At 63.2% G+C, this 45,624-nt stretch carries 33 protein-coding genes and 1 pseudogene (1 of these 34 only partly in view); 17 read left to right on the top strand and 17 right to left on the bottom strand.

Annotated features, from left to right (window positions below):
- Nucleotides 1–275: 275 nt before the first annotated feature.
- Complete coding sequence (locus AC097O_RS22120) at nucleotides 276–1,103, bottom strand: SHOCT domain-containing protein (protein WP_479595125.1); 828 nt, start codon at nucleotides 1,101–1,103, stop codon at nucleotides 276–278.
- Between the two features lie 93 nt (nucleotides 1,104–1,196).
- Nucleotides 1,197–2,240, bottom strand: a complete 1,044-nt coding sequence (locus AC097O_RS22115; protein ID WP_479595124.1) for a histone deacetylase family protein — start codon at nucleotides 2,238–2,240, stop codon at nucleotides 1,197–1,199.
- A gap of 87 nt (nucleotides 2,241–2,327) precedes the next feature.
- On the opposite strand from AC097O_RS22115, the pseudogene AC097O_RS22110 reads away from it, so the two are divergent.
- Both AC097O_RS22110 and AC097O_RS22105 read left to right on the top strand, forming a co-directional pair.
- A pseudogene (locus AC097O_RS22110) lies at nucleotides 2,328–2,518 on the top strand (Lrp/AsnC family transcriptional regulator); the annotation flags it as partial.
- 66 nt (nucleotides 2,519–2,584) lie between these two features.
- Nucleotides 2,585–2,845 (top strand): Lrp/AsnC ligand binding domain-containing protein, encoded by a 261-nt coding sequence (locus AC097O_RS22105; protein WP_479595127.1) that lies wholly within the window; start codon nucleotides 2,585–2,587, stop codon nucleotides 2,843–2,845.
- 76 nt (nucleotides 2,846–2,921) lie between these two features.
- On the opposite strand, the gene uvrA is transcribed toward AC097O_RS22105, so the two are convergent.
- Nucleotides 2,922–8,816 carry an excinuclease ABC subunit UvrA gene (gene uvrA / locus AC097O_RS22100; protein ID WP_479595123.1) on the bottom strand — a complete coding sequence of 1,965 codons (5,895 nt, stop codon included), beginning with the start codon at nucleotides 8,814–8,816 and terminating at the stop codon, nucleotides 2,922–2,924.
- A 207-nt stretch (nucleotides 8,817–9,023) separates the two neighbouring features.
- Here uvrA and AC097O_RS22095 point away from each other — a divergent pair, with 207 nt between their 5' ends.
- From AC097O_RS22095 to pgaD, 4 genes are all read left to right on the top strand, one after another.
- Nucleotides 9,024–9,968 carry a PEP-CTERM sorting domain-containing protein gene (locus tag AC097O_RS22095; protein WP_479595122.1) on the top strand — a complete coding sequence of 315 codons (945 nt, stop codon included), beginning with the start codon at nucleotides 9,024–9,026 and terminating at the stop codon, nucleotides 9,966–9,968.
- A gap of 162 nt (nucleotides 9,969–10,130) precedes the next feature.
- A complete protein-coding gene (gene pgaA / locus AC097O_RS22090; protein WP_479595121.1) occupies nucleotides 10,131–12,401 on the top strand; it encodes a poly-beta-1,6 N-acetyl-D-glucosamine export porin PgaA in 2,271 nt (756 codons plus the stop codon).
- Nucleotides 12,402–12,443: 42 nt separating this feature from the next.
- Entirely contained in the window at nucleotides 12,444–13,706 is a 1,263-nt protein-coding gene (pgaC, locus tag AC097O_RS22085; RefSeq protein WP_479595120.1) for a poly-beta-1,6-N-acetyl-D-glucosamine synthase, read from the top strand.
- Nucleotides 13,703–14,206 (top strand): poly-beta-1,6-N-acetyl-D-glucosamine biosynthesis protein PgaD, encoded by a 504-nt coding sequence (gene pgaD / locus AC097O_RS22080; RefSeq protein ID WP_479595119.1) that lies wholly within the window; start codon nucleotides 13,703–13,705, stop codon nucleotides 14,204–14,206. Before pgaC ends, pgaD begins: the two co-directional genes overlap by 4 nt.
- On the opposite strand, the gene AC097O_RS22075 is transcribed toward pgaD, so the two are convergent.
- Nucleotides 14,191–15,885: an MFS transporter gene (locus AC097O_RS22075; protein ID WP_479595118.1), complete on the bottom strand. Its 1,695-nt coding sequence runs from the start codon at nucleotides 15,883–15,885 to the stop codon at nucleotides 14,191–14,193. The genes pgaD and AC097O_RS22075 overlap by 16 nt on opposite strands.
- Nucleotides 15,886–16,119: 234 nt before the next feature.
- Between AC097O_RS22075 and AC097O_RS22070 the strand changes: the two genes are divergently transcribed.
- The gene (locus tag AC097O_RS22070; protein WP_315209103.1) at nucleotides 16,120–16,428 is read left to right on the top strand and encodes a DUF485 domain-containing protein; all 309 of its coding nucleotides are present in this window, start codon (nucleotides 16,120–16,122) and stop codon (nucleotides 16,426–16,428) included.
- Nucleotides 16,425–18,152, top strand: coding sequence for a cation acetate symporter (locus AC097O_RS22065; RefSeq protein WP_479595117.1), 1,728 nt, complete (start codon nucleotides 16,425–16,427; stop codon nucleotides 18,150–18,152). The genes AC097O_RS22070 and AC097O_RS22065 overlap by 4 nt, the downstream gene beginning before the upstream one ends.
- Nucleotides 18,153–18,239: 87 nt before the next feature.
- Here the strand turns inward: AC097O_RS22065 and AC097O_RS22060 are convergent, their stop codons facing one another.
- The 3 genes from AC097O_RS22060 to AC097O_RS22050 form a co-directional block, all read right to left on the bottom strand.
- Nucleotides 18,240–18,401 carry a DUF1289 domain-containing protein gene (locus tag AC097O_RS22060; RefSeq protein WP_479595116.1) on the bottom strand — a complete coding sequence of 54 codons (162 nt, stop codon included), beginning with the start codon at nucleotides 18,399–18,401 and terminating at the stop codon, nucleotides 18,240–18,242.
- Between the two features lie 65 nt (nucleotides 18,402–18,466).
- Nucleotides 18,467–18,958, bottom strand: coding sequence for a YbaK/EbsC family protein (locus AC097O_RS22055; protein WP_479595115.1), 492 nt, complete (start codon nucleotides 18,956–18,958; stop codon nucleotides 18,467–18,469).
- The gene (locus AC097O_RS22050) at nucleotides 18,958–19,878 is read right to left on the bottom strand and encodes a 2-hydroxyacid dehydrogenase (protein ID WP_479595114.1); all 921 of its coding nucleotides are present in this window, start codon (nucleotides 19,876–19,878) and stop codon (nucleotides 18,958–18,960) included. Before AC097O_RS22050 ends, AC097O_RS22055 begins: the two co-directional genes overlap by 1 nt.
- A gap of 98 nt (nucleotides 19,879–19,976) precedes the next feature.
- Here AC097O_RS22050 and AC097O_RS22045 point away from each other — a divergent pair, with 98 nt between their 5' ends.
- Nucleotides 19,977–20,747: a VOC family protein gene (locus tag AC097O_RS22045; RefSeq protein WP_479595113.1), complete on the top strand. Its 771-nt coding sequence runs from the start codon at nucleotides 19,977–19,979 to the stop codon at nucleotides 20,745–20,747.
- 60 nt (nucleotides 20,748–20,807) lie between these two features.
- Here AC097O_RS22045 and AC097O_RS22040 read toward each other — a convergent pair whose 3' ends face one another.
- From AC097O_RS22040 to AC097O_RS22000, 9 genes are all read right to left on the bottom strand, one after another.
- Nucleotides 20,808–21,509, bottom strand: a complete 702-nt coding sequence (locus AC097O_RS22040; RefSeq protein WP_479595112.1) for a DUF4126 domain-containing protein — start codon at nucleotides 21,507–21,509, stop codon at nucleotides 20,808–20,810.
- A 4-nt stretch (nucleotides 21,510–21,513) separates the two neighbouring features.
- The gene (locus AC097O_RS22035) at nucleotides 21,514–22,566 is read right to left on the bottom strand and encodes a hypothetical protein (RefSeq protein WP_479595111.1); all 1,053 of its coding nucleotides are present in this window, start codon (nucleotides 22,564–22,566) and stop codon (nucleotides 21,514–21,516) included.
- 39 nt (nucleotides 22,567–22,605) lie between these two features.
- Nucleotides 22,606–23,763, bottom strand: coding sequence for a dienelactone hydrolase family protein (locus tag AC097O_RS22030; RefSeq protein ID WP_479595110.1), 1,158 nt, complete (start codon nucleotides 23,761–23,763; stop codon nucleotides 22,606–22,608).
- Entirely contained in the window at nucleotides 23,760–24,176 is a 417-nt protein-coding gene (vapC, locus tag AC097O_RS22025) for a type II toxin-antitoxin system VapC family toxin (RefSeq protein ID WP_479595109.1), read from the bottom strand. The genes AC097O_RS22030 and vapC overlap by 4 nt, the downstream gene beginning before the upstream one ends.
- Entirely contained in the window at nucleotides 24,155–24,394 is a 240-nt protein-coding gene (locus tag AC097O_RS22020; RefSeq protein WP_479595108.1) for a type II toxin-antitoxin system VapB family antitoxin, read from the bottom strand. The genes vapC and AC097O_RS22020 overlap by 22 nt, the downstream gene beginning before the upstream one ends.
- Before the next feature lie 99 nt (nucleotides 24,395–24,493).
- Entirely contained in the window at nucleotides 24,494–25,672 is a 1,179-nt protein-coding gene (locus AC097O_RS22015) for an FAD-dependent oxidoreductase (RefSeq protein WP_479595107.1), read from the bottom strand.
- Nucleotides 25,672–25,836, bottom strand: coding sequence for a rubredoxin (locus tag AC097O_RS22010; RefSeq protein WP_315209063.1), 165 nt, complete (start codon nucleotides 25,834–25,836; stop codon nucleotides 25,672–25,674). The genes AC097O_RS22015 and AC097O_RS22010 overlap by 1 nt, the downstream gene beginning before the upstream one ends.
- Nucleotides 25,837–25,914: 78 nt before the next feature.
- Nucleotides 25,915–26,406 carry a rubrerythrin family protein gene (locus AC097O_RS22005; protein ID WP_479589257.1) on the bottom strand — a complete coding sequence of 164 codons (492 nt, stop codon included), beginning with the start codon at nucleotides 26,404–26,406 and terminating at the stop codon, nucleotides 25,915–25,917.
- 142 nt (nucleotides 26,407–26,548) lie between these two features.
- Nucleotides 26,549–27,211: an HAD family hydrolase gene (locus AC097O_RS22000; RefSeq protein ID WP_479595106.1), complete on the bottom strand. Its 663-nt coding sequence runs from the start codon at nucleotides 27,209–27,211 to the stop codon at nucleotides 26,549–26,551.
- Nucleotides 27,212–27,328: 117 nt separating this feature from the next.
- On the opposite strand from AC097O_RS22000, the gene AC097O_RS21995 reads away from it, so the two are divergent.
- The 8 genes from AC097O_RS21995 to AC097O_RS21960 all read left to right on the top strand — a co-directional run bounded on the left by AC097O_RS21995 (nucleotide 27,329) and on the right by AC097O_RS21960 (nucleotide 44,750).
- Nucleotides 27,329–28,039, top strand: a complete 711-nt coding sequence (locus tag AC097O_RS21995) for a response regulator (protein WP_479595105.1) — start codon at nucleotides 27,329–27,331, stop codon at nucleotides 28,037–28,039.
- A gap of 10 nt (nucleotides 28,040–28,049) precedes the next feature.
- Nucleotides 28,050–29,513, top strand: a complete 1,464-nt coding sequence (locus AC097O_RS21990; protein WP_479595104.1) for a sensor histidine kinase — start codon at nucleotides 28,050–28,052, stop codon at nucleotides 29,511–29,513.
- Nucleotides 29,514–29,621: 108 nt separating this feature from the next.
- Nucleotides 29,622–32,165, top strand: coding sequence for a bifunctional diguanylate cyclase/phosphodiesterase (locus tag AC097O_RS21985; RefSeq protein ID WP_479595103.1), 2,544 nt, complete (start codon nucleotides 29,622–29,624; stop codon nucleotides 32,163–32,165).
- Nucleotides 32,166–32,862: 697 nt separating this feature from the next.
- Complete coding sequence (locus AC097O_RS21980) at nucleotides 32,863–39,009, top strand: type I polyketide synthase (RefSeq protein WP_479595102.1); 6,147 nt, start codon at nucleotides 32,863–32,865, stop codon at nucleotides 39,007–39,009.
- 119 nt (nucleotides 39,010–39,128) lie between these two features.
- The gene (locus AC097O_RS21975; protein ID WP_479595101.1) at nucleotides 39,129–40,463 is read left to right on the top strand and encodes an aminotransferase class I/II-fold pyridoxal phosphate-dependent enzyme; all 1,335 of its coding nucleotides are present in this window, start codon (nucleotides 39,129–39,131) and stop codon (nucleotides 40,461–40,463) included.
- 8 nt (nucleotides 40,464–40,471) lie between these two features.
- Entirely contained in the window at nucleotides 40,472–42,757 is a 2,286-nt protein-coding gene (locus tag AC097O_RS21970; RefSeq protein ID WP_479595100.1) for an efflux RND transporter permease subunit, read from the top strand.
- Between the two features lie 23 nt (nucleotides 42,758–42,780).
- The gene (locus AC097O_RS21965) at nucleotides 42,781–43,551 is read left to right on the top strand and encodes an outer membrane lipoprotein-sorting protein (protein ID WP_479595099.1); all 771 of its coding nucleotides are present in this window, start codon (nucleotides 42,781–42,783) and stop codon (nucleotides 43,549–43,551) included.
- 35 nt (nucleotides 43,552–43,586) lie between these two features.
- On the top strand, nucleotides 43,587–44,750 hold the full coding sequence (locus AC097O_RS21960; protein ID WP_479595098.1) for a hypothetical protein: 1,164 nt from the start codon (nucleotides 43,587–43,589) through the stop codon (nucleotides 44,748–44,750).
- Nucleotides 44,751–44,783: 33 nt separating this feature from the next.
- Here the strand turns inward: AC097O_RS21960 and AC097O_RS21955 are convergent, their stop codons facing one another.
- Nucleotides 44,784–45,624: the 3' portion of an ABC transporter ATP-binding protein gene (locus AC097O_RS21955; RefSeq protein ID WP_479595097.1), read on the bottom strand. The gene runs 230 nt beyond the window's last position; only the last 841 of its 1,071 coding nucleotides appear in the window; its start codon lies beyond the right edge, outside the window — the gene reads right to left on this strand; it ends in the stop codon at nucleotides 44,784–44,786.

Raw genomic sequence — 45,624 nt, 5'->3', positions numbered from 1 at the left:
GCTGGAACTGGATGCGGTTCATGGACATGGGGCACTTCGCAAATAACTGTTAATAAACACAGTATTTACGCATCCAGTCTAAATTGCAAGTAGGTCTGAGGCAGGTAGCTAATCAGGTAAAAATAGGCCTCCGCGCTTATTCAACAAGCGTAATTTGCTATTTTTATAATAGCAAGACGATTTACATTTGAAAGCAGCACGGACGGGGTAGCGCCCACAAAAAAGCCCCCGCAACCCTGGTACAGGTTTGCGGGGGCTGGAGCCTGGCGATACGGTTACAGGCGGCTCAGCAGTTCGGCCTTTTTGGTGGCGAACTCTTGCGCGGTCAGGATACCCTTGGCCTGCAGGCTGGCCAATTTTTCGATACTGGCAAACACGTCACCGGCATTGGCGGAGCCGGTGTTGTAGCTGCTGTCGTTATGGCTGTTGAAAGCCGGAGCGGGCATCGGGGCCGGTGCTGACGCAGGGGCCATGCCATTGATGCTGACCACCGGCAACTGCGACAGGTTCACATAGCCATACTGGCTGCTGAACTGGGGCGCGTAGCCACTGCTTTGCTGCGACACGCCACCGATGCTGTGGTCCAGCGTGTCGTACACGGTGACCTGGCCAGCCAGGTCGATCGCCAGGCGACGGGCCTGCGCAAAGTAGGCGTAGCGCATGTCGTTTTGCCCGCCGGTGCTGTTGGGGAAACGCAGGTCCGGGCCCCACCAATCGGGGGGCGCAGGAGCAAACAGGCTGTTGCCATTGCCCGAACCATTGGAATTGTTCGAGCCGTTGTATTGGGTGCTGCCGTTCTGGCTTTGGCTCTGGAAGCTGCCGCTGCGCAGCAGGTCGGGCTGGTTGCTGATCAGGCGGGCCAGCTCACTGCACAGGTTGTCGACACGGCCCTTGAGGTAGCCGTTGAACATGTCGCCAATCATGGTCATGCCGCCCGACATCCACTGGCCGCCACCACCAAATTCCGGGTGGTTGAACTGGGCCATGCTGCCGTTGCCGTTGATGACCGACTCCAGCATGGATTCCACCGCCTGGGTGCTGAAACCCTGGCGCTGGGCAATGTCGTTAACGGCCTGCTGGCCTGCGGGAGAGAGTTGGCGCATATAAGTAACCTGAAAAAGAGCAAGAGTGGAAACCACTAAGCGACCCACTCTACCAGCCCAGGCGTGAATTAAGGTGACAAAAAGCCTACAGCCTCATGCCCTCTGGGCATAACCCTCCAGCACATTCACCGTATTCGTGCCCAGCGCGTCCACCGCGTAGCCGCCCTCGAACACAAACACTGTGGGCAGGCCCGCCGCCGCCAGGTCTTCACCCACCCGGAAATAGTCTTCGCTGCGCAGCTGAAAACCCGAGATCGGGTCGCCCTCAAAGGTGTCCAGCCCCAACGACACCACCAGCGCCTGCGCCCCGCTCTGCGCAATCCGCTGCAAGGCGACGGCCAGCGCCTCGCGCCAGCGCGCAAAGCCGGTACCGCGCGGCAGCGGCAGGTTCAGGTTCGCCCCCAGCCCCGCACCCTGCCCGGCCTCATCCGCGTAGCCCAGGTAGAACGGGTATTCGGTGTGCGGATCGCCGTGCACGCTGGCAAAAAACACGTCGGAGCGCTCATAAAAAATGGCCTGCGTGCCGTTGCCGTGGTGGTAGTCGATGTCCAGCACCGCCACCCGGTCGGCCCCTGCGTCACGCAGCGCCTGGGCGGCAATGGCCGCGTTGTTCAAGAAGCAGTAACCACCAAAAAAGTCGGCCCCCGCATGGTGGCCCGGTGGGCGGCTCAGCGAAAACGCACTGCGCGCACCGCCGCTGACAGCTTGCGCGGCGGTTACCGCACAGCAGGCCCCGGCGTAGGCCGCGGCCCAGGTGCCCGAGGTCAGCGGCGTGCCCGCGTCATAGGAAAACAAGCCCATGCGGGCCGAGAAGTTGGCGGGCAGCACATCGCTGCGAAAGCTGCGCACCGGCCATACCGAGGGCAGCGCATCGCGCGTGGCATTGGCCGGGTCCAGCGCCAACCATTCGGCCCAGGCCCCGGCCAGAAAGTCCAGGTAGCGCGGGCTGTGGATGCGCTCCATAGGCCCTAATCCGCAGTCTTGCGGAGACAGCACCTCGCCCAGTTTGCGGCGCTGCAACTCCTGCAGCACATCGTCGGCCCGGGCGGGCACCTCGAAACAAGGGACCAGTTGGCCCCGGAACATTTCCAGTTTGCCCTGGTGCAGGGCGTGTTGGTGGTTGTAGACGGTGATCATGCGGAGTTTCTTTCCATGCGAAGGAGCCCAAAGTATGCCGCCGACGCGCTGGAATAGCTTTGCTTTATCACCCTGCCCAGGGCTACCATGCGCAATGAAAACCGCATTTCAAGGCTACTTATGGGTACGATCACCTCAACACACACACTAGACAGCACAGACCGCACTATTTTGCGGCTCTTGCAAAAAGACGGCACGCTGTCCACGCCGCAGTTGGCGGAGCGGTCGCCCTCAGCGTCACGCCCTGCTGGCGCAGGCTCAAGCGCCTGGAAGACGCGGGCTTCATCACCGGTTACCAAGCTAACCTGGACCGCCGCAAGCTCGGGCTGGACATCCTGGCCTTTGTGCAACTCACCTTCGGCGTAGTCACCGGCGCATCGGTGCAGCACTTTGAAGACACCATCCAGCAGCGGCCCGAGGTACTGAGCTGCCACAAGGTCACCGGCCAGGCCGACTACCTGCTGCAGGTGGTAGCACCCAGCCTGGATGCCTACAGCGACTTCGTGGAAACCGTGCTGCGCAGCATGCCGGGCGTAAGCCTGATCCACTCCAGCCTGGCGCTGCGGCAGGTCAAGGCATCGCACCAGTTGCCGGTGCTGGATTAGGCCCCAAAAATACAGATAAAAAGTGCCTCCCGTGCTTATTCCACCAGCACGAGGAGCTCCTTATTCCATAGCAGACCTAACGCGCCAACACTGGCTGCAACGCCAGCCCCGTCGCTGTGCCCAAAGCCACCACCGTCTCCGGTGCAGCCGCTGCCACAATCCGGCCACCGCCGTTGCCGCCGTCCGGCCCCAGGTCGATCACCCAGTCGGCTTCGGCGATCACGTCCAGGTCGTGCTCGATGACCACCACGCTGTGGCCGCCGTCGACCAGGCGGTGCAGCACGCGGATGAGCTTTTCCACGTCGGCCATGTGCAGGCCCACGGTGGGTTCGTCCAGCACGTACAGGGTGTGCGGGGCTTTTTGGCCACGCTTGGTGATGTCGTCGCGCACCTTGGCCAGCTCGGTCACCAGCTTGATGCGCTGGGCCTCGCCGCCGCTGAGCGTGGGAGACGGCTGGCCGATGGTCAGGTAGCCCAGGCCCACGTCTTTCAGCAGCTGCAGCGGGTAGGCGATGACGGGCATCACGGCGAAGAAATCGACGGCTTCGTCCACTTCCATCTGCAGCACGTCGCCGATGCTTTTGCCGCGCCAGGTCACCGTCAACGTCTCGGGGTTGAAGCGGGCACCGTGGCAGGTTTCGCACTTCACCTTCACGTCGGGCATGAAGCTCATGGCGATGGTGCGCAGGCCCTGGCCTTCGCAGCTGGGGCAGCGGCCTTCACCGGTGTTGAACGAGAAACGTGCCGGGCCGTAGCCGCGCGCGCGCGCTTCCAGCGTTTCGGCAAACAGCTTGCGGATAGTGTCCCAGAAGCCGATGTAGGTGGCGGGGCAACTGCGCGGGGTTTTGCCGATGGGGGTTTGGTCCACTTCCAGCACGCGGTCGATGGCGGCAAAGCCCGCCACGTCGGTACAGCCCAGCCACGGCGCGTGTTGGCCTGCGGCCCAGCTCTCGCGTCCGGCCTTGGTGCTGCGCTGGACGACCGCCGTTTGCACATTCGCCAGCAGCACGTCGCGCGCCAATGTGGACTTGCCGGAGCCGCTGACCCCGGTGACGGCCACCAGGCGTTTCAAGGGCACGTAGGCGGTGACGTTTTGCAGGTTGTGCATGGTGGCACCGGTGACGACCAGCCATTGCAAGGGTTCGGCCACGGCGACCGCTTCCGGCTCGGTAGCCGCCTTCTTCTTGGCTGCTGCCTTGCTCTTGGCCGTGGGGGCCACGTAGGGCAGATCGGCCACCGGCAGCGCCACCGCCGCCGCGTCAAACGCGTCCACGGTGCGCCGCGCTTGCAGCGGGTGCCGCATGGCGTGCAGCAGGTAGCGGCCCGTGACGGACTCTGCCGCGTCCGAAATATCCGCTACGCTGCCTTGCGCCACCAGCCGCCCGCCACGCTTGCCCGCGCTGGGGCCGATGTCGATGATGTGGTCGGCACGGCGGATAGTGTCTTCGTCGTGCTCCACCACCACCAGGGTGTTGCCCTTGCTGCTGAGGGTGTGCAGGGCGTTGAGCAGGATGTGGTTGTCGCGGGCGTGCAGGCCGATGGTGGGCTCGTCGAGGATGTAGCACACGCCTTGCAGGTTGCTGCCTAGCTGCGCGGCCAGGCGGATACGCTGGGCCTCGCCACCGCTCAGGGTGGGCGCGCCCCGGTCCAGGGTCAGGTAGCCCAGGCCCACCTCTTCCAGAAACTCCAGGCGGCTCTGGATTTCGGGCACCAGGTCGCGGGCAATATCGCCCTCGCGCTGGCTCATTTGCCCGGCCACCTGCAGGGCCTGCACCCAGACGCGGATGTCGCTCACGCTGAGGCGGGCCAGGTCGGTAATGCCCACACCGGCAAAACGCACGGCGCGTGCGGTAGCGTTCAGGCGGGTGCCCTGGCAGGTGGGGCAGGCCACGTCATGCAGGTCTTCCACCTCGGGCTCGGCAAAGGTTTGCTCGCGGCCCCCGGTGTCGTCGGCGCGCACCGAGTCGTCGAACACGGCCCGCTGGTCGCGGGTGAGCTTCACGCCCGTGCCCACGCAGTCAGGGCACCAGCCGTGCTTGCTGTTGTAGCTGAACAAACGCGGGTCCAGCTCGGCGTAGCTGGTGCTGCACACCGGGCAGGCGCGTTTGGTGGAGAACACCATCACCTGGCCGATGTGCGCGGTGGGTTCGCCCGCATCCATTGCGGCCTTGAGCCCGTCGATGTGGGTCAGCACGTGCACCACGCCTTTGCCGTGTTCCAGCGCGGTCATCAGACCTTCGCGCAGGCGGGCTTCGCCGCCGGGGCTCACGTCCAGGCTCAGCACCGGCAGCTCGACGGTGTGCTCCTTGAAGCGGTCGATGCGCGGGAAATTGGTGGTGGGCAAAAAGTCGCCGTCCACCCGCAGGTGGGTGTAGTTGCGGGGCCGCGCCCAGTCGGCCAGCTCGGTGTACACGCCCTTGCGGTTCAGCACCAGCGGGGCCATCAGGCCAATGTGCTGGCCGCGAAAGGTTTTGAGTAATTGCGCGGCAATGCTGTCGGGGGTTTGTGGCTGTACCGCCGTGCCGTCATGGATGCAGTGCTGCGTGCCCAGCTTCACGTACAGCAGGCGCAGGAAGTGCCACACCTCGGTGGTGGTGCCCACGGTGGACTTGCGCCCGCCCCGGCTCAGGCGCTGCTCGATAGCCACTGTCGGCGGGATGCCGTAGACCGCGTCTACCTCGGGCCGGCCTGCGGGCTGCACGATGCTGCGGGCGTAGGCGTTGAGCGACTCCAGGTAGCGGCGCTGGCCCTCGTTGAACAAAATGTCGAAGGCCAGCGTGGACTTGCCGGAGCCGCTCACGCCGGTCACCACATTGAACTGGCCGCGCGGAATGTCCACGCTCAGCGACTTGAGGTTGTGCTCCTTGGCGTTGACGATCTGGATGGCGTTAGGGGGCACGACTTTGGGCGAAACCATCCATGCCGCCGACTTCTCGCGGGCCACTTGCGCCCCCAGCCCGAGGGTGGATTCGTACTCGCGCAGGGCCGCACCGGTGTGCGATGTGGGGTGGTGGCGCACGTCCTCGGGCTTGCCCTCGGCAACGACCAGGCCACCGCCGTAGCCGCCCTCGGGGCCCATGTCGATCAGCCAGTCGCTGGCGCGGATCACATCCAGGTTGTGCTCGATCACCACCAGGGAATGGCCTGCGTCCAGCAACTTGCGCAGCGCCCGCATCAGTTTGGCGATGTCGTCAAAGTGCAGGCCGGTGGTGGGCTCGTCGAACAGAAACAGCGTGCCTTTTTTGGCCAGCGGCTGGCGGTTGCTGCTTTTGGCGGCCTCGGCCAAAAAGCCCGCCAGCTTGAGGCGCTGGGCCTCACCGCCCGACAGAGTAGGCACGGGCTGGCCCAGCCTCACATACTCCAAACCTACATCCACAATCGGCTGTAGCGCCCGTATCACATCACGGTCACCTTCAAAAATAATAGCAGCCTCGCTGACCGTCAGGTCCAGCACATCGGCCACGTTCAAGGCCACCAACCGGGCATCCTGCACGGCGCGGCGCTCGATGGTGATCTCCAGCACTTCGGGCCGATAGCGTTTGCCGTCGCAGTCCGGGCAGCGCAGGTACACGTCGCTCAGGAACTGCATCTCCACATGCTCAAAGCCCGAGCCGCCGCAGGTAGGGCAACGGCCATCGCCGCTGTTGAAGCTGAACTTGCTGGCGGTGTAACCGCGCTGGCGCGACGCGGGCGCATTGGCAAAGATCTCGCGGATGGCATCCCAGGCACCCACGTAGCTGGCGGGGTTGGAACGGGCGGTTTTGCCTATGGGCGACTGGTCCACGAACACCACGTCGCTCAAAAAGTCGGCCCCCAGCAGGCGGTCATGCAGGCCGGGGGTGTCGGTGGCTTTGCCAAAGTGGCGCAGCAAAGCCGGGGCCAGCACGTCCTGGATCAGCGTGGACTTGCCGGAGCCGCTGACACCCGTAATGCACACCAGGCGCTGCAGGGGAAACTCAACCGAGACGTTCTGCAGGTTGTGCGCGCGCGCGCCTTCCAACACCAGGCGCGGCGTGCTGTCGGTCACCAGTTTTTTGAAACCCATGCCGATGGTCTTGCGGCCACCCAAGTAGGCGCCCGTCAATGTGTCGGCACTGCGCAAATCATGGGTGCTGCCGTCGAACACGATCTGCCCGCCGCGTTCGCCGGGGCCGGGACCCATATCGATCATGCGGTCTGCCGCCAGCATGACTGCCGGGTCGTGCTCCACCACCACCAGGGTGTTGCCCGCGTCGCGCAGACGCTGCATGGCTTCGATGATGCGGTGCATGTCGCGCGGATGCAGGCCGATGCTGGGCTCGTCCAGCACAAACAGGGTGTTGACCAGCGAGGTGCCCAGTGCCGTGGTGAGGTTGATGCGCTGGACCTCGCCACCGCTGAGGGTGCGGCTTTGCCGGTCCAGCGTGAGGTAGCCAATGCCCACGTCGCACAGGTATTTGAGCCGGGTGGTGATCTCGTCCAGCAGCAGCTTCAGCGCCTGCTCGTCCCCACCGCGTTCGGCGCGGGTGCCCAGAATGCGGTCGGCTTGCAAGTCAAAGAAGCGGCGCAGCCGGTCGATGGGCAAGAGCATCAGGTCGTGCAGGCACAGGCCGGGCAATTCCTCTAGCTGGGCACGGCTCCACGACACGCCCTGGGGCAGGTGGCGCTTGGCCGGGTCCAGCACCGCATTCGCATCGTCTACGCTGCCCAGTCGCCACAGCAGGCTCTCGGTCTTGAGCCGTGCGCCCTCGCAGGCCGGGCAGGTGGTGTAGCTGCGGTACTTGGACAGCAGCACCCGGATGTGCATCTTGTAGGACTTGGTTTCCAGGTACTCGAAAAAGCGCTTCACACCGAACCAGTGCTGGTTCCACTTGCCGTTCCAGTTGGGCGAGCCGTTGACGACCCAGTGCTGGTGTTCGGGCGTGAGCTTGTAGTACGGCGTGTCGCGCGGAATGCCCGCAGCCTCGGCGTGGCGCATCAGGTCGTCCTGGCACTCCTGCCAGGCAGGGGTCTGCATGGGTTTGATGGCCCCGGCGCGCAAAGTCAGCTTGTCGTTGGGAATGACCAGACCGTAGTCCACCCCAATCACACGGCCAAAGCCCTTGCAGGTTTCACAGGCACCCACCGGTGAGTTGAAGGAAAACATCGACGGAATCGGGTCGGTGTAGCGCACATCGCTCTCGGCGCAGTGCAGGCCGGTGGAGAACTTCCACAGCAGGGGCTCTTGCGTTTCATCCGCCGATAGCACGTAAACGTTGACACGCCCACCGCCGCGTTTCAGCGCAACTTCTATTGCTTCCAGTGCGCGGGCTTTTTCGGCACCCGCGATGCGGAAGCGGTCGGCCACCACATCCAGCACCTTACGGGTGGTGGGGGTCACAGTAGTTTTCTTGCTGGTTTTAGCGGGCGTAGCAGGTGCGTCCACCTCCACCTCGCGCTCGGCCTGCACCCGGGTGAAGCCACTGGCAGACAGCCATTGCGCCACTTCTTCGGCGCTGGTGTTGCCGGGGAGTTCGACGGGGAATGTGAGCACCAGGCGAGGGTTTTGCGCCGCTGCCGCGCGTTCGCACAGCTCGGCGTAGATGCTTTCGGGCGTGTCGTGCCGCACGGGCAAAGCGGTTGCGCGGTCAAACAGCGACCCCGCGCGGGCGTACAGCAGCTTCAAATGGTCGTTCAGCTCGGTCATGGTGCCAACCGTGGAGCGGCTGGAGCGCACCGGATTCGTCTGGTCGATGGCAATCGCCGGGGGCACGCCCTCCACCTTGTCCACGGCGGGCTTGTCCATGCGGTCCAGGAACTGGCGCGCGTAGGCCGAGAAGGTCTCGACATAGCGGCGTTGCCCTTCGGCAAACAGGGTGTCAAACACCAGGCTGGACTTGCCGGACCCGCTGGGGCCGGTCACCACCGTGAGCTCGCCGGTGCGGATATCCAGGTCCAAATTCTTGAGGTTGTGCTGGCGCGCTCCGCGGATGCGGATGGTTCCCTGGGTCATAAGTGCAGTGCTCTGGGGGGGTAAGGCGAGCCATTGTAGGGAGGGCATGCCAGCGCCCGAAACCTGGGGTTATTGGGCACTTCATCACGAACAAGGCATGGACTGCCTACAAAACAGAACTTGCCGTGAAGTACGGCACATTGCACTTTTTTAAAGCAAAGATAATTCATTGCATACAAAAGTTATCTACATAAAAGGATCAATACCATGAACACACTTACTTTGAAAAAGCTCAGCCTGACCGCAGTCTGCGTGGGTGCGGGCCTGGTTTTCTCCAGCGCCGCCCATGCCATTCCCACGCTGGACCCTCTGAACATGGGCTCCGCACCCACCGGCTCCGGTGCAGGCCTCGCAGGCACCTGGTACAAAGTGGACAACAGCGCCCATTTCAGCAACTACAGCTACACCGAGACCGATCCGACCTCCAGCCGCTACGGCCAAACCGATGCCATCCAGAACTTCAGCTGGGGCTCTGGGCTCTGGGCGGCCACCGACATTGCGGACATTGCTGCGGGCAGAAATCCATACGTCACGGCCACAGCCAGCACCCTGGGCGCCATCAGCTATTCGAACAACATCTACAACAACACCGTTAGCAGTGGCGGCTATGGCAACCCCTGGGCCCCGGACTACAACCGCACACTGACCCCTATCGTCGGCGGGACCAACAGCTGCAATTTGGCAACCAAAGACAGCGCCACCTGCGCAGGCGAGCAAAACTATGCCGCCATCTTTACCGGCTATATCTACGTGGCCACGGCGGGGCTGTACGACTTTGGGGTGTTTGCCGACGATGGGTTTCTGTTCAATCTATTGGGCGCCAACGGCACCAGCCTGGCGATGGCCCACAACTCGGTCGTGGGTAGCCCGGGCCGCGACATGTACTCATTGGCCGACGAAAACGGCAGCACCGGCATCAGTCTGGGCGCGGGCTATTACGGCATCGACCTGAGCTACTTCAACCGCGAAGAAGCCGGCGTGATCGACCTGGGCTGGCGTGGTCCAGGTGCCACCGCCTGGTCGGTGATCGACAACAACGTGCTCTACAACAAGGTGCCTGAACCCAGCAGCATTGCCTTGATGGGCTTGGGCCTGTTGGGCCTGTGGGGCTCACGCAAAAGCCGTCGCGTAGCACCCCGCGCCGCCGTTTAAACCATTGCAGTGCGCCCGATCGCTGTAAGCGACGGGCGCATTTTTTTTGATAGGTGCAATATTTTTTGTAACCCACGAATCAAAAAAACACAGTACCAACCAGAAAACCGGCACACTTTTATCGCTATCGTGGGCCGCAGCAGTGACCTGAAATGGAATCTTATGGGAACACAAACTCCAAAATCAACGCTATTTCTGGCCTTGGCCATTGCATCACTTGCAGCTGGCGTACAGGCGGCCTCTGAACCACCTAGCGCCTACCAGCAGGCCATAGACAACGCCCGTGCCGGCCGCTTTGATGCCGCTTTGCCGATGCTGGAGCGGCTGGTGCAACAGAACCCTCATAGCCCCGTCTACCGTTACGACTGGATCGCGGTGCTGAGCTGGTCCAACCGGCATGCCGAGGCACTGACCGCCAGCCAGATGCTGGGGCTCACCACCCAGGTCCCCGATTACGTGGTCTCCGCCATCGGCAAGTCTGCACTCCATGGTGGCCAGCCACAGCGGGCGGAAGCCGCCTACCGTAGTCTGCTGGCACGCCACCCCCGCGATGCCGATGCGGCCCAGGGCCTGGTCATGGCCTTGCAAGCCCAGCAATTCCCGGCGCCGCTTGTGACTTCGGCAACGCCTGCAGCACCGCCGCAGTCCAGTCGCGATTGGTCCTCCGAGCAGGCCCAGAACGGCGCACGCATCCGGGCCGCCATGGCCGTACTGGACGCCGACTTCACCCCGGCCCGCTATGGACCTATGGATGCGGCACTCACCGAAAACAGCATGCTGACCCGCGAGGCCCTCGCGGCCCAACAAACAGCCATTGCACGCCGCCTGCGCCTGGACCACATCGTCGGCCTGCAGGCCCGTGGTGCGTCTTCCCAGGCACTGAACGAATTCCAGGCCCTGGAGGCTGAGGGCGGCACCCTGCCCGCTTATGCATTGGCCGCCGCCGCCGATGCCCATATGACGCTGCGCCAACCCGAACAGGCCCGCTCCTTGTACCAGCGTGCTCTGGCGGCCGACCCTGGCAACGGCGGCACCCAAACTGGCCTGATGTATGCCGAGCTGGAAGCCGAAAATTTCCCCGGCATGGAGCAGATCGTGCAGCAGCGCCTGGAAGCGACCCAACGCAGCCCTGCCGCGCGCCGCACCGAGGTGTCGGCCTTGCGTTTTGCCGATCGCATCCAGCCTGCAGCAACCGCCTTGGCGCAACTCGCGTCTGAATTCCCCACCGATGTGGGTCTCTGGCTGGACCAGGCCGACCTGCTTGCACAGCGGGGCCTCCCCCGCGCCGCTGCCGAACGCTACCGCGCCGTGTTGGCCGCTGAACCCGCAAGCACCAAGGCCAAGGTAGGTTTGGCCGATGCCACATGGGCCCAGGGTGACATTCCCGAGGCCGCGAGGATGGTGGCAGCGTTGCAAGCTGAAGCCCCCGAGCACCCCGCCGTGCAACGCCTGGCGCGCGCATGGCAGCGCAAGCAACGGCCCTTTTTTACCAGTGGTGCCACATGGGGTTTTGGCAGAGGCCATGTCAACGGCAATGACGACATGACCTGGTCCAGCACCTTGTATAGCGGCCAAAACGACCAGGGCCTGCGTCTGTTTGCCACCCACCATCTGGCCCGTGCCCAATGGTGGTGGGACAGCGCCCACCTGTACCAGGGTGAGGCCAGCCATGAGCGCGGCGGCATAGGGCTGGAATGGACCCAGCGCGACCTGCAGGCCACCATAGAAGTGGGCACCGATCTGCGTAATGGCCGCAATGCTGTGGGAGCCGTGGGTGCAAACTGGCAGATCAACGACCAGTTGTCCCTGCGTGGCCGCTTTGAGACCCAAACCAACGACTTCCCGCTGAAGGGCCGGGTGCCGGATGTGGAGTCCAATCTCGGCGCTCCCACGTACCTGCATGCTGACAAAAAAACGGTCGGTGTGGCCTACCGCTGGAACGAGTCGCGCCGCGTGGCCGCCGATGTCTCCAGCTACCGTTTCAACGACGGCAACAACCGCACCGCTCTGGCCGCCAGCTGGTCGGAGCGCCTGTACAGCGGCTATGGCCGCACGCTGGACCTGCAAACTGCCGCCTACACCAGCACCAATAGCCTGCGCGACGCGGTGTACTTCAATCCCCAGCGCGACTTTGCCTTGTCGGGCACCCTGGCGGCCGACTGGCTGACCTGGCGGCATTACGAGCGCAGCTTCAACCAGCGGGTAGCGGTGTCCGTGGGCCTGTACCGCCAGCAAAGCGGCGACGGCAGCAGCAGCGCCAGCTATGGCCACACTTACGGCTGGAACCCGTTTTATGGCGTGCACTACGAGCATGAATGGCAGTGGGGGCCAGATCGGTCACTGCGCTACGGCATCGGTGCACGGCGTTTTCCTTACGACGGAAAATATGAAAACAGCCGCTACATCGACGCGACCCTGAATTGGAGATTTTGACCATGACCCCGTGCCCATTTGCGCACCCGCAGGAGATCTAAGTTGGAACACCTCTTTTCCGGCTCTGCCATCCAGATGCTGTTTGACTTCACGTTCTACTACCCGCTGTTCATGTCCTACCTGTGGATGTGTGGCGGACTGTATTACTACTTCCACTACGAGCGCAACGACCCGCCGTACGACCAGCCGCCCGCGCTGACCGAGTACCCTCCGGTCAGCATCCTGGTGCCCTGCCACAACGAAGCCAGCAACATCGAAGACACGGTAGAGGCCTTGCTGGCCATCGATTACCCCACCTACGAGATCTTGCTGATCGACGACGGCAGCACCGATGCAACACCCCAAATGCTGGATGCCATGGCGCGCAAAGACAGCCGCATTCGCGTTATCCACCTGGCCAAGAACCAGGGCAAGGCCGTGGGCCTGAACACCGCCGCCATGATGGCCAAGTACGACTTCTTTTTGTGCATCGACGGCGACTCGTTGGTAGACCCGCACTGCCTGCACTGGATGATGCGGCACCTGGTCAACAGTCCGCGCGTGGGCGCGGTGTCGGGCAACCCGCGCATCCGTACCCGCTCGACCTTGATCGGCCGTATCCAGGTAGGCGAGTTTTCTTCCATCATCGGCCTGATCAAGCGAGCGCAGCGCACCTACGGCAAGATGTTCACGGTGTCGGGCGTGATGGTGTGCTTTCGCCGTGCCGCATTACACGACGCGGGTTACTGGAACCCTGATGCCTTGACCGAAGACATCGACATCAGCTGGCGGCTGCAAATGCGCCATTGGGATGTGCGCTTTGAACCCAACGCCCTGTGCTGGATCCTGATGCCCGAAACCCTGCGCGGACTATGGCGGCAGCGCCTGCGCTGGGCCATGGGTGGCACCCAGGTGCTGTTCAGCCAGAACGGTTTGTTTGGCCGCTGGCGGCACCGTCGCATGCTGCCGGTGTACCTGGAATATTTCACCAGCGTGCTCTGGGCCTACACCATGGCGGCGGTATTTGCGCTGTATACCCTTGGGCAGTTCATGGAACTCCCCCCCGAGCTAAAGATTGACACGCTGCTACCTGGTTGGAACGGCGTGGTCATTGGCACTACCTGCCTGCTGCAATTTGCCATCAGCATGTGGCTGGATTCGCGCTATGAAAAAGGCCTGGGCCGCTACTACTACTGGATGATCTGGTATCCGCTGGCGTTTTGGGTGCTCAACGTATTCACCACCCTGGTCGCCATTCCCAAAGTGCTGCTCCGGGGCCGCCAGCGTGCCACCTGGAAAAGCCCGGACCGAGGACTGCAACCATGAAAAGCCCCCTCATCATCGACCGCCCCGACCTGCAGGCCTGGCAGCAAAAGGCCATGTTTGGAGCCATCACCGCCGCCTTCTGGTTGGCCTGGGTGATTTTGTGGTTGCCGCTGATAACCCTGCTGGGTTGGCTATTTTTTGGGCAACGCTTCCAACTCCAGATGATTGACCTGGACGGCTACAAAGCCTTCATGAACCTGCTGTCCGTTTACTGCGTGGTAGTGGGTGTCATGGGTGGCGCATTGATTCTGTGGGCCACCTACAACCACTTGCGGTTTCGGGGCATCGACCGCCGCCGGGAGACGGATGTCCCGTCGGATACCGCCATGGGCGAGCTCATCAACCACCCCAGCACCGCCATCAATACTTGGCGTAACCATGCCATCGTGACCGTATACCACGACGAGCACGGAGGCATCCAAAACGTGGTGCCCACCCTGCTGCAGAGCCCGCTGACACCGCCAGCGGGCTCCAGGCGACCAACTCAATCGTTGGCGTAAATATCAATATCCTTGGTTTCCTTGATGAACAGCATACCGATCACAAAGGTGGCTGCAGCCACCACCACCGGATACCACAGACCGTAGAAGATATCGCCCGTCGCAGCCACCATGGCAAACGCCGTGGTCGGCAGCAAGCCGCCGAACCAGCCATTACCGATGTGGTACGGCAGGGACATTGAGGTATAGCGGATGCGGGTGGGGAACATCTCCACCAGCATGGCGGCAATCGGGCCATACACCATGGTCACCAAAATCACCAGATACACCAGGATCAGCAGCACCATCGGCTTGTTCATCGCCGCGTTGTCTGCCTTGGCGGTCAGGCCAGCTGCCTTGGCCGTATCCACCACAGTCTTGCGGAAGTCATCGATGGTTTTTTTGCCCTCGGCAGAAAACGCATCGCGCTTCTCGTTCAAGATACCGGTGACGGACGCAATCTCCTTGTCACCCAGCTTGATGGTGGCCATGCTGCCAGGCGCGCCATCCACATTGGTGTAAGGGATGTAGTTTTGCGTCAGCGTGCGCTTGGCGATGTCGCAGGAGCTGCTGAAATCGATGTCACGCGCGATCGGGCTGCCCTGGAAAGAGCATTGCGCCGGGTCGGCGGTAATCACCACTGGCACCGATTTCTGCGCCGCCACCAGCGCAGGGTTGGCATATTGCAGCAAAGCCGGAAACACCGAGAAATATGTCAACGCCGCAATCAGGCAGCCACCCATGATGATGGGCTTGCGACCCACTTTGTCGGACAGTGCACCAAAGAAGATGAAGAACGGCGTACCGATCACCAGCGCTGCCGCAATGAACAAGTTGGCCGTGGTGCTGTCCACCTTGGCAATTGTGGTCAAGAAGAACAGCGCATAGAACTGACCCGTGTACCACACCACCGCCTGGCCCGCCGTCAAACCCACCAGCGCCAGAATCACCACCTTCAGGTTCTTCCATTGACCAAACGACTCGGTGAGCGGTGCTTTGGAGGTCTTGCCTTCGGCCTTCATTTTCTGGAAAGCAGGCGACTCGTTCATCGTCAAACGGATCCACACCGACACGCCCAGCAACAGGATGGACACCAGGAACGGAATGCGCCAGCCCCAGACCTCAAACTCAGCCCCCATCAGTTCGCGGCAGCCCAAGATGACAATCAGCGACAGGAATAAGCCCAGCGTTGCCGTGGTCTGGATCCAGGCCGTATACGCCCCGCGCTTGCCGTGCGGCGCGTGCTCGGCCACGTAGGTGGCGGCACCGCCGTACTCACCGCCCAAAGCCAGTCCTTGCAGCATGCGCAAGACCACCAAAATGATGGGGGCCGCAATGCCGATGGACGCATAGTTGGGCAACAGGCCCACAACGAAAGTGGACAAACCCATGATCAAGATGGTGACCAGAAAAGTATATTTGCGCCCGATCATGTCGCCCAATCGGCCAAACACAATCGCGCCAAAAGGCCGCACCAAAAAGCCCGCCGCAAATGCCAGCAGTGCAAAGATATAGGCCGATGTGGGATCAAGCCCGCCAAAGAACTGCTTGGCGATGATGGCCGCCAAAGAACCGTACAGATAAAAGTCGTACCACTCGAAAACCGTGCCGAGCGAGGACGCGAAGATGACCTTCTTTTCCTCCTTCGTCATGGGCCTTGGGGGCACGCCTGCCCCTACCGTCGCTGTTGCTGTTGCCATACGTTTGTCTCCTGGTGTTGTAAGGGCCGCCTCAGGGGCGACCTGAATGCAATTTAAGAACACACCCTGACCATTTGCTGACAAAAACACACATCCACTTACATGTTAAGTACATACCCTAGGCAGAAGTATTCGTAAGTTCAAGGTCAGCCCTCCTCTCCACACTGGCGGTGCGGTAACAAGGCTCCTCCCGTTTTGCAGGCGGGGCTCAACCAACAACCCGAGGAGACACATATGACGGACCCGATCGTGGCCAAGATAGAGGCCAATCCCAAATACCACGAACTCAAACGCAAGCGCACCCGCTTTGGCTGGCTGCTGACGGCCATGATGATGCTGGCGTACTACGGCTACATCGCGCTCATCGCGTTTGACAAGCCATTTTTAGCCACCCCCTTGGGCGCAGGTGTGACCACGCTGGGCATTCCCATAGGCATGGGTGTAATTGTGTTTACCGTACTGATCACCGCCATTTACGTGCGCCGCGCCAATGGCGAATACGACCGCCTGACCGCTGAAATCCTGAAGGATGCCTCCAAATGAAAGCCATCCTGAAATCCTTGGGCGCTGTGGCGCTGATGCTGGCAACTGGTGCGGCCATGGCCGCCGGTGGCGACCTGGGCCAGGTGGACAAACAGCCCACCAACTGGGTTGCCATCAGCATGTTTGCGATCTTCGTTGTCGCCACCCTGTTCATTACCAAATGGGCAGCCGCCAAGACCAAATCGGCCTCTGACTTCTACACCGCAGGCGGTGGCATCACCGGCTTCCAGAACGGCCTGGCGATTGCTGGCGACTACATGTCGGCAGCGTCCTTCCTGGGCATTACCGCCACCGTCATGGCCTTCGGCTACGACGGCCTGATCTACTCCATCGGCTTCCTGGTCGGTTGGCCCGTCATCACCTTCCTGATGGCCGAGCGCCTGCGCAACCTAGGCAAGTTCACCTTTGCCGACGTGGCCGCGTACCGCTTCCAGCAAACCCCGATCCGCATGTTTGCGGCCTCCGGCACACTGGTGGTGGTGGCTTTCTACCTGATCGCCCAGATGGTGGGTGCCGGTGCGCTGATCAAGCTGCTGTTCGGCCTGGACTACTGGCTGGCCGTGGTGATCGTGGGCGGCTTGATGATGGTGTACGTGCTGTTCGGCGGCATGACGGCCACCACCTGGGTGCAGATCATCAAAGCCTGCATGCTGCTGGCGGGCGTGAGCTTCATGGCCTTCATGGTGCTGGCGCAGTTCAGCTTCAGCCCCGAGGCGCTGTTTGCCAAGGCGGTGGAAGTGAAAACCCAGTTCGCTGCCAACGACGGCAAGCTCCCCGAAGAGGCCGCCAAAATCGGCCTGTCCATCATGGGGCCAGGGGGCTTTGTGAAAGACCCGATCTCGGCCATCTCCTTCGGCATGGCGCTGATGTTTGGTACCGCTGGTCTGCCGCACATCCTGATGCGCTTCTTCACCGTACCCAACGCCAAGGAAGCCCGCAAATCCGTGCTCTGGGCCACCACCTGGATCGGCTACTTCTACGTGCTGATCTTCATCATCGGTTTTGGTGCCATCACCCTGGTGCTGACCAACCCCGAGTTCGCTGACACCGCCAAGGGCATCATCAAAGGCGGCGGCGGATCGAGCAACATGGCGGCGGTGCTGGTAGCCAAGGCCGTGGGCGGCAATGTCTTCTACGGCTTCATCTCCGCAGTCGCGTTTGCCACCATCCTGGCCGTGGTGGCAGGGCTGACCCTGTCGGGCGCCTCCGCCGTGTCGCATGACCTGTACGCCACCGTGTTCAAAAAGGGCAAGGCCGACAGCGCTTCCGAGCTGAAGGTATCGCGCATCACCACCGTGGCGCTGGGCATTGTGGCCGTGGCACTGGGCATTGCGTTCGAGAAGCAAAACGTCGCCTTCATGGTGTCGCTGGCCTTCGCGATTGCGGCCTCGGCCAACTTCCCGGTGCTGTTCATGTCGGTGCTGTGGAAAGACTGCACCACCCGTGGCGCAGTGGTGGGTGGCTTCCTGGGTCTGATCTCGTCGGTGGGCCTGACCGTGGTGTCGCCTGCGGTGTGGGAAGTGACGCTGGGCTTTGCCAAGGGCTCGGCCTGGTTCCCCTACACCTCGCCAGCGCTGTTCTCCATGACCATCGGCTTTGTCGGCATCTGGCTGTTCTCGGTCCTGGACCGCAGCCCGCAGGCCGCCAAAGAACGCGATGCCTTCAAGGCGCAACAAGTGCGCTCGGAAACCGGATTCGGCGCATCGGGCGCATCGGGACACTGAAACCGGCCCCTCTGCATGGCCCTCTGAGTAGGCCATGCCCAACCGTTCGTACGGGTCTACCAGACCGGTACGAACGGTTTTTTTGTTTTAGCCCGCTTGGGCGCGCCGGGCAACCAGCACCCACACCGCCAACCGGCCCGGGCCATCCAGGCTGCGCCAGGCGCCTATCTCGTCCAGCGTGCGCAGGCAGCCGGTGCACAACACACCCACCGCGTCCATCTGGCAGACCCCCACGCAAGGAGATGCCACTTCAGCATCTTTTAGACCCCCAGCGCTTATGGCAAGGGCGTGAGCAGCTATTAAATCCATAGTATTCATACCACCACATCCACCACCGGCGCACCCGTCAGCCGCGCCAGGTCGTCGGGTGACAGCGCAAACACCGCGTGCGGATGCCCGGCAGCCGCCCAGATCTGCGCAAACCGAAACAGCTCGCGGTCGATCAGCGTCACAGGCGGATTAGCGTGCGCCACCGGGGCCACGCCACCGATGCTGAAACCGGTGCGGGCCTTCACAAACGCCGCATCGGCCCGCCCCACCGGCCCCACCAGCGCGGTGAGCTTTTGCTCATCCACCCGCTGGTCACCCGAGGTCACCACCAGCACGGCGCAATCGTCCGACACCCGGCGAAAAATGATGCTCTTGGCGATCTGCCCCACCGCAATGCCCAGCGCATCGGCCGCCTGCTGCGCGGTGCGTGCCGCATCGTCCAGCATGCGCGGCATCTCGGCGTGGCCTTGGGCTTGCAGCAAGGCGGCCACGCGCTGTACGCCTTCGGGCAGCGATGCCAGTTCAGCGCAGCACATCAATACCCCCTGTCACGCTGCACCACGCCATCCACCGGCTGGCCTTGCAGCAGCGCCTGCAGCTTGGTGATGATCTGCGCCAGGCTCTCGGCCTCCAGCGTACGCGCCGAGATGTGCGGCGTGATGTGGACCTTCGGGTGGCCCCAGAACGGGTGCTCGGGCGGCAGCGGCTCGGTGCGGAACACGTCCAGCGTGGCCCCGGCCAGATGGCCGCTGTCCAGCAGGGCCAGCAGGTCGGCATCCACCAGGTGCGCGCCGCGCGCGACGTTGATGACATAGCCGCCCGGCTGCAGGCGCGACAGGCTCTGCTGGTTCAGGATGTTTTGCGTGTCCACCGTCAGCGGCAGCAGGCAGACCAGCACCTTGCTGGACTCCAGAAAGGCATCCAGCTGCGCAGCACCGGCAAAGCAGCGCACGCCGTCCACCCGCTTGGGCTGGCGGCTCCAGGCGTTGACCGGGAATTCAAAGCTGCGCAGTGCCTGCGCCACCCGTGTACCCAAGACACCCAGGCCCATGATGCCCACCGGGAAATCGCTGTGCAGCGCCGGGAGCTGCTTGCGCCAGCGCCCGGCGCGGGCATCGGCCTCGTACGCATCCACCCCCCGAAAGTGCCGCAGCACCGCGTGGCACACGTACTCGGCCATCTGCACCGCCATGCCCGCGTCTTCCAGGCGCACCACCTGCGTCTGTGGCGGGATGTGCAGGCGCATCAGCGCATCCACGCCCGCGCCCAGGTTGAACACGGCCCGCAGGCCCGGCTGTTCGTCAAAAAACGCCTGCGGCGGGGCCCAGGCGATGGCGTAATCCGCCGGGGCACTGCCAGGGCTCCACAAGGCCACCTCGGCCTCGGGCCAGACGGCGTGCAAGCCGTCGATCCAGAATTGCGCCGCGCCATCGGGGTTGTACAAAGCGATCCGCATCCAGGTTTCCTTGTGTTTCAAATTTGCCGCATATTGTGTCTGCTGCCGTACCGGCAAACTCCTAGAATTTCCATTTGCTATTTCAACCGGAGACACCCATGACAGCCGTCCCTTCCAACTTTGTCTGGTACGAACTCACCACCAGCGATGCCCCCGCAGCCGAAGCCTTTTACCAGGCCGTCGTCGGCTGGACGCTCAAAGACGCAGGCATGCCCGGCATGCGCTACGCGCTGGCATCGGTGGGCAACGCACAGGTGGCGGGCATCATGGCACTGCCACCCGAAGCAGCCAACGCCGGAGCCCCGCCTTGCTGGACCGGCTACATCTCGGTGCCCGATGTGGATGCCCACGCCCAGCGCGTCACCCAGGCCGGTGGCATGCTCTACGTGCCCCCTACCGACATCCCCGGTGTGGGCCGCTTTGCCATCGTGGGCGATCCGCAAGGCGCGGGCTTTGCCCTGTTCAAGGGCCTGCCGGAAGCCCCCCCGGCCCAACCGCCCATGGGCACACCCGGCACCTTTGGCTGGAACGAGCTGCACGCGATGGACGATACCGCCGCCTTCGCCCTGTACGCCGACCTGTTCGGCTGGACCGCCGACCAGGCCATGGACATGGGCCCCCTGGGCACCTACCAGCTGTTTGCCTCGGGCGGTGTGGCCATTGGCGGCATGATGCGCCGCGCCGACGGCGGCAAGCGCGCCACCTGGCTGTACTACATCTGTGCAGAACAGATCGATGCCGGTGCCGAGCGCGTGCGCGCCCACGGCGGCAAAACGCTGGAGGCCGCCTCCGAAGTCCCCGGCGGCCTGTGGATCGTGCCCTGCACCGACCCGCAAGGTGCCGCCTTTGCGCTGCTGGGTCCGCGCTGAAATACTATTATTTTTATAGCTTCTTGCGCTTATGGAATAAGCGCTGGGGGCCGATTTCTTTTAAATCTCGGCCGGCTGCCCAAACCAGCCCTGCACGCGGCGCACCACGGTCTTTAGAAACGACCACAGCACCACCAGCAGCCAGACGCTGAGCACCAGTGCCACCGCCAACGTCAACCCAAAGGCCACCGGGTGGTTGGTCGCCAGCCACAGCGCGCCCAGGCTCAGGCCGTCTTCCAGCAGGCTAAGGCCGATGTTGGAAAACGGCTCGGGCGAGGTGTTGGCCGCCGCCCGCGTGGCGGCCTTGGTGGCAAACGAAGTGGCGGCCAGCGAGCCGCCCAACAACGCCGCCACCAGGCCCATGGTGGCGTTATCAGCGCCAAACACGCCAGCGGCCAACGCGGCCCCGGCGGGTATACGGATGACCGAGTGCAGCGCATCCCACAGGCTATCGAGCCCCGGGATCTTGTCGGCAAAAAACTCCACAAACAGCATTGCCCCGCTGGCTGCCAGCAGGGCCGGGTGCTGCAGCACCTGCAGGCCCGCAGGCAAAGGCAGCCAACCCAGCGACCCGGCCAGCCCGGTGACAAACACCACCGCATACAAACGGATGCCACTGGCCCAGCCCAAAGCGGCGGCCAGGGCCAGCAGCGCAGGCATGTCCAGGTGCGCACTGCCCTGGGCCAGCACGTCGCCCACGGCACCGGTGCCCTTGGGGATGTACTGCGCTAGCGACTGCAGCCAGGTGAGGAAGCTGTCCATGGCATCAGGGGGCTGTGGGTTGGACCCACACCACGGTTTCGTCCACTGCATAAAGCTGGCAGGGGGTGGTGCTGATACGGCGGCAGCGTACCAGCGCACGCTCGGCGGGGTCCGCAGGGTCGGCGGCATCGGTGGGGGTGGTGCCTACGGTGTAGACCACTTTTTCGCCCGACAGCGCAAAGGCCCGGGGCATGGGCTGGGCCAGCCATTCGCGGTAGATTTTGCGCATGTTGTCGTTGCCCTTGGGCAAGGCAGCCACGTCGTTCAGCGCGGCAAAGCCAGAGCTGACATAGGGAACGATGCGCACCAGCGCACCCGAGGCGGTCGTGGTGGCGGCCCCCACCGGCTCGGTCACGGCCATGGTGTCTGCGGGCAGCTCGGGCAGGCTGGGCAAGGTGGCGCGATCATCGCGCTTTTCAAAAAAGCCGCGCAAGGCATCGGGCAGGCGCTGCGCCCAGGCGACCATGGCCGCGTCGTCGTCTACCGCCTGCGCGGGCACGAAAACCCGCACCCGGCCATATTCGTGGGACGCGTATTTGGCGTACACCACCTCGTACACCGGCCCGGGCAGGCGCACCGACCCGGCCTTCGCCCATTGCTGCGCCTGGGCGTAAAAATCGGTTTGCAGGCCCAGCAGGTGGCCGCTGCGTTTGAACACCTGCAGGCATTCGGGTGCTTGCCAGTTGCTGCCAAAGTCGTTGCTGTACAGGGGTCTGGACAGGTTGCAGTCGTCGGTTTTCCATTTGCTCTCGGGGAAGCGGCGCGCAGGCAGTTCCAGCACCACCCCGCCGCGCATGCGCCCGTCTTGCACGTCCATGGCGTAGGCCACATGCACCTGTACTGCTGGCGGGCGGCCCAAGGCATTCCACTGGGTCTGGGCGATATAGCTCCAGTTGCCCTGGGGCAGCGTTAGCGTGCGGTCGACCACGGTGAGTTGCTGGTCGGCCACCGCCTTGGGCGGGGCATTGCCGGGGATGTTCAGTGCCAGGGCCTGGCTGGCCAGTCCGAACAGGGCCACCAGGTACAGAGCGGGGCGGCAGAGAAAGGTAAAACGCATGGTGTCTCCGTTATTTTGGGGGGCAGTATCCCACGCGGTTCAGGGCGTGACGGGCGCATCCCACACCACGGCATCGTCCACCGCATACAGCTTGCAACTGCTGTCTTTGGCCGTTGCGTTGCAGCGGTCCAGCGCGGCCTGCATGGCGTTGGAGCGCGCGGAGGTGTAGGCCCAGGCCGTGCTGGTGGTCGAGATGGCAAAGGCCTTGGGCGATTCCGCGGCCACATATGCCAGGAAGCCCTGCTGCCCGGTTTCCTTGCTGCGGGGAATAGCTTTTTCGTCGCTGATCTTGGCAAAAGCTGTGGCGGGCGGGGGTGGCGTGGCATGGCTGGTGAGGGGCAAATGGGCCAGCACCGCGTGGGGCAGCCCCAGCTCGGCCAGGAACGCGTCTACCTCGGGCACCCAGATGGGCAGGCCCGCGCGCCCGCCAAACATGCCGTGTGCATCGCTGCCAAAGTTGCCAAACGCCACCAGCCGGGCTTTGCCACCGGCCTCCTGGTACTTTTGGTACATCTCCTGGTACAGCGCCGGACTCCAATACGAGTCGTTGTCGCCATAAAACCAGAGCGAGGGCACGCTGGTTTGCGCGCCATAGCTTTTGAACGCCCGCACCAGATTGGATTCCCAGCCCGGGCAACTGTCTTGCCGCAAGCCCCCGGCAAAGTTCACCAGGCCCTTGACCCCAGGCATGGGGAGCGTGCCAAAGGCCAGCGTGGTCAGCCCGCCGTGCGACTGGCCCACCACCAGCACCCGGCTGGTGTCGGCATCGGGCAGGGTTTTCAGGTGCTCCAGCACGGCAGTCACGTCTTCGGCCTGCACCCGGCCATTGCTCTCCACATTGCAGCCACCGCCGATATAGGAGCCGCTGGACTTGGAAAAACCCTGCCGCATGGGCACCGCCACCAGGTAGCCGCGCTGCAAGAATTCGCGCACGGCGGCCTCGTACCGGGCACGTGACTGGAACTTGGTGTTGCCGGCCGATTTGCCGTGGTTAATGATGACCACCGGGAACGGCCCTGCGCCGGGCGGTCGGAAGAAGGTGGTTTCCAGCTCGATGGTGAACAGGCCCGCCTTCTTGACCATCTGCACCTCTTCGCGCAGGGCGGTGTTCAGCGGCACATCGGTTTGGGCGCGGGCAGCGCCGCCCCAGAGGCACAGGGCCGCCAAAGCCAAAGATAAAAACCGGGGGTTGGTCATTGCATTCCTTTTAAACCCATGAAGGCCACCATACCGTCATAGTCGCGGTCGTTCTGTATCAAATCGCAGTCGTTGCGGATGCACCAGGCCCCCACCAGCAGGTCGATGGGGCTGCGCACGGTGAGGCCTTTTTGGCGCAGGCCGCGGTAGATGTCGGCGGCCAGATGGGCGATGGCTTCGCCCCCGGCGGTCACCACCGGCAAGGCAGCCAGCGCCTGTTTCGCCAGCCGCAGCTCGTGCGGGTGGCGAAAGCCGCGCAGTACTTCCATCAGCACCACGTCCAGCAGCACCAGCTCGTGCGAACTGTCGCCCAGCACGGTGTCCAGCGCCTCCGTAAACGGGGTGGCCGTGCCTTTGAAGTAGTCGATCCAGATGCTGGAGTCGGCGGTGATCACAGCGGCTTGCTCCCCCATGCGGGGCGGGGCTCTTGCACGCTGTGGCCGTCGCTGCTGGTCCAGTCGCCGTCCAGGCTCCACTGCAGCTTGCCGCGCAGGGCACGCAGGTTTTGGTACGCGGCGCGGCGGGCCAGCAGGCGCAGGCCCTCTTCGACCGCGTCGCGCTTGGTTTTAAAGCCCCCGGCCTGCATGGCGGCATCCATCAGGTGGTCGTCGATGACGATGTTGGTGCGCATAGAACGCCCTCGTGTGTATTGATTAATAAAATTATACACATTGGATACGAAAAGGCGATGGGGCGGATCGCTCCGCCCCATCGCATGCCAGCCCGCGTTTTAAGCGGCTGGCACCATCTGCTTCACCAGCGCCATGCGCTTGCTGGTGTGCGCTCCGGTGAGCACAAAGCCGTGCGCCCGCTCGGGTGCGTCGGCCGGGGCAAACCACCATTCGCCCAGGGTTTGCTCCACCCATGCTCCTAGATAACCGGGGGCGGGCGGGTGCGCCACGATGGGCAGGGCCGGGGTTTTGATGGCCACTGGCATGGCGGCAAACTCCAGCGACGCCTCGGTGCCGCACAGATTCGCCGCCAGCACTTTGGCCGCGGCCATGATGGGCATCACGTAGGGCAAGGTACGGCCCGTGGGCGCGCCGGGGCTGGCCGCGCTGGCGTACTGCGCGCCGTCGCCCAGCGCCCACACATGGGGAGCACTGGTGCGCAACTGGCGGTTCACGGTGATGCCGCGCTCGCAGGCGATGCCTGCGGCCTGGGCCAGCGTGGTGTCAGCCCGCAGGCCGATGGCGCTGAGCACAATGTCGGCGGCGATGGTCTGGCCGTTGGCCAAGGTGAGCGACAGCGCACCGGCCAGCGGCTCCACGGCCTGCACCGTGGTGCCCAGGTGCCATTGCACCGACAGGCCCGCCAACGCGGCCTGCAGCTGGGCGCTGGCGGTGGGCGGCAGCAAGGCGGCCAGGGGGCGGTCTGCAGGATCGACCACCGCCACGGCGTAGCCCGCACCGGCCAGGTCGTTGGCAAATTCACAGCCGATCAGGCCTGCGCCCATGATGGCCACGCGAGCGCCGTCGCCCAGAGCGGTGAGGTGCTGGTGGAACACGCCGAAGTCGGCCAGCGAATTGACCGACAGCACCTGGTCCGCCGCCGCGCCCGCCAGCGGCACGCGGATGGGCTGCGCGCCGGTGGCCAGCACCAGGTCACGGTAGCCCAACGGGCCGGTGCTGGTATGCACCACCTGAGCGGCGGTGTCGATGGCGGTGACCTGGGTGTGCGACAGCAGGGTGACGCCCAAATTCTGCGCAATGGTAGCCGCCGGGGTGGTCACCAGCTGCGCCGGGCCGCGCTTCTGGCCAAACGCGTTGGACAGCGTGGGCTTGGCGTAGAAGTCGCCCGCGTCCGCGGTGACCAGGGTGATGGGCGTGGTGGTGTCGAGCTTGCGGAACTCGCGCACCGTTTGCCAACCGGCTAACCCCGCGCCGATGATGAGGAGCGGCTGGTCCATTAAATTTCGACGGGCTCGAAGTCGGCCTTGGCCACGCCGCAATCAGGGCATTCCCAACTGGCGGGTACGTCGGACCACAAGGTGCCTGCGGCAATGCCGTCTTCGGGGCGGCCTGCGGCCTCGTCGTACACAAAGCCGCAAACGATACAGATATAGGTTTTCATCGGGGTTCCTTCAATTTATGTAAAAAGTGCCTCTAGCGCTTATTCAATGAGCGTGAGCAGCTATTAAAAACGTAGTGATTATGCCGTGGCCGTCAGGCTGTCCAGGTGGGCCTGGTAGTGGTTGGCGTGGCGCTCTTCCACCTTGGCCAGGGCGGCAAAGCGTTTTTGGGCCTTGGCCAGGGTGGCAGCGAACTGGGCGGCGTGGACCTTGGACTCTTCGATCTGCTCGTCCATCTCGGCCACGGCGGCGGCATTGCCCTCGGCTTCGGCGGTGGCGCGAAAGCCGGGGTACATCTCGGTGTACTCGTAGGTTTCGCCGTCGATGGCGATTTGCAGCGCCTTGGCCGGGGTCATGCTGGCCTTGGGGTAGAGCAGGTCCAGGTGGCCAAAGGCGTGCATCACTTCCTGGTCGGCGGTGGCCTCGAACACCTTGGCGGTGGCTTCGTCGCCCGCTTCCCGCGCCAACTTGGCGAAGTAGCGGTACTTGATGTGGGCCATGGACTCGCCTGCGAAGGCGGATTCGAGGTTGGCGAGGGTTTTGATTTCTGGGCGTTGGCTGGCGACGGACATCGTGGGCTCCTGTGGGGGTTGGTCGTTGTGAACAGGGGCAATCTTACGGCCAATCGATTCACATAGACAATTGACAAATAACAATTGATTGTTAGTTTCTATCAATGACCCGCCGTTACATGGTGGCGCTGCACACCCTGGCCTACACCACCAAGCCCGCCAGTTGCTCCATATCGGTGAACGTGCAAAACGCCCCTGCGTCCATCAGCGCCTGCGCATCCACGTGGTCGGACGTGGCAGGGGCGTAGCCAAACACCGTGGCCCCGGCGGCCACGCCTGCGCGCACGCCGGTGGTGGTGTCTTCCACCACGGCGCAGCGGGTGGGGTCTACTTTCAGTGCAGCAGCGGCGGCCAGGTACACGTCGGGCCAGGGCTTGGTGCGGGGCATTTCATGGCCGCTGAAGACCATGCCGTTGAAGTATTCGGCCAGGCCCACCTTGTCGAGTTGCAGCTCGATCTTGATGCGGTCGGCCCCCGACGCGCAGGCGATGCGGCCCGCATAGGTGGCGTGCACCGCCTGCAGCGCAGCGTGGATGCCGGGAATGGGCTCCAGCCGGGTGTGCAGTGCGTGGTTGCGCCGGGCGCGGAACTCCAGCATCCAGGCCTCGGTCAGCGGTTTACCGGTATGGGCTTCGATGGCGGGAGCTTCGTCCATCACGGTTTTGCCGACAAACAAGCGCATGCATTCGGCCAGCGTCAGCGTCCAGCCGGTCTCGGCCAACAGGTCGCGCAGCACGCCGATGGTCAGCGGCTCGGAATCGACCAGCACGCCATCACAGTCAAACAACACGGCATCGAACTTCATGAATTTTCCTTGGATTAATTTAGGCATCAAATTAGCCTGTAGATCATATTCGGTGAGCACGAGCAGCTATCAATACGATAGTTCCACAGCATTCTGTTGCCTTGGTATGCTCTAGCCATGGCCCATTTACTCATAGTTGAAGACGACGAATTACTGCGCGACGGCCTGGCGGCCCAGCTGGGGCTGGCAGGGCACCAGACCACCACCGCCGCCAACGGTGCGCTGGCGCAAGAGCAACTGGAAGCCAACCGTTTTGACGGCGTGGTGCTGGACCTGGGCCTGCCTTTGCTGGACGGCATGGCGCTGTTGCGCTGGATCCGCAAACGCCTGCTGGCCCTGCCGGTGCTGATTTTGACCGCCCGCGACGGCGTGGAAGACCGCATCGAGGGCCTGAACGCCGGGGCCGACGACTACCTCACCAAGCCCTTCAACATGGCCGAGCTGGAAGCCCGCCTGGGGGCCATGCTGCGCCGTTCGCGCCTGCCTGCGTTCGGTGGCTCGCTGGAGCTGCAAATGGGCGAAACCGGCCGCCTGCGGCTGGATGCCACGCAGCCGCTGGCCTGGCTGGACGACGAGCCGCTGGAGCTGACCCAGCGCGAATGGGCACTGCTGTCGCTGCTGGTGACCAACGCCGGCCAGGTGGTGGGCCGCGAAGACGTGCTCAGCGCCTGGAAGGCCGACCCCAGCGATCCCAGCGACACCACCAACACGGGGTCCAACGCGCTGGAGGTCTACGTGCACCGGCTGCGCCGCAAGCTGGCCGATTCGGGCCTGAGCATCCGCAACGTGCGCGGCCTGGGCTACATGCTGGAAACCGCCGCGCCATGATGGCCGTGCCGTGTCTTTAAGCCTGCCGCCGGGGCTGCAAAAAGACAAAGCCCCCGGCCTGTCCCTGAAACGCCAATTGCTGCTGTGGCTGCTGCTGCCGCAACTGCTGCTGTGGCTGGTGGGCGGGCTGCTCGCCTACCGCATCGCGCTGAACTACGCCGAAAAAGGCATCGACCAGTCGCTGACCCAATCGGTGCGCTCGCTGGCGCGCCAGGTCAAGCCCATGGGCTCGGGCCTGCTGGTGGACTTTCCGCGGGCCGCACAAGACATCATCGAGCAAGACCCGACCGACCGCGTCAGCTACATGGTGTCGTCGCCGCCCGGCCAGTTTGTGCTGGGCAACAGCAAGCTGCCCGACCCGCTGTTGGGCGTTCCCATCCAGGCCGGGGAGCCGCTGATTTATGAGACCCTGCTGGACAAAAAGCCGGTGCGCATCGCCCTGCTGGAAGTCAACTACGGCGAGGCCGAATCGCCCCAGCGCCTGCGCGTGCAGGTGGCCAAAAGCCTGGCCGTGCAGCAGCGCATTGCCCGCGAGCTGGTGGCCGACATGCTGCTGCCGCTGGTGCTGCTGGGCGCGCTGATCGGCACCGTGGTGTTCATCGGCGTGGGCCGCGGCCTGCAGCCCCTCAAGCGCCTGGAAGCCCTGCTGGGCGACCGGGCCCACCGCAGCGTCACCACCCTGCTGCCGATCGAGATGACCCAGGCCCCGCTGGAGGTGCATTCGCTGGCCGAGGCGGTGAACCAGATGCTGGCCGCGGTGCGACGCAGCCTGGGCCAGGAAAAGCGCTTCATCAACGATGCCGCCCACCAGCTGCGCACCCCGCTGGCGGGCCTGATCAGCCAGACCGAGCTGGCCCTGGCCGAGCGCGACCCGCAGGCCCTGCAAGAGCGGCTGACCAAGGTGCACGCCGGGGCCAAGCGCTCCGCCCACCTGGTACACCAGTTGCTGGCGCTGGCGCGTACCGAGGCCGACATCACGCCCCAGCCGCTGGACATGGCCGCGCTGGCCCGCGAAGTGGCCCGCGAATGGACCCCGCGCGCCATCAGCGCCGGTATCGACCTGGGCTACGAGGGCGAAGACAGCCTGGTCACCCAGGGCGAAAAGCTGCTGCTGCGCGAAGCCCTCAGCAACCTGATCGACAACGCCCTGCATTACGCGGGCCGCGGGGCCACCGTGACCCTGCGGGTGCAGCGCCTGCAAGGCCATGCGGTGGTGGAGGTGGAAGACAACGGCCCGGGCCTGCAAGAGGCCGACCTGCCCCGGGTGTTCGAGCGCTTCTGGCGCGCCAGCGAGCTGCCCGGCGGCTGCGGCCTGGGCCTGGCCATCGTGCAGGAGATCGCCCTGCGCCACAGCGGCACCGCCGACGCCGAGAACATCCTGCCGCAGGGCCTGTGCGTGCGCCTGCGGCTGCCACTGCCCGCGTTTCCGCTGACCTCGGGCGACTTCCGGCATCCGCCGCCGCTTCCCCGTTGAATTGGAACGTATACACGTTTTTCAGCACGCCTGTGGGATACTGGCCCACAGGCCCCTCGGCCTCCCCTCCCCTTTGTCGACGAAAGCCAGGTTCTTTCAAATCCGCACATGCGTGTTTTTCGACCATCCCTGAGGCTTGCCATCTCGGTGCCGTTTGCGCTGATCCTGGCCACCACCGTTGCCTTGCAGGCCGTCACGCAGCAAGACAACAACACCCGCCTGATTGACAAGTCCAGCGTGCGCATTCTGGACGCGCTGACCGTGGCCGCCCACAACCGCCTGGTGCATTTTCTGGAAGAACCGTTTCGCATCCAGCACGGCATTGCCGATGCCATTGCGCGCCATGGCCTGTACCAGCCCGGTGACCTGGGCTCCCTGTACCGCTACCTGGGCGGGGTGTACCGCCATCTGTACCTGGACCAGACGCAGATGAGCGTGCTGAGTTTTGGCAGCGCCGCAGGCGAATACGCCGGGATGCGCCGCGAAGACGGCGGTGCGGTCTTCAACCTGATGCTCAAGGATGCCACCACCGGGGGCCAGTTGCGGATCTACAAGGGCGAAGAGCCGCAGGACCTGCTGGCCGCCTACGACCAGTACGACCCGCGCGGCCGGCCCTGGTATGCGCCGATTGCCCGGTCGCGCCAGCCAGGCTGGTCGGCCATCTACACCAACTATGACGAGCGGGCCGAAATCACCATCTCGGCGTCCTCCCCGGTGCTGGCCGGGCCCCGGTTTCTGGGGGTAATGGAAGCCGATGTCAAGCTCAACGGCCTGAACCAGTTTCTGCGGGACGAACCGCTGCGGGGCACGGCCCTCATCGCCATTACCGACATCGAAGGGCAGCTGGTGGCGTTTTCCGAGCCGGGTTCGGTGGTCTCCGATGGCCGCAGCGGCACCCCACGCGGACAACGCCTGCGCCTGTGGCAGGGCGACAACCCGGTGCTGCGCGCCGCCGCCCAGCCGGTGGCGGAGGCCCCCACCGAGAGTGCCTCGGGTTTCCAGCTGACGGTGGATGGCAAGCTGTACATCTGCCGGGTCACCCCGTATTCGGATGCCCGGGGACTGGACTGGCGCATCGTGATGCTGGTGCCCGAAGCCGACCTGCTGGGCGACATCCGCGCCGCCAGCCAGCGCAGCCTGGCCTGGATGGCGGGCATCGCCTTGCTGGGCTTTGTGCTGGGCCTGTGGGCGATTGGCTGGGTCACCCGGCCGATCCAGCGCACGGCGCAGGCGGCCGACCAGCTCGCGCAGGGCCAATGGGACACCTCTATCGACACCGGCGGCGCGGTGCAGGAAACCCACACCCTGGTGCACGCCTTCAACGCCATGGCGCAGCGCCTGCAGCGGGCCTTCAACCACATGCACGACCAGTTGCGCCTGGACAGCCTGACCCAGTTGCTGACCCGGCGCGGCCTGCTGGAGGCGGTGCACTGGGACGGCATGCGGCCTGCCGTGCTGTGCCTGCTGGGGCTGGACGGGTTTCGGGCCATCAACGACAACGTCGGCCACGCCACCGGCGAACGCCTGCTGCAGGCCATCGCCGAGCGCATGCGGGCGCAATTGCCCCCCCAGGTGCTGATGGCCCGGATGGGCGGTGACGAGTTTGCCCTGCTGTACCTGGATGCCCAGCTGGCCGCCGCCGACATCGGCGCACAGGCCGTGGGGCTGTTCGCCACACCGTTTGCCTCGGGCGGCGACGAGATCCGGGTCAGCGCGTCGGTGGGGGTGGTCGAGGGCCCCTTGCAGGCCGATGCCCTGCCCGAGTGGCTGCGCAATGCCAGCGTGGCGCTGGGCGAGGTGAAGCGCCGCAGCCGGGGGAGCCATGGGGTGTTCGACCCCGGCATGCTGGCGCAGTCGCAGGAGCAAGCGAGGCTGGCCAATGAATTGCGCCAGGCTCTGGAACGGGAGCAGTTCCGGGTGCACTACCAGACCGTGATCGCACTGGCGACCGGCAAGGTCAGTGGGGTGGAGGCGCTGGTACGCTGGCAAAGCCCGCTGCGCGGCATGGTGCCGCCTGGCATCTTCATTCCGGTGGCCGAAAGTTCTGATCTGGTGCTGGCGCTGGGCGACTGGGTGCTGCGCACCGCCACCCGCGACGTGGCCCAGCACCTGGCACAGCTACCGCCCGATTTCGAGTTGCATGTGAACGTGTCGGCCCGGCAGCTGATCCAGTCCGATTTCGGCAGCACGCTGAAACAGGCCCTGCTGGCCAGTGGGCTGCCGCCCCACAACCTGACGCTGGAGCTGACCGAATCGGTGCTCATCGAACAAACCGGCCAGACCGTGGAGCGCCTGCGCGAAATCCGCGACCTGGGGGTGAAGATCGCCATCGACGACTTCGGGACCGGCTATTCCTCGCTGGGCTACCTGGGGCGCCTGCCCTTCGACTGCCTCAAGATCGACCAGAGCTTTGTGCGCACCCTGTGCAGCGCACCGAAGGACGCGGCGATTGTGGCCGCCGTGCTGCAGATGGCCAAAGGCTTTGGTGTGGACGTGGTGGCCGAAGGGGTGGAAACCGAGGCCCAGGCGCAGCGCCTGCAGGAGATGGGCTGCCACCACGCCCAGGGCTACTGGTTGGGCCACCCGCTGCCCTGGACCCAGATCGACTGGGAGCCGCGTCTGGTCCATCAACCACATACCGATATTCCATAAGAAATTGGCATCCAGTGCTTAACCATAGGGCACAAGCCGCTATCTAATTTGTAGCAATTTGGCGCTTTGTTGCCATCAAGCATCCAAAACCAACATGGCATTACCAAGTGCCCGGTCTGGTGGTTAGTGGAACCTGTCCACGTAATTTCATGGGGCTTGGAGCGGGTGGGGCATGCGCGGCCCACGCGCTTGCCTCTGCGCAAGCTAGCGGCAATCGCCAAAACGATTGGGCTCTTCTGTAGCCATCACAGGCTCACCCATGGCAGACCCTTGCGCCCTCAGCAGGGCCGATTGGAGGCGTGCAATCCCCACTTGAATTCCCTCCCATGTCGCATTTGTGACTCAGAAATTTGCCAAACATGTCCAAGTTTGAATATCAGATTTCCGTGGGTTGTTTAGCCAAAACACACCAACGGTTACACAAGCAATGAATTCAAGACACAAGAAGCATGGTCTTTTTTCACCAATATTGTCTACAATCTTACAAACAATAAATTTAGTAGACATTGTTTTATGTTTGTAAGCTGATATACCAAACGCAAGATCTGCTGTTTTCACCGCCCAAAACGGCCACTTTGGTGCCCTGCCGGGCAGTCGGCAACTGCCGCATGTAAGGGACATGTGCGGCGGGTCTTCCGGTGGGTTGGCACACATCCAACCACTCAGCTTTTACCGGTCGATAACGAGGAAAAAATTTATGAAGAACACACCCATCCAATCTGAACCGATTGCTATCGTGGGAATGGCCTGCCGTTTTCCAGGTGAAGCAGAAAACATCGAGGCTTACTGGGAAGTTTTACGTGGCGGGGGCATCACAGTGGGAGAGGTGCCATCCACCCGTTGGGATTGGCGCCGCCACTTCAGCACGAACGCCGATGCGCCTGGGCGAGCGTATGTCAAGCACGGCAACTTCATCCGCCAGGATTTACGCGCCTTTGATGCAGGGTTTTTTGGAATTTCCAACCGCGAGGCCGAAGTCATGGATCCCCAGCAGCGCCTGCTGCTGGAGGTGGCATGGGAGACCATCGAGCACGCGGGTGCCGACCTGGCAGCACTGGGCGCGGCGCGTACCGGCGTGTACATCGGCGCGTTCACTTTGGACAATCTGATTGGCCGCATGGGCGGTGCATCGCGCTTTGCGACAGGCTCGCACACGGCAGTGGGCTCCACAGCCACGATTCTTTCCAACCGGATTTCACATGCTTTCAACCTGACAGGGCCCAGCCTGTCGGTGGATACGGCTTGCTCGTCGTCAATGGTCGCGGTACACCTTGCCGCGCAGGCCATCTGGAGTGGTGAGTGTGATGTCGCCTTGGCGGGCGGGGTCAACATCATGTTCCGCCCGGAATACGTAATCGCCATGAGCAAGGGGCATTTCCTGGCGACAGACGGCCGGTCCAAAACCTTTGATGCCTCGGCCAACGGCTACGGGCGGGGCGAAGGTGCGGGCATCGTCATGCTCAAGCCTCTCGCGCGTGCACAGGCCGACGGCGACCGCATTCTGGCCGTGCTGCGTTCCACCGGCTGCAACCAGGACGGCCGCACCGAAGGCATCACGGTGCCCAACAAGGACGCACAAAGCAAGCTGATGCAGCAGGTGCTGGACCGCGCGGGCCTGGTACCCGATGACGTGCATTACGTGGAAGCCCACGGCACCGGAACCCCGCTGGGCGATCCCATCGAAAGCGCTGCCATCAGCTCGGTATTTGGTGTCCACCGCGCCAGCCCCATGCCCGTGGGTTCGGTCAAGGCCAATATTGGCCATTTGGAGGCAGCGTCCGGCATCGCATCGCTCATCAAGCTGGTGCTGTGCATGCGCGAACGCAAACTGCCCGCAGTGGCGGGGCTGACCCACCTGAACCCTGCCATCGACTTCGAAGGGCTCAACATCCGGCCACCGCGCGAACTGGAGACTTTGCCGCCAGGCACTTTGCGCATGGCGGTCAATTCGTTTGGATACGGCGGCACCAACGCCCATGCGATTATGGAGTCGCCGCCCGAACCATCCGCGGCCACCCCCAGCGCTGCCAACGCAGATGGCTGGGGCATGCTGCCGGTCTCGGCACGTTCCGATGAGGCCCTGGCCGATTTGGTCAGCCAATGGAGCGGCTCGCTGGACCCGGCGAGCCCCGATTTGCCACGGTCGCTGTTGGCCACGGCAGCGCTGCGCCGCACCCACCACGATTGCCGCGTTGCCTTTGCCGCCAACTCGGGCCCCGCACTGCGCACCGCGATGGCATCCTGGCTGGAGGCGCGCCCCCGTGCCGAACGCCCGCTCAAAAATACCGATGCCGTGTTCGTCTTTACCGGCATGGGGCCGCAATGGTGGGGCATGGCGCGTGAGCTGCTCAGCAATGACGCAGCAAGCCAGCAGTTAGCGCAAAAATTCGATAGCATTTTCAAGTCTTTGTCGGGTTGGTCGCTGGTCGAGGCCATGCTGCAGCCCGAAGAGGCTTCGCTGGTGGCCAAAACCCATATCGCCCAACCGGCTAATTTCTTGTGCCAATGGTTGGTGACCCAATGGCTTGCTGTGCGTGGTGTTCGCCCTGCAGCGGTGGTGGGACACAGCGTGGGAGAAGTGGGGTCTGCCTGGGCCAGCGGCGTACTCAGCCTGGAAGATGCCATCCGCGTCAGCTACCAACGCGCCAAGCTGCAAGCGACTACGGCTGGCCAAGGTGGCATGCTGGCCGTCGGTTTGTCGGAGGCGGATGCGCTGGCCCTGATCGAAAACACCCACGGCAAAGTCGAAATCGCCGCCATCAATGGGCCCACAGCGGTGACCCTGGCGGGCGACGAAACAACTTTGAATGATCTTGCGGGGCGATTGGAAGTCCGCAGCATATTCAACCGCCGCCTGAAGGTGGAAGTGGCCTACCACAGCCGCTACATGGACCCGATTCTGAGCGACCTGCGCACCGAACTTTCAAGCCTGACCTTGCATCCTGCCACGACGCCCGTATGGTCCACCGTGAGCGCGCACCAGGGTTCGGACGGCCTTTTTGGTGCCGAGTACTGGTGCCGCAATGTGCGCGAGCCTGTGCGCTTTCGGGCGGCCATCGAGGACATGCTGGACCATGGCTACCGGCTGTTTGTCGAGATTGGCCCGCATTCTGTAATCGGTGGGAACATCCGCGAAATCATGGCGCGCCGCAGCGATGAAGGCCGTACCGTCTCTACCCTGGTTCGTGGTGCATCCGACTGTGTTCAGTTGCACGCCACCTTAGGGCGCTTGTATGCAGCAGGGATCGCCCCAGACTGGCTGCGCCTCAATGGTCCAGCCAACGCACAGCTGAATCTGCCACGCCATCCGTGGATGCGTGACACCCTTTGGGCAGAGGCCGACAGTTGCGCACGCGAGCGCGCCTGTCCACCCGTGGGTGCCTTGTGCGGCGAAACGCTGGACCACCCTACGCCCACCTGGGAGCGTGCAATGAACACTTTGTATTTGCCGTGGATTGCCGACCACGAGGTAGACGGCATGGTGCTGCTGCCTGGCGCTGCGTATATCGACACCGCATTTGCCGTAGCCGAGCAGATGCTGGAAGGCGACGGAGCCCTGTGTGTCGAAAACGTGGAGGTCAGCCGCCCGCTGGTCCTGGAAGGGGATGCCACCCTGCTCTACCGCACCAGCTACAACCCGCAACGCCAATTGGTCGAAATGGCTAGCCGCGAAGAGTCCGGTGGTCCATGGACACGCCACGCTCAAGCCCATATCAGCCGCGTCGCATTTGACGACAGCCTGCGCGCACCGGCTTTCGAGGGCGGAGAAGTCCTCGATGTTGCATCCGCCTATGCGCGCTTTGCCCAGATGGGCCTGGTGTACGGTCCTGCCTGCCAACGCATCACCACTTTGTCTGTCAGCGGCGACACCGTGCGTGCAGAACTGTCGGCTCTGGTCAATGCGCCAGCCGATGTGACCCACCACTTGCATCCCACCGTACTCGACGGCGCGTTCCAATCACTTTTGGCCATCGTATTGACCGGCGGCGACACCCCCTGGGTTCCCACCGGAATCGACGAAATCACCTTGCGTGCACCTGTGACAGGGCCGGTGGTGTGCATAGGCCGCGTAAAGAGCCGTACCGAGCGAGAAATCGTGGGAGAACTGTGGCTGAGCGACGCGGCAGGCCAATTGCTGGTGCATGTCGACGGTGTGCACTGTGTGCCCGCCAAGCGCGCCCATGACCCCATGCAAGGTCTGCTCTACACCGAGAATTTTGAGTCGGTTCTGCCGGTCGGCGAACCCATGCGCCTGGGCGCGTGGATGGTCCTGAGCGAAGATGGTTGTGCACAAGGAAGTTTTGGCGAAGCTCTCACCCGGTCACTGGTGCAGGCCAACGTGGCTCGCGTGCTGGCCTTTGCTGTGGACACGGCCCCTGGGCCTGTGGCCATCAGCCGCCTGGATGGTGCGCACGAACTAAAAACACTGTTCACGCAATACCCCATCAACACCCTGTCGGGCGTGCTCTACCTGGCGGCAGGCATTGACTCCGCGCCTGCACAAGCCCGCGCCCGCGTCGCCCGCGTACACGGATTAATGAAAACACTGGGCAGCGAAGACACCGGGCCACGCGTCTACCTGGCCACCTGCAACGCGCAGTCCGTCCAAGCCAGCGACAGCGTAGCCGGGCATGCACAAGCCGCAATCCATGGGTACGGACGTGTCGCGCACAACGAATTCGCGGGGCTGACAGTAACTTTGCTGGACCACGATGCCCATCCTGCTTCCGCTACCGCGATGGTGGGTGAGTTGCTGGCAGATGATGCCGAGGACGACGTGGCACTGCGTGCCGGCACCCGTTGGGCACGCCGCGTACGCCCACTGTCTGCGCTGGACATGCGGCAGACCGCATTGGCCGACTTAGTGGCAGAGCCGCAGGCGGTGGTGCTGGAGAAGCAAGCAGGCGCAGAAACTTACTGGCGTGCATTCGCGCTCTCCACAGCCAGCGGAGAGACGGAAGTAACGCAAACAGCACTGGCACTGCACAGCTTGGTACAGGAGACACCGGAGGCTTCTGATGGCACTGCCTTGTGCGGCTTTACCGCCCAGGTCACCCAGACCAATAGCCGCTGGAATGTGGGCCAGTGGCTTGTAGGTGCCGCCGTCATCCGTCCTGCCAGCCATACCAGCGTCGCGAATACATCGCTATTTGCGATGCCCATCGATGGCCCCCAGACTGGGGCCGAGCGGATGCTCACGCAATGGGCGGGCATCCACGACGTGCTACGGCGAGTGGTGCCATTGGCAGAGACACGTTCGCTTTTGCTATTTGGTGCCAACTCCGAACATGGCCGTGTCGTACGCTCTGTTGCGCCATTGCTGGGCATCCAACACGTCATTGACGCAGACCACTATGCCCCGCAATCACGTGGCATTGCCGCCCGACTGGACTGTGCCCAAGAACCGATTTCCTTGGTGGTGTTTGCGGACGTGGCGCACCTGAGTCCACAAAGATTGCGGTTGGCGCCTGGAGCCCAGGTGGTTTGCATGGGTGCTGCACTCGGCATGGAAGTCACGCCATGGTTGGACGCTGCGTCCACCATCGGCGTGCACCGGGTAGATGCCTTGGCCGCAATCCAGAATGCGCCACAGCGCCTGACGACCAGCGTGCAAATCTTGGGAGATGCCCTTCTCAATGGAACACTGAAGCTACCCGTCAGCCAGGAGCTCAGTGCCAGGGAATGGGTTGCGCAAGCAACCCCGCTGGGGCAGGCTGTCTCGATGCACAACTTGCCGCCCGCAGTTGCAGCCACTGCAGGCCATTTCGACCCAACCGGCGCTTGGCTCATCACCGGCGGATTTGGTGGCTTTGGGTTGGCTTGCGCAGAATGGCTGGCCTCCCAAGGTGCCAACACGCTAATTTTGGTCGGACGCTCTGGTGCCAATGCGCAAGCCGCGGAACGCCTGTCCATCCTGGAACGGACCGGCGTGACCATACGCCGTGTGCAGGCCGATATCGGCGACGCTGCCGCAGTGCAAGCCTTCTGCGCCGCGCTGGCGACCGACAACCTCCCCCTGGCTGGTGTCCTGCATGCCGCCGGTACGCTGGCCGATATGACGATCCAGGAAATGGATGTCGCCGATTTGCAGCGTGTGATGGCGCCAAAAATGGACGGCGCATGGCACCTATCGGATGCGCTCGACAGCACCGGCCTGTTGCCGCGGCACTTCATCATGTTCTCATCCATTGCCGCCACCGTGGGCAATGCGCGCCAGGCCAACTACGCTGCGGCCAATGTTGCGATCGATGCCTTGGCAGCCGCACGCCGGGCCCGTGGTTTGCCAGCGGATTGCGTAGCCTGGGGCGCACTCAGCTTTGGCATGGGTGTTTCCAACGAAACTTTGACGCGCCATTTTGAAGGTATGGGCATGCAGCCGCTCTCTTCCGACGTCGCTTTGTCGGGTCTGAAACGCGTCCTCGCAGAGCGCCCCGGATCGGTCGTCATGGCCGCCGTCGATTGGGAGCAGTGGGGCCGTTTCGAGCCGACAGGAGGTCGATCAATGCGTTTTGCACACCTCACAGGCAAGGATGCTGCCGGTGGCGAATCCCCGCTGAAAGCAGAGTTGACGGCAATGGGCATCGCAGAGCGCGAAGAAATGGCCATGCTGATGCTGACCGAAGCCTTGTCCGGCCCGTTGAAGATGGCGGCCGAACGGATTGATCCTGAACGTTCCCTATCAGACCTGGGGGTGGATTCGTTGATGGCCGTGGAGGTGCAAATTGCCATCAGCTCGGTGTTCTCCGTCGAGTTTTCGACGCTGGAATTGATGCGTGGCAATACCGTCAGCCTGCTGGCCGCCCGGGTATTGGAGCGCATGCAAATCCCGGCAGCGATCTCCTGACCCTGCGGGGCTCCACCACGGCGCAGCCACCTTCCCCTGAAAAAGAGGCTGCGACGTGGCTGCTTCGATGCGGTCTTCTTGCCCATGGGCAGTCTTTTTATCCATAACGCTTCCTAACCATGAACTCACCAGAACGCAATGCCGCGCGCGCCCGCGCCAAAGAAATGATGCAGCGGCATGTTGGCACCCATGCCAGCGCACCCGTGGCATCGACCACCTCAGAGCACCGCCCGCCCGCAGGCCCCGCCAGCTTTGAAAACTTCCCCGGCTACCAGGAGCATTGCCGCCAACGCGACGCATTCGAAAAATTTGGCATGCGCAACCCCTACTTCTCATTGCACGATGGCGTACAGGCCGCCACGGTGGCGGTCAATGGCCGCGAGTACCTGAGCTTCTCGGGCTACAACTACCTGGACCTGGCCAGCCATCCCGCATTGACCAATGCCTCCATCGAGGCCATCCGCCGCTACGGCAGCACCGTGTCTGCCAGCCGCGTGGTCTCCGGCGAGATCGCGTTGCACCAGCAGCTGGAACGCGACATGGCGGACTTTCTGGGCATGGACGATGCCGTCAGCTTCGTCAGCGGCTACGGCACCAACGTCAGCACTTTGGGCCATCTGTTTGGGCCCGGCGATCTGATCGTGCATGACGCACTGATCCACAACTCGCTGATGACCGGCGCACGCCTTTCGGGTGCGCGCCGCATCCCCTATCCGCACAACGACTACGCTGCGTTGGACCGCATTCTGGCCGAAGCCAGCAAGCAGCACCGCCACACCGTCATCGTGACGGAAGGCGTATTCAGCATGGACGGTGATATTGTCGATTTGCCCACACTGGTCGACATCAAGAAGCGCCACAACGTATTTTTGATGGTGGACGAGGCCCATTCATTCGGCGTGCTGGGCCAACGAGGTGTCGGCGTGGCAGAACACTTCAACCTGCCCACCTCGGTGATCGACATCTGGATGGGAACGCTCTCCAAGTCGATGGCCTCGTGCGGCGGCATCATTGCCGGATCGCATGCGCTGATTGCCAATCTGCGCCTGAATGCACCCGGCGGCATCCTCTACAGCGTCGGCCTGTCGCCCGCCAACACCGCAGCGGCGATTGCGGCCCTGCAAGTCATGCAGGCCGAACCGGAGCGGATTGAGAAGCTCCGCCACAACAGCAAATTCTTTCTGGAAAAGGCCCGTGCGCTGGGCCTGGACACCGGCCCGGCGCAAGGGACTCCGGTGACACCGGTGATTCTGGGCAACAGCCTGAAGTGCCTGCGCGTGGCCGAGCATCTGTTCGACAACGGCGTGCAAGTGCATCCGATCTTGTATCCGGCCGTGCCAGAAGAGGCCTCACGCCTGCGCTTCTTTATCACCTCCGGCCACAGTGAAGAACAGTTGGAACGCGCTGCAAACGCGACGGCTGCGGCTGTCGCAGCCGTGGCGTCCCAGGTGTGAGGCCGCCGATGCTGACAAGTTTTACGGCCTTCTTGGTCAAACGGCGCAACGGGTTGGCCGCAACCACGATGCTGCTGCTGACACTGTGCAGTCTGGGTCTGCCAAAGCTGCATTTCGAAAACGACTACCGGATGTTTTTTTCACCGGACAACCCGGAGTTGAAAGCCTTTGACGATCTGCAGAACAAGTTTGCCAAGACCGACAATGTATTGCTGGTGCTGAAGCCACGACAAGGCGATCTGTTTACCACCGAACGCCTGGCGACTCTGGAACAATTGACGCGCGATGCGTGGCGTTTGCCGAGCGCTCGCCGGGTCGATTCACCAGCTAACTTCCAGCACTCTGCGGCAGTGGGTGACCAACTGGATGTCGGTGCCGTGCTGGACCATTCCGAGACGCTGGATGCCTCCGGAATCGCGGCGCGGCGCACAACCTTGCTGAATGAACCCATGCTGGTGGGGCGCCTCCTGTCAGCGGATGGCACCACGGCAGGCGTGGCGGTCAGCCTGTCTCTTGACGAAACCCGCAAGGACGAGCAGGTACTCGAAGTAGCCGCTGCAGCCAGAAAACTTGCAGCGGATGTGATGCTTGCACATCCAGACCTGGAGGTGCGCCTGACCGGCTCCGCCATGCTCGACACCGCATTCCACGATGCCGCACAAGCCGATGGGCAGCTTCTGATACCCGCCATGTTCACCGTGTCGCTGCTGCTGTGCTGGTGGCTGCTGCGTTCCATGGCCTTGTCGCTGATCGTGGGTACGGTGATTACCTTCTCCATCCTGGCGGCACTGGGTATCGCTGGACTTCTGGGTATTCCTCTGTCGCCCACGGCGGTTGCGGCACCCAACATCATCATGACCATGGCCGTGGCCGATGCGATCCACTTTCTTGTCGCATGGCAGAACCAGGTCGCCAAGGGCGACACCCGCGAAGCCGCAATGCGCAAGGTACTGCAAAGCCATCTGACCCTGGTGGCGTTCACCACAGCGGCAACGGTCGTCAGTTTCCTGACCATGAATTCCAGCGACGCACCACCCTTTCGCGACCTGGGCAACATCACCGCCATGGGGGTGGTAGCGGCACTGTGGATTTCGCTGACCTTGCTGCCCGCTCTTGCGATCGCGGTGCCGATCCGCTTCATCGGCCGTCCGCGCGAGTTGGTACCACGCAGTCTGGAGGCCGTGCTGAAGTGGATCATCCGCACTCCCCGCAAGATTGCCGTCGTGGGCCTGGGAAGTGCGTTGCTGGTATCGCAGCTGCTATGGCTGAACAAGCTCGACGATGAATACGTCAAGTACTTTGATACTTCGCTGACCTTCCGCCAAGACACGGACTGGGTAGAAAAGAATCTAACTGGCATCTATGAACTGGAGTACATGTTGCCGTCCGGCACACCCGATGGCATTTTTGACCCCCACTACCTGAAAGAGGTGGATGCGTTTGCCGGGTGGTTGCGGGCACAGCCGGAAGTCAACCATGTCAGCTCACTGGCCGATGTCTTGCGCAAGCTGAACAGAAACTTCAATGGCGACGACCCCGCGTACTTCCGCATCCCGGAAACACGCGCCCTGGCCACCCAGTACTTTCTGGCCTACGAACTGGCCCTGCCGCAGGGGATGGATGTGAGTGACCGAGTCGATGTCTCGCGTACCGCGCTGCGCCTGAGTGCGAGCCTGGACAACATCTCCAGCGAGCAAGTGCGGGCGTTGGAGGCACGTGCCCGCAGCTGGCTGGAGACCCACGTAGACAAACGCATGCATGTCGCGGCGACCGGCCCTACCCTGATGTTTGCCAACATTGGAAAGCGCAACATCTTCTCCATGATCTCGGGTGAGATCGTTGCCATGGTGTTAGTGGGGCTGCTGCTGGGACTGGGCCTGCGCTCACTGCGCCTGGGTGCGCTGTCCTTGGTGCCGACCATCCTGCCCGCTGCCGTGGCTTTTGGCGTGTGGGGCATTTTTGTCGGACAGGTCGGCCTGGCCTCCTCTGTGGTAGCCGCCATGACCTTGGGGATTTTGTCCGACGACACGGTGCACTTTCTCGGCCGCTACCGCGAATCCATGCGCCTGCAAGGAGACCGCACCGCCGCCGTCGGACACGCTTTTCGCGAAGCCGGCCAGGCCCTGTGGATCACCACGCTGGTGCTGATGTCCGGGTTCGGCATCTTGGCGCTTTCGAACTTTCGCATCAACGCCCACCTGGGCATCTTGACCGTGATCATCCTCAGCCTGGGCCTGCTGGCCGATTTTGTACTGTTGCCCGCTTTGTTATTGTTTGGAGTAAAGAAAAAATGAAGTTCTCAAAAACCACCGCCTCTATGGTGTTTATTGCCCTGACGGCCATCGCCCCGCTAGTGGCGCATGCCGACGCAGCCGCAGACAAAGGCTTGTCGATTGCCGTCGAAACGGACCACCGCGATGCGGGCTTTTCGGATTCTGTAGCGGAAGCCACCATGGAGTTACGCGATGCCGCCGGTACCACCACCACGCGCCGTTTTCGCATGCTCACCTTGGAGCAAACGACCGATGGTGACAGGACACTGGTGGTCTTTAACCAGCCGGTAGATCTTTCTGGGACCGCCGTGCTGACGTGGTCGCATGCCCTGACAGCGGACGACCAATGGCTGTACTTGCCCGCACTGAAGCGCACCAAACGTATTGCCTCCAAAAACAAGGCCGCGGCTTTTATTGGCAGTGAATATGCGTTCGAAGATCTCTCCGCCTGGGAGGTGAAAAAGTTCACCTACCGCTTCCTGCGCGAAGAAAACCTCGAAGGTGCAGATTGCTTGGTAGTGGAAAACACGCCCGCCTATGAAGACTCCGGCTATTCACGCCAGGTGGAATGGGTGGACAAAGCCATGTACCAGCCGCGCCGCATTGACTACTACGACCGCGAAGGGGCATTGCTCAAATCCATGACATTCAGCGACTACAAACAGTATCTGGGCAAGCACTGGCGCGCCGGTGTGCAAACCATGGTGAACAAGAAAACCGGCAAAAGCACCCGTCTGCAATGGGCCAGCTGGAAATTCAAGACCGGGCTGACGGCGGGTGATTTCACGGCCGATGCCTTAGAGCGCCAGCAGTGAAGCACACCATCGTCGCCAGCACATTGCTCCTGGCAATGCGCGCAGCCATAGGTGCGGACGGTGGGGCGGAGGACACCAGCCTTTGGCAACTCAAAGGCAATGCCGCACTGGGGGCCCGGCTTTACACCAGCCCCCATGAACCCACCAAGGAGTCAGATCGCCTCGCGGTGCGGCTTGCGCCGGAGTGGCGCTGGGCGGACGGCGGCAAGTCCATCGTCATCAGCCCCGCGCTGTACCTGGAAGGTGCCCACAACGGGCGCACACGGTTGGACCTCAATGAGCTGTATTTCTCGACCCGTCTGAATGAGACCATCGTCAAGGTGGGGCTCACGCGGTTGTTCTGGGGGGTCACTGAATCGCGCCACCTGGTGGATGTGGTCAATCCACCGGACTTGGCACACCACTACGCGGCGGAGCAACGCCTTTCCACCGCCATGCTGTATGTGGCCCATCCCACACGGGTGGGGCAACTGGAGGCTTTGCTGCTGCCCTGGGAGCGCGATCCGAGGTACCCCGGTACCGCAGGGCGGCCGCGCACAGAATTACCTATCCATAATTCCGTGGAGCATCCCAACGGAACCCCGCCCGCGTTTGCCGCACGTTTGGCCATCAGCCAAGGCGACTACGACTCCCACGTGTATTTCTTTCGCGGACTGGACCGTGAATCCGCGCTGACGGTACGCACGCAGCCCTTTGCCGCACCGACGGAATTGACGGCGACACGCAGACTCATCCGGCAATGGGGCGCAGACCTGCAAGTGCCGGTAGGCAACTTTCTCGTCAAGTCCGAGTTGACCCACCGCAGCGGCTATTCACGCGGCTTTTTCTCTGGAGTAGTGGGCGGCGAGTACGCCCTGAGTGGGATCAACGGCAGTGTGGTCGATGTCAATCTGCTCGGTGAATACCAGTTTGATCTGCGCCCGGCGGATGCTCCGTTGACCACCCTCAGCCACGGTATTTATGCCGGGGTTCGGGTGGCGCTCAACGACCCCGCCAGCACCGAATTCAAGTTTGGTGTGGTGGCAGAACCCTCAACCGGGGCCCGCATCTGGCGGGGCGATGCCAGCCGCCGCATCGCCAAGAACTGGACGGTCGAAGGGGTCTTGCATGTGTTTGACAACGCACGCAAGTCCCCCAGCCTGATGGACTACCGCAAAGACAGCTATGTAGAAGTCTTGGCGAAATACCATTTCCAGTGACGGCGCGCAAGTGCAGCGCCGAACCATTCCGCCCTACATGCGCACGCCGGTCTTCGCGTCAAACCAGCTCACCTGCGCGGCGGCCACTTGCAGGCCGACGGTGTCACCGGGTTGGATGCTGACCTGCGGGGCGGTGCGCACAGTGACCAGGCCGGCCTCGGTCTTGACCACCACATAGGTGTCGGCCCCGGTGGGTTCGACCACGCTGACCTCGCCGCGCCAGCCGGAGCCATCCACCAGCTGGATGTGCTCGGGGCGCAGGCCCAGCAGGGTGTCCACGCCGGGCAGCGGGCTGTCCAGCGGCAGATTCGCACCTTGTATAGAAAATTGGCCGCTAGCGCTTGCAGTACCAGCACGACCAGCTATTAAATTCATAGTGGGCGAGCCGATAAAGCTGGCCACATAGGTGTTGGCCGGGCGGCTGTAGATGTCATCCGGGGTGCCGAGTTGCTGCAGCACGCCGTCTTTCATCACCGCGATGCGGCTGCCCAGGGTCATGGCCTCGATCTGGTCGTGGGTCACGTAGACGCTGGTGATGCCGCTCACCTGGTGCAGGCGCTTGATCTCGGCCCGCATCTCGACGCGCAGCTTGGCATCCAGATTCGACAGCGGTTCGTCAAACAAAAACAGCTGCGGCTGGCGCGCCAGGGCCCGGCCCATGGCCACGCGCTGGCGCTGGCCGCCGGAGAGCTGTGCCGGGCGGCGGTCCAGCAGGTGGGTGATCTGCAGCATGGCGGCCACCTCGTTGATGCGCTTTTCGCGGTCGGCCTTGGGGACCTTGCGCATTTCCAGCGCGAAGCCGATGTTCTCGGCCACGCTCATGGTGGGGTACAGCGCGTAGCTCTGGAACACCATGGCGATGTCGCGCTGGGCC

The sequence above is a fragment of the Rhodoferax sp. LS1P39 genome (assembly GCF_056521425.1).
Note: the sequence above shows the minus strand (reverse complement) of the source record. Positions and strands in the feature narration are given on the sequence as shown.

Bases quoted from the DNA above. Each gene is read 5' to 3' on its own strand.
- AC097O_RS22120 (WP_479595125.1), bottom strand. From the start codon at position 1,103: ATGCGCCAACTCTCTCCCGCAGGCCAGCAGGCCGTTAACGACATTGCC.
- AC097O_RS22115 (WP_479595124.1), bottom strand. From the start codon at position 2,240: ATGATCACCGTCTACAACCACCAACACGCCCTGCACCAGGGCAAACTG.
- uvrA (WP_479595123.1), bottom strand. From the start codon at position 8,816: ATGACCCAGGGAACCATCCGCATCCGCGGAGCGCGCCAGCACAACCTC.
- AC097O_RS22095 (WP_479595122.1), top strand. From the start codon at position 9,024: ATGAACACACTTACTTTGAAAAAGCTCAGCCTGACCGCAGTCTGCGTG.
- pgaA (WP_479595121.1), top strand. From the start codon at position 10,131: ATGGGAACACAAACTCCAAAATCAACGCTATTTCTGGCCTTGGCCATT.
- pgaD (WP_479595119.1), top strand. From the start codon at position 13,703: ATGAAAAGCCCCCTCATCATCGACCGCCCCGACCTGCAGGCCTGGCAG.
- AC097O_RS22075 (WP_479595118.1), bottom strand. From the start codon at position 15,885: ATGGCAACAGCAACAGCGACGGTAGGGGCAGGCGTGCCCCCAAGGCCC.
- AC097O_RS22070 (WP_315209103.1), top strand. From the start codon at position 16,120: ATGACGGACCCGATCGTGGCCAAGATAGAGGCCAATCCCAAATACCAC.
- AC097O_RS22065 (WP_479595117.1), top strand. From the start codon at position 16,425: ATGAAAGCCATCCTGAAATCCTTGGGCGCTGTGGCGCTGATGCTGGCA.
- AC097O_RS22055 (WP_479595115.1), bottom strand. From the start codon at position 18,958: ATGTGCTGCGCTGAACTGGCATCGCTGCCCGAAGGCGTACAGCGCGTG.
- AC097O_RS22050 (WP_479595114.1), bottom strand. From the start codon at position 19,878: ATGCGGATCGCTTTGTACAACCCCGATGGCGCGGCGCAATTCTGGATC.
- AC097O_RS22045 (WP_479595113.1), top strand. From the start codon at position 19,977: ATGACAGCCGTCCCTTCCAACTTTGTCTGGTACGAACTCACCACCAGC.
- AC097O_RS22040 (WP_479595112.1), bottom strand. From the start codon at position 21,509: ATGGACAGCTTCCTCACCTGGCTGCAGTCGCTAGCGCAGTACATCCCC.
- AC097O_RS22035 (WP_479595111.1), bottom strand. From the start codon at position 22,566: ATGCGTTTTACCTTTCTCTGCCGCCCCGCTCTGTACCTGGTGGCCCTG.
- AC097O_RS22030 (WP_479595110.1), bottom strand. From the start codon at position 23,763: ATGACCAACCCCCGGTTTTTATCTTTGGCTTTGGCGGCCCTGTGCCTC.
- vapC (WP_479595109.1), bottom strand. From the start codon at position 24,176: ATGGGGGAGCAAGCCGCTGTGATCACCGCCGACTCCAGCATCTGGATC.
- AC097O_RS22020 (WP_479595108.1), bottom strand. From the start codon at position 24,394: ATGCGCACCAACATCGTCATCGACGACCACCTGATGGATGCCGCCATG.
- AC097O_RS22015 (WP_479595107.1), bottom strand. From the start codon at position 25,672: ATGGACCAGCCGCTCCTCATCATCGGCGCGGGGTTAGCCGGTTGGCAA.
- AC097O_RS22010 (WP_315209063.1), bottom strand. From the start codon at position 25,836: ATGAAAACCTATATCTGTATCGTTTGCGGCTTTGTGTACGACGAGGCC.
- AC097O_RS22005 (WP_479589257.1), bottom strand. From the start codon at position 26,406: ATGTCCGTCGCCAGCCAACGCCCAGAAATCAAAACCCTCGCCAACCTC.
- AC097O_RS22000 (WP_479595106.1), bottom strand. From the start codon at position 27,211: ATGAAGTTCGATGCCGTGTTGTTTGACTGTGATGGCGTGCTGGTCGAT.
- AC097O_RS21995 (WP_479595105.1), top strand. From the start codon at position 27,329: ATGGCCCATTTACTCATAGTTGAAGACGACGAATTACTGCGCGACGGC.
- AC097O_RS21985 (WP_479595103.1), top strand. From the start codon at position 29,622: ATGCGTGTTTTTCGACCATCCCTGAGGCTTGCCATCTCGGTGCCGTTT.
- AC097O_RS21980 (WP_479595102.1), top strand. From the start codon at position 32,863: ATGAAGAACACACCCATCCAATCTGAACCGATTGCTATCGTGGGAATG.
- AC097O_RS21975 (WP_479595101.1), top strand. From the start codon at position 39,129: ATGAACTCACCAGAACGCAATGCCGCGCGCGCCCGCGCCAAAGAAATG.
- AC097O_RS21970 (WP_479595100.1), top strand. From the start codon at position 40,472: ATGCTGACAAGTTTTACGGCCTTCTTGGTCAAACGGCGCAACGGGTTG.
- AC097O_RS21965 (WP_479595099.1), top strand. From the start codon at position 42,781: ATGGTGTTTATTGCCCTGACGGCCATCGCCCCGCTAGTGGCGCATGCC.
- AC097O_RS21960 (WP_479595098.1), top strand. From the start codon at position 43,587: ATGCGCGCAGCCATAGGTGCGGACGGTGGGGCGGAGGACACCAGCCTT.